Genomic DNA, 57,053 nt, shown 5'->3' on the forward strand with positions numbered 1-57,053 from the left:
AGACTGGCACTCATTGCTCAAAGGGAAAAGGATTCCATTGCTAAAGTTATGGAAATAGAAAGGCTCAAAATTGCCGAGCAGAAAAGACTGGATTCCATTGCTAAAGCTAAGGAGCTGCAACGGCTTGCCTTTCTGGAGAAAAAACGTAAAGACTCCATAGCAAAAGCACAGGAAGAAAATCGACTGGCTTTACTTGCACAACGGAAAATGGATTCTGTGATTCTTGAAAGAGAGCAGCAGCAGAAGAAATTACAAGAATTAAAAAGCCAACAATACCTTGCCAAAGTAAAAGCTGAACGAGAACAATTAGAAGAAGAACAAAAGAATAATTCTGAAAACCAAAACCCAGTATCTGAGAGCAAAAAAGAAAAACCCCCAGAAAAAATCACTTCTGATAATTCCTGCAAATATCTGATTAATGAATACGATGATTTTTATAAAATAAAAACCATTCAAACCGACCCATATGGTCTTAGTGAAAAGCTCACCATTGAGTTATACAGATATGGAAAAAAACTGAATGTATTCTTCAATTTAGATGAAAGCTTGGGCTGCGCCAGTTACATGACGCATAATCGTTCAAGTGTCAAAGTACATCTTGAAAATAATCAGGTTGTTACTTTTTATCATTCATGGGGTGTAGAATGTGGCGATTTTCATTTTAAGGGCAGGTTATCAGATTTTCATATTAAACAATTGCAAAGCTCGCCCATCGCTTCCATCCTTCTTCGTGGAACAAAATCGACTGTAGAAATCACTAATATTACCTATAAAGACTTTTTTATTGACAAGCTTCAATGCTTAGAATTGGAAGACTGAACACCATCTTTTCCAAAACAAAAAAGCTTTCAATTTCTTGAAAGCTTTTTTGTTTTTGTAGTGACCCCGACAGGATTCAAACCTGTAACCCTCAGAGCCGAAATCTGATGCGCTATTCAGTTGCGCCACGGGGCCGTTATTTTTAAGATAATTTAGCTTTTACGATACTAGAAATGGTTTTGCCATCGGCTTGCCCTGCAAGTTCTTTGCTCACAATGCCCATTACTTTACCCATATCTTTCATCCCTTCTGCGCCTATTTGCTCAATGGTGGCTACTACTACTTTTTCAATTTCTTCGTCGGTTAGAGCCTCTGGTAAAAATTGAGCAATAATATCGGCTTCCGCTAACTCTGGAGCAGCTAAATCTTCACGTCCTTGCTCAACATAAATAGCCGCACTATCGCGTCTTTGCTTTACTTGCTTTTGAAGTATTTTAAGCTCTTGTTCTTCTGTCAATTCTTCTTTGGCACCACTTTCGGTCTGCGCTAACAGTATAGCCGATTTTATGGCACGCAAAGCCGTAAGAGCCGTTTGGTCCTTAGATTTCATGGCTTCCTTTAAAGCCGACATGACCTCTTGTTGTAAACTCATTATAGTTTCTATTTGAGTGCGAAGATAAAAAAGTTAACATGAAAAAGAAACAAGTTTTTCCATTTTGAACCAACCCTTATCAAAATAAAAAACCCGAAAAGTTGAGGGCCTTTTCGGGTTGAACTAACATATTGGTTAAATTCTTGTGAGTTAGTCTACATTATCATGTAAAAAAGAATTATTACTTCTCAATTTAATGTCGTCGTTATCATCTGTGCCCACACTAGTCCTGGACATATCTGTCTCGGATGAATGCTTGGCATCAGTTAAATTCACGCCTTGACGCTTGTAAGCAGGAACTTTTTCAATATCGTCAATTTTTGCATTGTTGAATTTGTAGTTGAAGTCTTTCATTTTTCGTCTACGCTCTTCTGCCCTTTCCTTTAGCAATTCAGAAATTGGTGAGTTCATTGGATCAATCTCCTCTGTTGTCTCTTCCTCAACTTTTGATGTTTTTATAGTTTTCTTCTCAAAAACAACATCTTGGTCAAATTCCTCTAAAACTTCGTTTGCTTTTGATTGTTTTTTGTTCATTGAAGATTCTACCTCAACATAATCGTCCAAAGCGTAACGAATGTCTCCATTTTCATTGGTTTCGTTTACGGTAATCAACTCAACATAGTCGTTTACTTTTATGTCCTTTAATTCGTCTTCATCTAAATCGAACAACATCTTCTCCTCTTTTTCTTCCTTTTTTTCAGGTTTGCTTTCTGAAATTGGCAAATCGAAAGTCAACGTTATTTGTTGCTCTTCCTCAACATAATCGGAAACCACTTCAATATCTTTGACATCATCAACATCAGTAGACATTCTGGTTACTGGCTTGATAATAAAATCTTCATCCTCTTGAACATTGGCGCTTATTTCCTCATAAACCACCTTAATGTTTTTTATGAGTTCTGAAGTTGGAATCAAATCAAGGTCTTTGGATACCCTTTTGTGGTTTTTATTATTGATTGAATCCTTTTCTACGTTGCTTAGTTCCTCTTCTTCGGAATCTAAATCTAAAGTGTGGCGAACCACTGTTGGCTCCTTTTTCTCCTTCAATTCAATAACCGGTGCAATGATTACAGGTTCTTTTTCTTTAGCTTCCAATTCCAAATCCTCACTTAAAGAGTGTACCACTTTTTTGGTTTCGGTATTTGAAATCTCATCCTGTTGCTCGATATTAAAACCGGTTGCTATGATGGTTACTGCTATTGATTCTTCCAACGATTCATCTTCACCAACACCCATAATGATATTGGCACCATGGCCTGCTTCATTTTGGATGTGGTCGTTGATTTCGCCAATTTCATCAATAGTGATTTCTTGTGAGCCAGAAACAATTAGCAACAACACATTTTTAGCGCCTGTAATTTTGTTATCATTCAACAATGGCGAATCCAATGCTTTGCGGATGGCTTCCTGCGCACGGTTTTGGCCAGATGCCAATGCAGAACCCATAATTGCGGTTCCACTATTGCTCAACACGGTTTTAGCGTCGCGTAAATCGATATTTTGCGTGTAGTGGTGTGTAATAACTTCGGCTATACCACGAGCAGCGGTAGATAACACTTCGTCAGCTTTAGAGAACCCAGCCTTAAAACCAAGGTTGCCATAAACTTCGCGAAGTTTGTTGTTATTAATCACGATTAAAGAATCCACCACATCTCTTAACTTTTCAATACCCTTTTGTGATTGCTCAATACGCATTCTACCTTCAAACTGAAAAGGCATAGTAACAATTCCTACGGTTAAAATATCTAAATCCTTTGCCATTTTAGCAATAATTGGTGCAGCACCAGTTCCGGTACCACCACCCATTCCAGCAGTAATGAATACCATCTTTGTATTGGTATCAAGCATTTGGGAAATATCGTCAAAACTTTCAACGGCAGCTTGTTCACCTATATCCGGATTAGCCCCAGCGCCTAAACCTTCAGTTAAATTAACGCCTAATTGTATTTTATTTGGCACACCACTATTCTGGAGGGCTTGGGCATCGGTATTACAGATGTAGAAATCTACACCCTTAATGCCTTGTTGAAACATGTGGTTAATGGCATTGCTACCGCCACCACCAACGCCAATAACCTTTATGACATTGGATTGGTTTTTGGGTAAATCAAATGCGATGCTTTCGAATTCTTTCTTGCTGCTCATAAATTCTGATTTTCTGGGGTTCTTATACTATTATTTTGGTTCAATGGATTTAATTACTATTCGGCGTTATCTAAAAAATCTTTAACGCGCTCGGTTAACTTATCTAGGAATGAGCGTCTTTCCTTGATTGGTTTTTCTTTAATTTCTTCTTCAACAGCCGATTCAGCTTCACTTCTAGCTTGTTCTTGTTGCTTGTGCTCCAACTTTTTTCTTTCGTGGCGTTTTAAGCCATCCAACACCAAACCTACCGCTGTTGCAAACAAAGGGCTTGTTATTTCGTCATCGCTATCACCGGCCAAATGCTCGTTTGGATAACCAATTCGGGTATCCATACCGGTTATATATTCCACCAATTGCTTTAAATGCTTTAACTGGCTACCTCCACCGGTTAAAACAATGCCCGCAATTAATTTTTTCTTTTGCTCTTCGTGTCCGTAATTTTTTATTTCGACATACACTTGCTCAATAATTTCAACAACGCGCGCATGTATAATTTTAGACAGGTTTTTTAATGTAATCTCCTTTGGCTCTCTGCCCCTTAATCCCGGAATGGACACTATTTCATTATCCTTATTCTCTCCAGGCCATGCAGAACCAAATTTAATTTTCAACAGTTCTGCTTGTTTTTCAATGATGGAGCAACCTTCCTTAATGTCTTCTGTAATCACATTTCCGCCAAAAGGAATCACTGCCGTATGCCGAATGATGCCATCTCTAAAAATAGCCAAGTCGGTTGTTCCACCACCTATATCAATCAATGCCACGCCAGCTTCTTTTTCTTCTTGGCTCAATACTGCATTTGCTGAAGCTAAAGGCTCTAAGGTTATGCCTTCCAAATTTAAACCTGAGCTTTGAACACAGCGCCCAATATTCCTAATGGATGAAACTTGACCAACAACTACATGAAAATTGGCTTCTAGACGACCACCGTACATCCCAATAGGTTCCTTGATTTCAGCCTGCCCGTCAACTTTATATTCCTGTGGCAATACATGGATAATCTCTTCACCAGGAAGCATCACCAGTTTATGGACTTGATTGATTAGTCTATCAATATCATCTTCGTCAATAACCGTTTCAGAATTTGACCGGGTTATGTAATCGCTGTGTTGCAAACTTCTAATGTGCTGACCAGCTATACCAACGGTTACGTCTTCAATTTTTATGTCTGCAGCTATTTCAGCTTCTTGAACAGCTTGCTGAATAGATTGAATGGTTTGCGTAATATTATTTACCACACCACGGTGCACACCTAAGCTTTTGGACTTACCAATACCTAAAATCTCGACTTTGCCGTACTCGTTTTTACGACCAATCATCGCCACAATTTTGGTGGTCCCTATGTCTAATCCCACTGCTAAGTTTTGCTCCATAGTTTAAATTTTAGTACAAATTACTTGGTTTTCAAACTGTAAATTAACTTTACTATAACTATTCAATTTTTTATCCTTCAGGTTCTTTTTATAGAATGCTTTTAGGTTGTTAATCTTCTTATCTAAAAAATCCACACTGCCCAACTGCACCAAAAAATCGCACTGCCTCAGTCTTAAAAAAAGCTGCTTGTTTAAATCTTGATGAATTTCAATGACGTGCATTTTTAAAAACTCATCTGACCTGATTTTACGCGCCATTTTATAGACGTTGCTTAAATTATTTTTTTCAACATAACCAGTAACCAATGGCACTCGCGCGGAATAATTGCTTGACAATGGCATGAACGAACCCTCGTCATCAATGTAATAAGACGCATTTGTACTTACTCTCGCAATAGGTGTTTTTTGTTCTATTTCAGCATTAAGTGTACCATTTACAGCAACATACACTTCTGCAGATTTTATCATCGGATTAGATTTGAGGGCATTTTCTAATTCATTCAAAACTAAAGTTTCTTTAGGTACTTTTTTAATACCCCCATAATTTTGTATTAACAATTTACTAACAGTTTCGTTGGTTATAAACAGATTGTTTTCGCCAATGAATTTTACATTTGGTTTTGAAACTTCCCTGCTTCCGTTTCTTTTTGAAGCAAAAGCAAACAAAAAGGCAACAAGGCCAAAAAGCGCAATCATTTTTATGTAGTTCCAATTAACTCGCAATGCTAAACTCTTTTTTAATTCGTTTTACTTCTTCTCCAATATCGCCAGCGCCAATGGTTAAAATAACTTGTGCGTTACTTTTGTGGATGGCCTTAAGTAGTTCTGTTTTACTTACCAATTGCTTATTTTCATTATTAATTTTACCCAATAGCCAAGTTGAAGTTACCCCTTCAATGGGCAGCTCTCTAGCAGGATAAATTTCTAGTAATAATACCTCATCAAACTGTGATAGACTTTTGGCAAAATCGTCTATAAAATCTCGTGTTCTGCTATATAAATGTGGCTGAAAAATGGCTAACACTTTTTTATCTGGGTACATTTCCCTTACGGCTTGATGAACCGCATTAATCTCTTCGGGGTGGTGTGCATAATCATCAATAAAAACCAAATTATCAGTTTTAATGTGATAGGTAAATCTACGCTTAACACCTTTATAGGATGCTAAAGCTTTGGCGAGCTGTTGGTGTGGGCAACCATATTCTACAGCCATCGCCAAGGCTATTAATGCATTCGACAAATTATGTCTACCAGGTAGGTTAAATTGAATATTTTTAAGCACTGTTTTTGGCGTTTTCACATCAAAAATATATGTGCCATTTTCTATTTTTATATTTTGAACGGAATAATCTGAATCGTCTTCTATACCATATGTAACACCCCTTAACGGCAATCCGCTTTTAACGAACAACTTACCATTGGGCTTTATTTTTTCTGAAAAATCCTTAAATGACTTTTTTAGCTCCGACGCATCACCATAAATATCCAAATGATCAGCATCCATTGAAGTGATGCAAGCCAAATTGGGAGAAAGCGTTAAAAAAGAACGGTCAAACTCATCAGCTTCAACCACGGTAACTTCTGCTCCATTTAAGATTAAATTAGAATCGTAATTTTCACTTATTCCGCCTAAAAATGCCGTTAAAGGCACATTGCACGAATACAATAAATGCCCCAAAATACTGGTTGTGGTTGTTTTACCATGTGTTCCTGCAACAGCTAAACAAAATGTATTTTCGGTTATTAAACCAAGTAATCTAGAACGCTTCACTACCTGATAACCATTATTCATGTAGTAGTTCAATTCACTGTGATTTTTAGGAATAGCAGGGGTGTAAACCACAAGCGTTTTTTCAGAATTGAGATATTCAGAATCAATATGCGATACCGAATCTTCAAAATGGACTTTTATTCCTAAAGCTCCCAAACTATCCGTAATATCTGTTTGGGTTTTATCATAGCCTGCAACATTTTTGCCGTTGGCCTTGAAATAGCGCGCAAGGGCACTCATACCGATTCCCCCGATTCCTATGAAATAAATGCTATGTATTTTACTTATATCCATTTAGGTTATTTCAAAAGTTTTTCAACTTCGTCTGCTATTTCTTTTGTTGCATTGGTCAATGCCAATTTCTTAATGTTTTGGCCAAGCTCTTTTTGCTTTTCAGGTGATGCCAACAATTGCGAAAATTTGTTTTCAAAATCGGCATCCAAGTCTTCTTCCTTTATAATCATGGCCGCTTTTTTATCTACAATGGCCATGGCATTTTTTGTTTGATGGTCTTCGGCTACATTTGGTGATGGAATAAAAATGACTGGCTTACCAACAATGCAAAGCTCTGAAACCGAACTTGCCCCCGCTCTGGAAACAATAATATCTGCAGCGGCATAAGCAAAATCCATATTATTTAAAAACTCATACACCTGAACATTTTGGGTGTTGTTATATATTTTGTATTGTTGAAAATATAGCTTTCCACATTGCCAAATAATCTGAACATTTTGTGTGTCAAAAAAGTCCAGTTCCTTCTCAATCAATTCATTAATTCGTCTTGACCCCAAGCTTCCACCAATAACCAAGAGGGTGTATTTTCCATGCTTCAAATCGAAGAAATTCTTTGCCTCAACTGCTTTCGCGTCAATATCCAAAAGTCCTCGGCGCACTGGATTCCCTGTTTTTATGATTTTATCCTTTGGAAAAAACCGTTCCAATCCGTCGTATGCAACACATATTTTATTCGCCTTTTTAGCCAATAATTTATTGGTTATTCCCGGATATGAATTTTGCTCCTGAATCAACGTTGGAATATTGTTCATATTTGCCATTTTTAGTAACGGCCCACTGGCAAAACCGCCCGTACCAATAACCACATCTGGGTTAAAAGTTTTAATAATTTTACGTGCTTTGAGCAGACTACTCACCACTTTAAAAGGAAAACTTAAATTTTTTCTGGTTAACTTTCTCTGAATGCCCGAAATCCACAGTCCTTTAATTTTATATCCTGCCTGAGGCACTTTCTCCATCTCCATTCTATCTTTTGCACCCACAAATAAAAACTCTGCATCTGGAAACCGAGATTTTAACTCGTTTGCAATGGCAATGGCAGGATAAATATGACCTCCCGTACCTCCTCCAGACAATATGATTCTATAGTTTTTCATTATATGGTTTCAGAAAGAATTTCCAACGGATTTTCTTCGCTTATTTCTTGTTCTTTTATTTCTTCTCTTTTAGCACTTACACTTAATATGATGCCTATAGCCAAACAAGTCATCCAAATAGATGTCCCTCCACTACTTATAAGCGGTAAGGTTTGTCCCGTTACAGGGAAAAGTTCAACGGCTACCGCCATATTTATGAGTGCCTGGAACACAATGGGCAACCCTACACCTAGCACAAGCAGCTTTCCAAAAACAGTGTCAGATTTTTGCGCGACAATCACAATTCTAAATAGCAACCACAGATATAATATCATGATTACGAATCCACCTATTAAGCCATATTCTTCTATGATAATCGCAAAAATGAAATCGGAAGATGATTGGGGCAAAAAGTTTTTTTGCATGCTCTTGCCTGGACCAACACCTTGAATGCCACCTGTTGCAATGGCTATTTTTGCTTTTTCAATTTGATAGTCGGCCTCAGTATCTTCAGGATTGGAAAAGCTTTCAATTCTACCCATCCAAGTATCAACCCTATTTGGCATGGCATCTGGAAATGCTTTAGCAATGAGGATAAACATGGTTAAAACCAAAAGGCCGGAACCTATAATTACAGCTAAATATCGAATAGGATAACCTCCCAAAAACACCAACATAACCACCATTAAAAACATAATGGCTGCGGTTGAAAAGTTAGCAGGCAGAATAAGAATCAACACCAAAAACACCGGCAACCAAAGTGGCAGAATAGATGATTTGAAGGTAATGATTTCATCCTTTATTTTCGACATATAGCGAGCTACGTACACCATTAAAACGACTGCAGCCAAGGTTGATGTTTGAAACGACATACCCACAAAAGGAATTTGTATCCACCTGCTGGCATTGGCGCCTTCTATAGTTGTCCCTTGCAACATGGTTATGCCCAATAAAACCAACACTATTGGAATCATGATTAGCGACAACCCTTTAAAATATCGGTACGGTATTTTATGCACGCCATACATAATAAAAAAGCCCAAAACCAAATGCACAAAATGCTTCACGAAAAATGCAAATGTATTGCTACCACCGCCCTTGTAGGCCAAATTACTTGCAGCACTATAAACAGGAAGAAACGATAATATGGCCAACAATGCCACTATGGCCCAAATCAATCGATCTCCTTTTATGTTTTTAAATAGTGTTTGCATTTTTTATTTTATAAATTCCTAACTGCATCTTTGAATTGACGGCCTCTGTCTTCATAATTCTCAAACAAATCGAAACTTGCACAAGCAGGCGACAACAAAACATTATCTCCTGATTCCGCTACTTTATAAGCGATTTTTACAGCTTCACTCATAAACTGTGTTTCAACAATAATATCTACCATATTGCCAAAAGTGTTCATTAACTTTTCATTATCAACACCCAAACAAATAATGGCCTTTACCTTTTCATTTACAAACGGAAAAAGCTCTTCATAATTATTGCCTTTATCAACACCACCAACAATCCAAACCGTAGGGGCATCCATACTTTCCAAAGCATAGTAGGTTGCATTTACATTGGTAGCCTTTGAATCGTTTATATACTGTACTTTGTTGATTTTTAAAACCTCTTCCAATCGATGCTCAACACCTTGAAAATTTTCAAGACTTTCTCTAATCGTTTGTTTTCTAATTTTTAGCAAATGAGCAACTGTTGAAGCTGCCATTGCATTTTTAATGTTGTGCTTTCCTTCTAGTGTTAGGCTTGTTGTTGGCATAGTGATTTTATCGTTATTTATAGTTATTTTCATGTTGTTTTGTTCTAAATAAGCTCCATTTTCAATGGTTTTGACCAAGGAAAATGGCAATAATGTGGATTGAACTGGATTCTTTTTTAAATGATTTACAATCACTTCATCATCGGCATCATAAATCAAATAATCGTCTTTGGTTTGATTCATGGCTATCCTGAATTTTGATTTGATATAGTTTTCAAATTTGTAATCATACCTATCCAAATGGTCTGGCGTTATGTTGGTAATCACGGCAATTTTTGGTTTAAAATCTATGATATCGTCCAATTGAAAACTGCTGATTTCAAGAACATAGTTTTCAAAATCATCCTCTAAAACTTGCTTTGCGAAACTGTCTCCAATATTTCCGGCCAACCCAACATTCAACTCTTGTTTTAAAAGATGGTGTGTTAAGGTTGCGGTGGTTGTTTTACCGTTACTGCCTGTAATTCCAATAATGGTAGCATCTGTAAATTTTGATGCAAACTCAATTTCTGAAACTACCTTAATCCCTTTTTCGCGAATTTGTTTCACTAAAGGCACTTTATCTGGAATCCCAGGACTTTTCATAACCAAATCGGCATTCAGAATTTTAGATTCCGTATGGGTTTCATCTTCCCATTCAATCTCATTATGTACAAGAACTTGTTTATATTTCTCCTTTATTTTTCCTTTATCGGAAACAAATACTTCAAAGCCTTTTTCCTTTGCCAAGAGTGCGGTTCCCACACCACTTTCTCCTCCGCCAAGCACCACCAGCCTTTTCATTTATCGAATCTTTAGCGTTACTATAGATACAATAGCGAGCAGAATGCCCACAATCCAAAAACGGGTCACGATTTTACTTTCATGGTAGCCCTTTTTTTGATAATGGTGATGCAATGGTGACATCAAAAAAATGCGTCTGCCCTCGCCATATTTTTTTTTGGTGTACTTAAACCAACTCACCTGCATGACCACGGATAAATTTTCGGCTAAAAAGATGCCGCACAATACTGGTATCAACCATTCCTTTCTAACCGCAATGGCTATCACAGCAATTATGCCTCCAATGGTCAAACTACCGGTGTCTCCCATAAAAACTTGTGCCGGATAGGTGTTGTACCATAAAAATCCAACAAGAGCTCCAACAAATGCTGTGATGTAAATCGTGATTTCCTCAACCCGAGGTATGTACATGATATTCAAATATTCCGAGAAAATAATGTTACCAGAAACCCATGCAAAAATGCCCAACGTGAGCACAACAATGGCCGAAGTACCGGCCGCCAAACCATCAATACCATCGGTTAAATTGGCACCGTTGGATACTGCTGTTATGATAAAAATGGCAACCAAGATGAAAATAATCCAGGCGTATTTGTCCAATGCTGGACTAATCCAAGTAATGACTTTGGCATAATCAAATTCATTCCCTTTTACAAACGGAATAGTTGTTTTAGTAGATTTAACCTCTGGCTGAAACAACTTGGCAGGCTCTATATCTGGGTTTTCGGCAAGAAGCACACGTTGTTCCTCAATAGGAAGTTTCTCTTTCATGGTTACATCTTGATGAAAAAACAAGGTTGCACCAACGATGATACCCAAACCAATTTGCCCCATAACCTTAAAGCGTCCTTTTAGGCCTTCTTTATCATTTTTAAACTTTTTTATGTAGTCGTCAATAAAACCAATAGTACCCATCCAAAGTGTGGTAACAATCAAAAGAATGATGTAAATATTTTCTAATTTGGCCAATAGAAGTACAGGAATCAACGTTGCTAAAATGATGATGATTCCACCCATGGTTGGAGTACCCGCTTTTTCCTTTTGACCTTCCAAACCTAAGTCCCTAATAGTTTCTCCCATTTGTTTTTTAAGTAAAAAGCGAATAATGCGTTTACCGTAAATTGTAGAAATTAACAATGACAAAATCATAGCTGTAGCGGCCCTAAAGGTCAAGAACCCAAAAAGTGTTGCTCCAGGAAACTGAAACTGTTTTTCTAAATATTCAAATAGGTAATACAGCATGTTATTTTTGTAATTGCTTTAAAAATTCTTGTACTATTTTAAAATCATCAAAATCAAATCGTTCTCCCTTAATTTCCTGATAGGTTTCATGGCCTTTCCCTGCAATCAATATGATATCATTTGGTTGCGCCATTTGGCAGGCAGCTTTTATGGCTTGCTTTCTATCTTCTATGACTAGGGCCTTTTTATAGTTTTGGGGCTCAACACCTGCTTCAATCTCCCTTAAAATATCTGCTGGGTTTTCGCTACGGGGGTTATCACTTGTAAAGATTACTTTTGAACTTAAAGCCGTGGCAATGTGTCCCATTTTTGGGCGTTTGGTTTTATCTCTATCACCACCGCAACCAACAACCGTAATGAGTTCTTCATTTTTGGTTCGGATACTATTGATGGTTTCTAAAACATTCTTTAGAGCGTCGGGAGTATGGGCATAATCAACAATGGCTGTAATTTTTTCATTTGAAACGATGTACTGAAAACGTCCACTTACACTTTCCAAATCACTAATCAACCTTAGAATTTCAACCTTTTCAAGACCCAACAGTTCCGCAGTAGCATAAATGGCCAAAACGTTATAGGCGTTGAAATTCCCAATCAACCTTGTCCAAACCTCACTATCATTCACTTTTAATAGCAATCCACCAAATTGATTTTCCAATATTGTGGATTTATAATCGGCATACTGCTTTAACGCATAGGTATATTTTCTGGCTTGGGTATTTTGCAACATCACCAAACCGTTTTTGTCATCAACATTGACTAGGGCAAAGGCTTTACTTGAAAGTCCGTCAAAAAACCTCTTTTTTACATCGCGATATTCCGCAAAGGTTTTATGGTAATCTAAATGGTCGTGTGTAAGGTTGGTAAATATGCCTCCTTCAAATTGAAGCCCCTCAGTTCTATATTGATGTATACCATGCGAACTCACTTCCATGAAGCAAAATTCAACACCAGCAACATTCATCTCATTTAAATATTTATTGATGGTCAGTGAATCTGGCGTGGTATGGGTGGCTTTGTACTTTACATCATCAACCATAATTTTAACTGTGGACAACAAGCCCACTTTGTACCCTGCTTTTTTGAACAACTGATACAACAAACTTGCAACAGTTGTTTTTCCATTGGTTCCGGTAACGCCAACCAGTTTCAAATTTTCAGAAGGATTGTCATAAAAATTTGATGCCATAATGGCCAGTGCCCTATTGGAATTATCAACTTCTATATAAGTAATGCCTTCAACCAAATGTTCGGGAATAGCCTCGCAAACAACACTTGTTGCCCCTTTCTTAATGGCAGTTTCAATAAAATCATGTCCGTCTGCAATCGCACCTCGAATAGCGACAAACAAATGGCCTTTTTCTATTTTTCTGGAATCAAAATCAATGGCATTAACAGACACGCCCGTACTACCAACTACAGCGTTTATGGTAACCTTGTACAATATGTCCTTTAATGCCATCATGAAGCTTTTAACACTACGGTTTGATTTGTTTTTAACTTTGTATTCTTGCTTACAGATTGTTCTTTTATAATGCCATTGCCGTTCAATTTCACTTTAACATCCACTTGCATGTTTTCTAAAAGCGCCAAGGCATCCATGGCTGGTAAGCCAATTACATCCGGCATAATGGTTTTATAGGTTTGAGCGGTTTGATAAAAGGTTTCAAATTCATTTTCAACTTCTGCAACTTGGACATCCAATGATTGCACTTCGTCAATAATTGGCGTATCTGTAAATATTTTTTGCGCGATTCTTTTAAATACAGGACCTGTTACATCTGCCCCGTAATACCCTTTTTCAACACTTGGCTTATGAATAACCACAATGCAGGAGTACTTTGGATTTTCTGCTGGAAAGTATCCAGAGAACGATGAAATATATCGCCTGTTTTCTTTCCAATCTTTCATCCAATATTCGGTTTGCGCGGTTCCTGTTTTTCCAGCCATCGAGAAATATTCTGAATACAATGAACGCCCAGTGCCACGAACCACCACGTTTTTCAAAATGCTTTGTATTTCCTTCAGCGTCTTTTCTGAACAGATTTTTTCATTTGACACATCACCCTCAAATGTTTCAATAACATCATCAAGCTCCTTCACAGCTTTTATGAATTTCGGTTTCACCATAACACCATTGTTTGCAATGGCATTATAAAAGGTCAACGTTTGCAATGGTGTTAATTTTAAATTATATCCGTAAGCAATAGACGGAAGCGCATTTTTACTCCAAATTTTATCTCCTGGCTCGGGAATTATCGGATTGCCTTCACCTAAAATTGGCAGACCTAAGGGCTTATTAAGATTCCAATCTTGTAAATGACCGATGAACTTTTTGGGGTTTTCAGAATAGCCCTCATCAATTATGGTAGCCAGCCCAATATTTGAAGACACCTCCAACACTCGAGCCACAGAAATCTTACCATGACCATGCGTATCGTAAATGCCTCTGCCATAGAATTGTTTGTAACCTAATTTCGTATCGATTACCGTAGAAGTATCAACTACCTTATCTTCCAAAGCCGCCATTAAGGCCATTACTTTAAACGTAGAACCCGGCTCATGAGACTCGCCAACGGCATAGTTCAAGCGCTCATAATAAAGCCCATCGCTGTTTCTTCCCAAATTAGAAATGGCACGAATCTCACCAGTTTTGGTTTCCATAACCACCACACAACCGTGGTCGGCCTCATATTCTTCAAGTTGTTTTAAAAGCGCATGGTGCGCGATATCTTGAATATTAACATCAATGGTAGTATAGACATCATAACCATCTTTTGGCTCAACTTCATTGGCATCACTTAATGGCTTCCATTGCCCTTTCCCTATTTGCTGTTTTTTTCTTTTACCGTCAACTCCGCGCAAATATTTTACCCCAAAAGCCCCATCAATTCCGGCACGGGTAACATTCCCTTTGTCATCAAACCGCTCATAACCAATGGAACGCTGTGCAATGGCCCCCATCGGATGCTCTCTTTTTGTTTTTTGCTCCACAATCAATCCCCCTTTAAAAGCACCTAAATTCAATAGTGGAAAGTTTCTTAAACGGATGTAATCAGAATACCCAATGTTTCTCGCCAACAAATAGTACCTATTTTTATTGGCGCGAGCTTTTCTGATATCTCTTTCTAATCCATTTGAAGATTTTCCTGAATATTTTGAGAGCGAATCACAAAGCGGCTTAACATATTCCTCAAAATTTTTGACGGAAGGCGTCAATGCATCAAACCGGATATCGTATTTTGGAATTGAGGTAGCCAATAAATTTCCATTCACGGAATAAACATTACCTCTATTTGCAGGAATCACTACATCCTTAACCACGCGTTCGGTAGCCAAAGCCCTGTATTTGTCGCCCTGCATAAACTGGATGCTGACCAATTTAAACACCACGGCAAGCCCGAAGACGAACATACATCCTGCTATAAAATACAAACGGTTCAATATGTTTTTCTCGTTTACTGCCAAGGTTGGTTATCAGTTTTGTGATTTTACTTTTATTTTTTTTGGCGGAATTATCGAGGGCGCCAACCCCTTTTCTTTCATAACATTCACAACATGCGATTCCATTTTAAGCCTCATGAGCTTAGATCGGCCATCAACAAAAGCAGAACGCATTTCTTTTACTTCATTTTTCAATCTCGCAATTTCATATACCTTTTTATCGGCACTGTGCGAACTGGCAATCATAATTATGGCCAGCCCCGAAATAAAAAGGATGAAACGCCAGTTTCTAAACGAATCATCACTTACCAAAAAGGTTCCTTTTAGTATGTTGTAGATGTTTTTCTTCATAAACCGCTTTTGATCATTTTTTCGTTTATACTTTTTCAGCTATTCGGAGTTTTGCACTTCTCGCTCTGTTATTCAATTTTACCTCTTCTTTTGAAGGAACTATTAAACTTCCTACTTTTTTCAGCGGCACTTCAAAATTGCCAAACATATCGCGCTCTGGCTCTCCTTCAAACATGCCGTTTCTCATGAATCGCTTTACCAACCTGTCTTCCAAAGAATGATAGGATATAAAGCTTAAACGACCTCCCTTTTTTAAAATCTCGGGAGTTTGCAATAAAAACTCCTTCAACGCCTCAATCTCTTGGTTCACCTCTATCCTTATTGCTTGATAAATTTGAGCCAACACTTTGTTTTCATGGCGCGGTGGTAAAAATTTATGCAACACCTCCTTAAGTTGGGCACTTGTTACAATGGGTTTTGTTTTCCTGTGATGAACAATCAATCTTGCCATTGCAGGGGCTGCACGCAATTCACCATATTGCAAAAACATATTTTTCAGTTGTTCCTCATCATATTCGTTTACCACATGAAATGCAGAGAGCTTATTTTGCTGGTTCATCCGCATATCCAAATCTGCTTCAAACCGTGTTGAAAAACCACGTTCTGCAACATCAAACTGATGTGACGAAACCCCAAAATCGGCCAAGATCCCATCAACTTCTTTCACCCCATGAAACCTTAAAAACCGTTTTATATATCTAAAGTTTTCATTAATCAGCGTAAAGCGAGTGTCATCAATTGTATTTCTAAGAGCGTCTTGATCTTGATCAAAAGCGAACAACTTTCCGTTTTCACCAAGTCGTTTTAATATTTCTTTACTGTGGCCACCACCACCGAACGTTACATCAACATAAATTCCATCTGGCTTAATGTTCAGCCCATCAACAGTTTCTTTTAGCAGTACTGGGTTATGATATTCCATCACCATCATCATCTTGTCCCATTACCTCTTCGGCCAAATCTGCAAAATCTACAGCCGTTTCATCAATCGCCTGTTCATATAAATCCTTATCCCAGATTTCAATAATATTGATAGCCGAAGCCACAACAATATTTTTTGAAATGTTAGCAAACACCGTTAAATCCTTTGGGATTAACAATCTACCGTTTACATCTATCTCAACAATTTTAGCACCAGCAGTAAACCTCCTGATAAAATCATTGTTTTTTTTCTTGAATTTATTCAGCTTGTTCATTTTTTGCATTAGGGCCTGCCATTCACTCATAGGGTAAAGCTCTAAACACTTTTGAAAGACGGAACGACGCAGCACAAAACCATCTTGCAAAGCCGAAGACAGTTGCTTTTTGATGGAAGCGGGCATCATTAATCTGCCTTTTACATCAACCTTGCAATCGTATGTTCCTGTGATTAAATCCAAAAGCGGTCTGCTGAATTTTAAATGTTTAAGTTTCAAATATATCGAAAAATTTACCACTTATTACCACATTATACCACTTTGTTGATAAATTTTCGACCAAAACCGCATTTTACCGAGCTTCTAAGAGACAAAGGCAGCAATAGCCCGTGTTTGCCCGGGCAAAAAATTCCCAAACCGAAATAAAACCCCTGTTAACATCTTAATCTTTTAACATAAAAAATTTCATTTAAGAGGACAGAAACTATTTTATTAGGAAAAAATTAATTTCATGGATTTATCAATGATTTAACTATATTTGTTTTTAATGACTGACTAACTTATTGATGGCGCATCGTTTAAAAAAAGAAAAGAATTACAACTATATTGAGGCAGGAGAAGGCACCCCTATTATTGTGTTGCACGGCCTTATGGGCGGGTTGAGTAATTTTGATTCTGTAACCGAATTTTTTAGCAATAAAGGATACAAAGTATTGATTCCTGAGTTACCAATTTACTCCATGTCCTTACTTAAAACCAACGTAAAAAGCTTTGCTAAATACCTTCATGACTTTATTGTGTTTAAAGGCTATAAAGAGGTTATTTTACTTGGAAATTCACTGGGCGGCCATATAGGTTTGTACCACACCAAAATGTTTCCTGAAAGCGTAAAAGCTTTAATCATTACGGGCAGTTCTGGGCTTTACGAAAGTGCCATGGGCAGTGGCTATACCAAACGTAGCGACTATGAGGTCATCAAGAAAAAGGCACAGGATGTTTTTTACGACCCTGCTGTTGCTACCAAAGAAATTGTTGATGAAGTTTACGAAACCGTTAACGACCGAAACAAACTGATAAAAACCTTGGCCATTGCGAAAAGCGCCATACGACATAACATGGGTAAGGATTTGCCAAAAATGCTAACAAAAACCTGCATTATTTGGGGCAAAAATGATAACGTAACCCCACCTGAGGTTGCGGTAGAGTTTAACACTCTTTTGCCTAATTCTGAATTGTTTTGGATTGATAAATGTGGGCACGCCGCCATGATGGAACATCCAGATGAGTTCAACCAAATTATGGATGCTTGGTTGCAGAAAAACGGCTTTTAAAAAAATTCCTGATTTCTCTGGAATACAAAAACTCTTGATTTGAAAATAAAAACAGCTGAATTTGTTGTTAGTAACTCTGATGTAGCAAAATGTCCCAATAGCCGTTTGCCAGAATATGCCTTTATTGGGCGAAGTAATGTTGGTAAATCTTCGTTAATCAACATGCTTACGGGCAGAAAAAGCTTGGCCAAAACCTCGGGGAAACCTGGGAAAACACAGCTCATCAACCATTTTTTAATCAACAAAAACTGGCATTTGGTAGATTTACCGGGCTATGGTTACGCCAAAGTTTCCAAATCCTCAAAAAAAGTATTTCAAAAATTTATCACCCAATATTTTAGTCTGCGCGAGCAATTGGTCACTGCATTTGTTTTAGTGGATATTAGGCACGAACCCCAAACCATAGATTTAGAATTTATGCAATGGCTTGGCGAAAACGGTATACCATTCTCCATTATTTTTACAAAAGCCGACAAGCTAAAACCAAAAGCCATAGAAAGGCACATTGGACACTACAAAACCATACTTTTGGAAACTTGGGAGGAGATGCCTAATTACTTTGTTACCTCATCAACAAAAATCATAGGGCAAGAAGAACTTTTGGGCTATATTGATGAGTTGAACGGGAATATGGAGTTGAGCTAAAATAACAAGCCACCTCTCAATTTGTAAGAATATTTTTTATATTTAGTGTAATAAATATAATGTAAATAAACGCAATTGCGTTTATACAACTGTTGTGCAACATTTGACCAAATGAGAATAAACCTAACAATAATCTACTTTCTTCTGTCAATTTCAGTAATTGGGCAAAATAACCCAATGGAATTGTATAATACTGGAAATTCAAATTTCAAATCTGGGAATTTTGAAAAAGCTATTGAGAATTATACAGAATTAATGAAAACCGTAGATGAAAAAACTGTCCAAAAGACTTGTTATATAAATCGCGGACTTTCATACGACCGACTTCAAAAATACGATTTAGCAATTGCCGACTTTACAGAGGCAATTAAGTTAGATAGTACAGATATGGCTTCGTTTATTGACAGAGGACTTTCAAAAATGCACGCTGGATATTTGGAAAAAGCGAAAGAAGATTACAATTACGTTGTTTACAAAAACAATAACAACGGAATGATGGAAGCTGCTCTTTATTGGCTTGCTCAAATTCACTACTCACAAGGAAAATTCGAGGAAGTAATAAAAAACTGTGACAGATATTTTACAATAAATTCAAATGACCCTGAATTGTATTTCATACGTGGAACCGCAAACGATATGCTACGGAATTTTGAACGGTCAATTAAAGATTACGACAACGCAATTAAAATAAAACCAAACTATGTTCAAGCAATTGCTAATCGAGGAACAGCAAAGATTAATCTCTTTACTGGAAATGGAAATTTACAGCCAAGTAAAAAAGAAACGAAAAGTGCGTGTAAGGATTTAAAAAAAGCAAAAGAACTTGGTGATAATGCAGTTGACGATTTGATTTATGTGTATTGCGACAGAAAAGAATAAAAGAAACGGAATTAAAAAACGTTGCACAACAATGTATAACCACAATTACGGCGGATTCGACTATGTCCGAATCCACTCGGAATTGCTAACGTCAGTGCTTAACCGAAAAACAAAGTAAACCAAACCGATAACTGACGGTTATACGAACCGTTGAGTAGTATACGGAAAGAGCCAAACATCAATCATTAAATGAATTCAAAATCCAATCTTGAAATCTTTAACGCAAGAACTTTAAACTTTCCAGTAGAGGAAGTTTACAGGGCTTTTGCTGAACCCACCATTTTAAAAAATTGGTGGGGACCACATGGTTTTACGAACACCATTCATGAATTTGACCTAAAACCTAGTGGAAAATGGATTTTAACCATGCATGGACCCGAAAAAGGCAATTACGAAAATTCTTCGGTCTTTGAAATTGTTAAACCTAACGAACTTGTAAGATGGAAACGGATTTCGCAACCATGGTTTGATATGGAAATTGCGTTCACAAAAATTGCCGATTCGAAGTCTCAAATTTCATTTCGGATGATTTTCAAAACTGTTGAAGAATGCAACAAAATTAGAGGTTTCGCAGAACCAAAAAATGAAGAAAACTTTGATAGGTTGGAACAAGTGTTGGCAAACCTGTAATTAAAAAATCACCCCTTAACATCCAAAGCATCCCTTAACGCATTACCAATAAGCATAAACGCCATAACCAAACTCATAATGCAAAGACCAGGTATTATGGCCAAATAGGGTTTTCCTAAAATAATATAATTGTAGTGGTCTTTTATCATGGCGCCCCAACTGGCCATGGGCGGCTGTGCCCCAATACCTAAAAAACTCAATCCGCTTTCAATTAAAATAGCTGCGGCAAAATTGGCTGCCGAAATAACAATAACGGGTGCCATGATATTGGGCAAAATGTGTTTTTTAATGATTCTAAAATCGGTATAGCCCAACGCTCGTGCTGCGGTAACATATTGCATTTCTTTGGTGCTTATTATTTGTCCGCGCACTACCCTGGCCACTTCCACCCACATGGTAAGCCCTACGGCAATAAACACTTGCCAAAAACCTTTTCCTAAAGCCAAAGTTATGGCAATCACCAACAACAATGTTGGGATAGACCATGTAACGTTAATAACCCACATGATGATGGCATCAACTTTTCCGCCAAAATAGCCAGCAAGGCTTCCCATTAAAATACCAATGACTAATGAAATAAACACAGCAACAAACCCAATAAAAAAGGAAATTCGTGCACCCACCAAAATGCGACTTAATAAATCGCGACCATATTTATCTGTACCAAAGAGAAAGGTTTTTTGCTCAATAAATTGTTCCACAGAACTATTCGGTAAAGCACTTAATTTTATTGTTTTTTCTGCGCCTTCCAATCCATCGGAAGCATATTCTTTATAGGTTAAAACACCATCCTTAACGCTATAACCTGAAATTGGCACTTCTGTATCTGAGTTTTTCTTCCCAAAGAACATTTTATCAAAAAAACTTTGTTCATTTTTTATTTGGGATGGAATGGTAAGCATCGTAACCTCAAATCCAGGTTTTTTGGAATGGATGGCCAAATGCATTTGATTGGCGTATTGCGAATTGTCTGGAGCAAACACATAGGCAAACACAGAAACAATTCCTACAAAAACAATAAAAACGAAACTAAAAACGCCCCAAAAGTTCTTTTTAAACTTTTGGAGCGCCAGTTGTTTTAGTGAGCTGGATTTACCCATTAAATTACTCTTAGTTTTTTACAGCATCTTTTGTTGCAGCCAATTTCTTTATAGGATAAGCCATTTTTAGGTCTTCCAACACATTTAAAGCTTCTTCTATATAAATATCTTTGCTCAAGCTTTCATGCCAACGATCGCGCTTTTCTTTTAAGTCGGTTGTATCCTGTTCAAAAAGATGTTTTTCATAGCTTGTCGAATCAAAAGTTAAATTAGTTTGATAGTTCGAAATGGCATCAAACTTTTTAGCCTCTTGTTCGTTGGCTTCCATTTGGGCTTTGTACGTTTTATAGTTTAATGAATAAACCGTTTCGTCAATTTTGCTTTTCACCCATTTAGCATTTTCTTCAATAAGTTTTAACTGCTCGTTATTTTCCATACGGTGTTTGCTGTTTTCAACCGTTGCATTATAATCGAAATAATTTTCCCATGGTGTATAGGTGGCAGGAGCAATTTCATCCCAAGGTAACGGATTGTCCTTATCCTTTTCACCAACATTAATAAAACTAAATCGACCAGGTACAGTTACATCGCTTTTAACGCCCTCTAACTGAACAGAACCACCATTAATTCTATAATATTTTTGAGTAGTTACCGCCAACGATCCGACATCACCTATAGAATTGCTTCTTAGCATCCTATTCAAATCAACAACATTTTGCACCGTTCCTTTTCCGTAGGTTTGCTTGCTACCAATAATAATGGCGCGCTTATAGTCTTGCATCGCAGCAGCCATAATTTCGGAAGCGGAAGCAGAAATTTCATTGACCAAGATAACCAAAGGACCATCCCAGCTAATGGATTTATCTTTGTCTTTATATACCTCGGGTAACTTATCGGTAGACCGCACTTGTACTATAGGGCCATCTTTAATAAAAAGACCAGCCAAATCTACAACTGCCGGTAATGAACCACCTCCGTTATTCCTTAAATCGAGCACCAATCCCTGCATACCGTCTGATTTTAAACGCTCAATTTCTTTCCTAACATCAATGGATGCATTTAAGTTATCATAATCTTTAAAATCCGCATAAAATGAGGGCAAATTAATTACACCAAATTTCTGACCATCCTTTTCCACAACAGATGCTTTGGCGTAGGTTTCAACCAGCTCAACCACATCCCGAACAATGGTAATATCCTTTATGGTGCCATCAACTTTTTTAACCGTTAACGTTACTTTAGTATCTTTTGGCCCCTTAATATACTTTACGGCATCACTTATGCGCATACCCACTATACTTACAGGCAAATCTTCATCCTCCTGTTTTACCTTCAAAATAATATCTTCAACATCAAGCTCTCTACTTCTCCAAGCCGGCCCACCAGAAATAAGTTCAACTACCTTAATATAATCCATTCGTTTTTGTAATCTGGCACCGATACCCTCAAGTTTCCCAGACATACGCTGATCGAAATCTTCCCTATTATTGGGCGCTAAGTAATAAGTATGCGGGTCAAACTCTTCAACAATGGTATTTACATAAATGGCAAACCAGTCTTCTCGGGTTAAATCATCTAAAATATCATCAAAGTAGATATCTAATGTCTTTAAAGTAGACTCTCGAGCTTCTTGTTCAATTTCAGTTTCGGTCTTCATGACGTAATCTGAATTGTTCTCTTTCTTTTGTATTTCCTCCTTCATCAAATCATCATAATTGGAAATGGTCGAGAATTTCAACTGCTTTCTCCAACGTTCCTTCATTTGTTTTCGGTTTTTTACAAATGGCTTGTCCTCAAAATCTGTATCGAATTCTTCATTCACCGTATAATCAAAAGGTTGAGAAAGCACTTCTTTGTAAATTTCCTTAACTTCCGCAATACGCTGCAACATGCGATCGTTCGCTACATTAAAAAATGTTATATCTGCAGCTTTTACCTGATCATCAATGGTCAATTTGAATTTTTCAAAATCCGCATAATCAGACTCATAAAAGTATCTTTTTACTGGGTCGAGAATTTCAATATAATCATCAAAAAATTTGGCAGAAAAATTGTCATCAATATCCAAAGGATCATAATGCAATTGCTCCAATACATAAGTAATAATTTGAACAAGCACTTTGTCTTTATCCGGATTGTTAAACTTTTTGGTTGTAAAACTGCACGACGCAAAAGCCAGTAACAACAACAAAGACAATACTTTATAATTCCTTTTCATAATATTTTTCATCTAATCAAATTTTATAGCTTCTATAAAGCCCAACATAATAAGTCACTAAAATAAAAGAAAAAACTATGCCATTAAGGTGAATTGCCGCTAATTTTTTGTTAAAGGAAGGAAAATGGCTGTTTACTGACGAAATTATGTATTTTAGCGATGATTTTTAAATCTAAAAATGACAAAAAAGCCTCTTATTCTTGTTACCAATGATGATGGCATTAGTGCCCCGGGCATAAGGACACTCATTTCCATTATGAATACCATAGGTGATGTAGTGGTGGTTGCTCCCGACAGCGCACAAAGTGCGATGGGCCATGCTATTACCTTAAACTCTACGCTTTATGCCGAAGAAATACATTTTGATAATGGACCACAAAAAGAATACAGTTGTTCGGGTACCGCTGCTGATTGTGTAAAAATTGCCATCAGGGAATTTTTGGACAGAACGCCTGATTTGTGTGTTTCGGGTATTAACCATGGATCCAATTCATCCATAAATGTCATTTACTCTGGAACCATGAGTGCTGCAATTGAAGCAGGTATTGAGGGTATTCCCGCAATAGGGTTTTCATTGCTTGACTACGGATGGAATGCCAATTTTGAAGCATCAAAACCTTATGTAAAAACAATTACGGAACAAGTTTTAAAACATGGCTTGCCCAAGGGTGTTGTGCTTAATGTAAACATCCCCAATTTATCAACCGAACACATAAAAGGCATCAGAGTTTGCAGACAAGCAAGAGCGAATTGGGTTGAAGAATTTGACAAGCGAAAAACCCCTCAAGGAAAAGATTATTACTGGCTTACAGGTAAATTTGTTAATTTAGATAGTGGTGATGATACCGATGAATGGGCCCTGGAAAATGGCTATGTTTCTGTGGTTCCTTCCCAATTCGACCTAACGGCACATCAATTTATAAAAGAGCTGAAAAGCTGGGATTTAAAATAAAATAATAAATGAAGAAAGATATTTTTATAGGCATGTTTGTTGGTTTAATCGCCAATGCCATTGGCTTATATTTTGCTGCCACTTTTTTGGGCAAAGGCGATGATTTTACCAAAGTAATTCAAGCAGCAGCAGCTGAGGGATTTCTAGGAAAACTGACAAGCCTTGGTGCTATTTTGAACCTGTTGGCCTTCTTCATTTTTATTAAAAAGAAGCAAGACTATCGTGCCAGAGGCGTTTTATTAGTTACCGTTTTTATTGCTGTTTTTACCTTTATTTTTAAGTTGTTTTAATATCAAAGTCACTCAATTTGACACATAGATGAAATATTACATCATAGCAGGAGAAGCATCAGGAGATTTACACGGCTCCAATCTCATGAAGGCATTGCTAAATGTTGATGTAAATGCCAATTTCAGATTTTGGGGTGGCGATTTAATGCAAACTGTTGGAGGCACATTGGTAAAACACTACAAAGAACGTGCTTTTATGGGGTTTGTTGAAGTTATTATGAACCTCAACAAAATCTTTAAAGATATTTCCTTTTGCAAAAGCGATATTGAAAAATTCAATCCAGATGTCATTATTTTCATTGATAATTCAGGGTTTAATTTACGCATAGCCAAATGGGCCAAACCTGCTGGATTTAGAACCAATTATTACATTTCGCCACAAGTTTGGGCATCAAGGGCCAGCCGAGTAAAAGCCATTAAGCGCGATATTGATGCCATGTACGTTATTTTGCCTTTTGTTGCACCTTTCTACAAAAAACATGGGTACGAGGTCACGTTTGTTGGTCATCCATTAATCGATGCCATTGCCAACCGAAATCAAGTTGGCGAATTTAAATTTCGAGAAGAACACCAATTGGGAGAAAAACCTTTGATAGCCCTGTTGCCCGGCAGCAGAAAACAGGAAATTACCAAAATGCTTTCCGTCATGCTCGAGATGGTTGACAAATACCCAGACTATCAATTTGTCATTGCTGGAGCACCTAGCCAAGACTATAGTTTTTACGAACCTTTTATAAAGTCCAAAAACGTAAAATTTATTTCCAATAAAACGTATGATTTGTTGAGTATTTCCATGGCTGCATTGGTTACCTCTGGAACAGCTACTTTAGAAACCGCCCTATTTAAAGTGCCCCAAGTGGTTTGTTATAAAGGCAGTGCCATTTCGTACCAAATTGCAAAACGTATAATAACATTGAAGTTTATTTCGTTAGTTAATCTGGTGATGGATAGAGAAGTTGTTACGGAGCTTATTCAAGATGATTTCAACAAAAAAAGGTTACAAATAGAGCTTGACAATATTTTAAATCCCGAAAAACGAAAAAAAATGTTTCTGGATTACTACGAGTTGGAAAAAGCTTTGGGTGGAAGAGGTGCCAGCGAAAAAACGGCCAAATTGATTTATGAATCCATAAAATCTTAAACTTTAGTGAATAAAATTGTTTTCATACTTGTTTTATTTATTGGTTTTACTGGCTGTAAGTCTTCAAAACGGGCTAAAACTGACAGAACCGTTTCTAACGAAATAATTACCCGAAAAGATAATGATGCACCTACAGTTTTCAACAGTGAAAATTCAGAAACTGTTGAAAACACCGAAGTAGCCACCGAAATCTCCAAGGCCGAACACATTATAGATTACGCCAAACAATTTGAAGGCGTGCGTTACAAATGGGGTGGCACCACAAAATCTGGAATGGACTGTTCTGGCTTGGTTTACGAATCCTTCAGGTATTACGACATTATGTTACCCAGAATTTCTCGCGATATGGCCAAAAAAGGCAAAAAAATAGCCTTAAAAAATGTGCTAAATGGTGATTTGCTCTTTTTTAAAACTGGAAACCGAAGAAATTCAATTAACCATGTTGGGCTCATTATAGACATAAAAAATAACGATATTGAATTTATTCATGCTACGAGCAGCAAAGGGGTTATTATATCAAATCTTAACGACCCATATTGGCTAAATGCCTTTCATGAGGCAAGGCGTATCTTATAGGATATTTTTATATCTTTCCAAAAGATGCGATTACTCAATTTCACCATAATAAAACTTACTGCGTGCTTGATTTTGGGCATTGTTTTGGGTTATTACTTTGATATCCCTCTCCATTCTTCATTGCTCTTCATTGGTCTACTTTTAGTGATTTTACTTGGTGCATATACCATTGCTCGAAAACAGTTTAAAAAAAACATTTGGTTTGGAATAGTTGCATTTTTAACTATGGTTTCTATCGGAATTCTGACAACAAATCTGCACAACCAAAAAAACTTTTCAAATCATTATACAAATCAAATTCCTAAAGCAAAAAACGATGCAAAGGTCATTACTTTTAGGATACGGGAAGTTTTAAAACAAAGCAATTATTACGAGAAGTATGTGGTGGATATTTTAAAAGTTGATGGAGAAAAGTCCTCTGGAAAATCGCTTTTAAACATTGAAAAAGACTCGCTAAACCCACCTTTAAAAGTTGATGTAGTTTTTGTTTATAAAACAAATTTTCAAGAGGTGCACCAACCATTAAATCCGTATCAATTCAACTATAAAAACTACCTTGAAAAAAAATATATCTACCATCAACTTTATGGGAACAGAGCGTCGCTTTTAAAGGTAAAACCAAACTCCACAACCCTTTTTGGGTTGGCAGATAACATTCGAACCCACGTTAATAAAAAACTCAAACCTTATCATTTTAAATCTGATGAACTCGCGATAATCAATGCTCTTTTACTGGGCCAGCGCCAAGATATTAGCGAAGAAGTGTACACCAGTTACGCCAACGCTGGTGTGATTCATATTTTGGCTGTTTCAGGTTTACATGTTGGAATTATCCTTATCATTTTAACTTTTGTTCTAAAGCACATAGAACGTTACAAACATGGAAAATTAATCAAAACCATTTTACTTGTTATCTTTTTGTGGAGTTTCGCTTTAATAGCCGGTCTTTCAGCATCCGTTACCAGAGCCGTAACCATGTTCAGCATTGTTGCAATTGGGCTAAACTTAAAACGGCCAACAAATATTTACAACACCTTGGCCATATCCATGTTTATTATTCTGCTTTTTAAGCCACTATTTATATTTGACGTTGGTTTTCAACTGAGTTATCTGGCCGTTTTTGCCATTGTATCTATAGACCCCTTTTTGTATAACCTTTGGAAACCAAAATATTGGGTAACTGATAAACTATGGCACACCCTTACCGTTACAGTATCGGCACAATTCGGCATTTTACCAGTGAGTCTTTACTATTTCCATCAATTTCCGGGTCTGTTTTTTATTTCAAATTTAATTATCATTCCGTTTTTGGGAATTATTCTCGGCATGGGAATACTGATTATTTTATTGGCCGTGTTAAATATTTTACCACAATTATTTGCGGACCTTTTTGGATGGATTATCGAATTAATGAATGCATTTGTGGTCTGGGTAGGAAAACAGGAATTCTTTTTATTCAAAGACATTCCCTTTAGCTTTTTGTATGTGTTAGTTTTTTATGCGCTGTTTATCACGTTTTTTAGATTGATTTTCAAGAGAAATTATTCCAACTTAAAATTCTTTTTAATCAGTGTTCTTTTGGTTCAAGGGGCCTTCATTTATACTAGTTACGCCAAACCTTCAAAGGAATTTATCGTATTTCATAAAAACAGATTTAGCCTTCTGGGAAATACCACTAATAACAAAATTCTAATTGCCAGTAATTTGGACAGTATTTCAAAACTGAAAAACAATACGGTTAAAGATTATACGGTTGGCAGCCATATCATGAGTATTGAAGAAGATTCAATCCATTCACTTTATCAATTGAATGTCAAAACCTTTTTAGTTGTGGACAGCCTTGGTGTTTATAATGTAAATTCATTTCAGCCCGACTATGTTTTATTGCGGCAATCTCCGAAAATTAACCTGAACCGTTTAATTGATTCCATTAGTCCAAAACAAATTATTGCCGATGGTAGCAATTACACCTCTTACATTGAACGATGGGAAAAAATATGTGATAAACGAAAAATCCCTTTTCACCAAACAGGAAAAAAGGGAGCGTTTATAGTTAGTTACTGATTTTTTAATAAGACTGTCCTACAATGTTATCTGCCACAGCCAACCATTTATCGGGGCCACCACGAACATATCCGGTGCGCCCAAGATTTTTTAAATTCTTTTTGCCATCGGTCATCATTTCAGGTTTTGCAAAAAGAATGGAAGGGTAACCTCTTACCTGAAACATCTTTTGCATTTGGTAATTCTGGATTTGAGTGTTTCTATCCAATGCTGTTTTTCTGGGAAAGTCCAGTTCCACCAGAACCACATTTTCTTTCGCCCAAGTTTCAAAATCTGAAGTTTTAAAAACCTCATTCTGTAATCTTATGCACCAGCCACACCAGTCTGAACCCGTAAAAAATAGCATTAAAGGTTTATTCTCCTTTGATGCAATTTCAAAAGCTTCATTCATATCTGTATGCCAAATTAGAGCCTTCTGTCCCCAGCTACTTACTGAAAACAACACAAACAAAAATAAAGTTAAGGTTAAGTTTTTCACTGGTTCACATCTTTAAACTGAGGTTTAAACGCCTCATAATATTCATAAAATTTTTCTTGGGTATTCAGAGTTTTGTGGTCATCATTTTTAAACATCTTTAAAAACAACTCCAATTGCGAAGGTGTTTTGTAACCGCGTATTGGTGTTATGAATTCGCCTTTTTCATCTAAAAAAACAATTGTTGGGTATGCACTAATTTGAAAGTATCTTGCCAAATCATGGGTAGAATTTCGCCTATTGGCATTGGCAGAGTCGTAATTTGGATTGGTAAACGAAATGTCCTTATAATTGACAACCTCATTGCCCTCTGCATTAAACTTTACAGCGTAATAATTCTTGTTAACATATTCAGCAACATCCTTATTATGGAATGTGTTCCTATCCAACATTTTACATGGGCCGCACCATGTGGTATACATATCAATCATAATTTTTTTGGGCGCTTTCTTTTGAAGCTTGATTGCCTCTTCAAAATTCACCCAATTAATTTCTTGAGCTAGCGTATTTACACTAACAAAACCAACGGCAATAATTAAAAAAAATATCTTCTTCATACCTCACTGAGTTGCAAAAGCTGTTCCGAACTTACAAAAAATGCCCCAATTGAGGGGCATTTCGATAAATTTTTAACTTATTTTTCGATTAACGAACACCATGCATGAGTTTTTTCAGCAATGGATGTAACAACAACGAAACGAGTCCCAAACCAATTGGTATAAGCGTGAAAATCAAGAAAAATGAGGATAGACCGTGTTCTTGGGTAATCTTTTCAATATCGCCTCCTACGTAGTGTGCCAACTTATTACCAATGGCAATGGCCAAATAATAAACCCCAAACATAAAAGCTACCATTCGGGCAGGAATCAGTTTACTTAAATAAGATAATCCCATTGGAGATAAGCACAATTCGCCTAAAGTATGGAACAAGTATGCAAAAACTAACCATGCCATACTCAAACTAGCTGTTTTTGCTCCATCGGGCACATCTTTGGCTCCAAAGGCCAAAAAAGCAAAACCTATACCCAAAAGGAAAAGCCCCAAAAAGTATTTCACCGAGGCTGGTGGATTATATTTGCTGTCCCACCATTTTGTAAATAATGGCGCAAACATGATAATAAACAATGAATTGAGTATAGCAAACCAAGTTACGGGAACTTCAGTTTCAGTAGATTGATATTCAATATAAAGCTTATAAAGCACAATAGCCCAAACAATCACAAAACTAAAACCAAGAATAACATTTGATAGGCCTATTCTATTGAATGTTTGCCTGAACAAACTTAATAACACATAAGTGATGATGCCCAAAGGCACGATGGTTACAATTAAATCGACCACCTTAAAAGTGGTTGCAGCACCTCCTTCTAAAATCCTATTGGTAAAATCTCTTGTATAAATTGGCAAAGAGCCCGCTGCTTGCTCAAAAGCGGCCCAGAAAAAAATAGTAAACAAACAAAAAATTGAAAAAGCTATCATTTTATCTCTTTCAATAGCCACATAACGCGGTATTCTAATCAGCAAAAGCAGTATGAAAGTAATGGCTGCCAAAAGGGCAAAAAACAAGGAATCACTCAGTCCAGCAATGGTGAAATTGAATGTTTGGATATCCCCTATTTTACTCAAAGGATCATTAATGATGAAAATTAGGGCAGAAATGGTGAAGACTGCAACCAGGATATAATCAACAGTTAAAAAAGGATTGAGCTTTTCCGTCAGCTTTGAACTGTCATTTTCTTCTCCAATATCATCAATTTCTTCAAGTTCAACTTTAATGGGTTTATCACCTATATTGCCGAAAAGGGGTTGTGCAAAATAAAATTGAAGCATGCCCAAGAACATGAATATACCTGCCAAACCAAAACCGTAACTCCATCCTATTTTTTCACCAACCCATCCGCAAAGCATAATACCGATAAATGCGCCAGCATTTACACCCATATAAAAAATATTGTAGGCCCCATCCTTTTTTTCATCGTGCCCTTCATACATTTTTGATATGATAGAGGTCATATTAGGTTTAAAAAACCCATTGCCCAAAATCAAAAATGAAATACCAATGTAAAGAAATGTTGGAGTTTCAATGGCCATGGAGGCATGCCCCAAGGTCATGAGCAATGCACCTATAACTACGGCCATTCTATAGCCAATTTTATTATCGGCCAACCAACCACCTATTAAGGGGGTTAAATAGACCAACATGGCATAAGTACCCAAAAGGGATAAAGCCGAGGAAGAACTCCAGTCCCATCCAGGGTTATCACCAATAAGTGATCCTGTTAAGAATATAACCAATATGGCGCGCATACCGTAGTAGGAAAAACGCTCCCACATTTCGGTAAAGAACAATACGAACAATCCCGATGGATGCCCTAAAACCTTATCTTGAAAAAATTGGTCGGTCGAGTTTTTAGCCATAAATGTAAATTTTAATTATCTGCAAGTTCAAAACCCTCGGTTTCATCATTAGAAGCACCCTCTCTTTCCTCGGCTCCGTGGGTTAATCTTTTTAAAGGCTTAAGTATTGCTATTACTAAAAGTCCGAAAACTGTACAGAAAATAGCTATTCCAGTAAAAATAGTAAACTCTCCCAATTCAGATGCAGATTCACCTAAAAGCCCGGCGACTTTATTTCCTAATCCTGTTGCGGCAAAATACGCTCCCATCATAAAAGCCATCCATCTGTCGGGCGCAAGCTTGGTTATAAAAGACAGTGCAACTGGTGATGCACATAATTCGCCAATAGTATGAAACAAGTAAGCCAGAACCAACCACTGCATACTAGATTTAACTATGACTTCACCGGATGTATCATACCCTACTTCTTGACTCGCAATAGACATAAAGAAAAACCCCCATCCCATAATTATCACACCGATTGCCATTTTAAACAATGACGATGATTCTCTTTTTCTGTTTTTCCACCACACCCAAAAACTTGCGACCAACGTTGCAAATACCAAAATAAATATGGCATTAACAGACTGAAACCAACTTGCAGGAACTACAAAAGACCCCAGAGATAAATCTGTTTTTTGAGCAGCATAAACATTTAATAAGCCTCCCGCTTGTTCAAAGGACCCCCAAAAGATTATAATGATTAAAAAAGACAGGTATGTAACCAAGATTCTGTCTTTTTCAACTTTATTACCGTCGTTGTAAACAACTATTCCAACTCCCACAGCAAATGCCAAACCAATAACCAAAAGCCCATAGGACCATGAACCTCCAAACCAAATAATCAGTCCTAAAGCTACTGTAATAAAAAATCCAATCGTTGAATTTTTATGCTTAAAAATTGCAGTTAACAAATTTTTACTTTCTCCCTTTTCTGCTTCCGAACGACTGTCTATTACCAAATTGCCGACATGTTTCAAATGCTTTTGCCCCAACATGTAAACGACCTGACCAAGAGCCATTCCTATTCCTGCCAATCCAAAACCATAGTGCCAACCAATATTTTCTCCAACATACCCAACAATTAAAGCTGCTGCAGCTGCACCTAAATTTATTCCCATATAAAAAATATAGAACCCTACATCACGCTTGTTTTGTTCATTTTTGGCGTACAAGCCACCTACCATAGTGGATATATTGGGCTTAAGCATTCCTACACCCAAAACAATAAGAATAAGCCCCGTGTAAAAGGCCCACATTTGTTCTATGGCCAAAATGCTATGCCCTGCAACCAATAAAATACCGCCAACAAGAACAGATTTACGTTGGCCCAAAATTTTATCGGCAATTATCCCCCCAGGAATTGACATAACATAAACAAACATGGTATACCAACCATATAAAGCAATCGCATTATCATTTGCCCAACCCAAACCAGGGTTATCAGAAGCTGTTTCAGCAACTAAATAGAGAACAAGTATTGCTCTCATTCCATAATAAGAGAAACGCTCCCACATTTCAGTTAGAAAAAGAATATATAACCCAATCGGGTGACCGAATAATTCCTTCTGCTTGACTATTGTTGAATTTGACATATAATTTTGTGTTAGTTTTATTCTGCTATCCTTTAATCTTTACTTGCTCCTTTTGCTTTACTTCTCCCTCTTTTTCTATTTTATCGCCGAGTGTTTCGTTAATAAAATTGGTCATTTTTTTATATAAATGAAGTCTTGTATTCCCGCCATAAATACCATGATTTTTGTCTGGATATATGGCCCAATCAAATTGTTTGTCTGCTTGAATCAAAGCTTCAGCCATTCTCATTGTATGTTGTAAATGCACATTATCGTCACCAGAGCCATGAACTAGCAAATAATCACCTTTTAGTTTCTCAGGATAATTGAAAGGTGAATTATCATCATACCCACTTGGGTTTTCCTGTGGGGTTCTCATGTAACGTTCTGTATAAATAGTATCATAAAAACGCCAGCTCGTGACCGGTGCTACCGCTATAGCCATTTTAAACACGTCGTTTCCTTTAAGCAAACAATTCGTAGACATGTGACCACCATAACTCCAACCCCAAATACCAATTCTATCGCCATCTATATAAGGTAACTCACCAAGTTTTCGGGCTACAGCAATTTGGTCTTCAGTTTCATATTTTACCAAATTCATGTAAGTTACCTTTTTAAAATCAGCCCCTTTAAAGCCTGTTCCCCTGCCGTCAACACAAGCTATAATATAACCTTGCTGAGCTAGGAGTTGAAACCAATAATCGTTGGCAGAGTTCCATTGGTTGACAACTTCTTGAGAGCCAGGCCCTGAATATTGATACATTAAAAGCGGATATTCCTTTTGTTCATTAAAATCTGCCGGTTTAATCATCCACATATTCAAATCATTGCCATTAACATGAATGGTACTGAATTCCTTTTTGGAAGTTTTATAATCGGAAAGCTTTTGTGACAGTACATCATTATCTTTTATGCTTTTAATCACATTACCCGATGCAGAACTATTCAAGGTAAATTCTGGTGGTGTAGATGCACTTGAAAACGTATTGATAAAATATGAAAAATCGGCACTAAAAGAAGCATTATTTGTTCCCTCACTTTTAGTCAATCTTGTTTTATTTCTGCCATTTAATTTAACGGAATACACATCACGATTGATGGAACCGTTTTCTGTAGATTGGTAAAAAATAGTATTATTTTTTTCATCATAACCATAATATTCCGTGACCTCCCACTTTCCATTTGTGACTTGGTTAATCAAATCGCCATTCTCGGCATAATGGTAAATATGGTTAAACCCATCCTTTTCACTGGTCCAAATAAAACTGTTATCCTTTAAAAAAGTTAGGTTATCCGTAACATCCACATAAGCTTCATCGGTTTCTGCCAACGCTAAACTTGAGGTGTTTGTTTTTGCATTGATAAGCCATAAATCCAATTCGTTTTGGTACCTGTTTAAATATTGGGCACTCAAAACATCCGGTTTTTTGGTCCATTCTATTCTTGCAATATAAAAGTCGTTGTATGCCTTATCAACCTTCACCTCATTCGTTTTTCCAATTTTTAAATCATAGACATGAAGCGACACCTTTGAATTAGCCTCTCCAGCCTTGGGGTATTTAAAAACCTGCTGGGTTTGGTAAAGCCCCTCGCCATAAACATCCATAGAAAACTCAGGAACTTCCGTTTCGTCAAATCTAATAAAGGCAATTTTATCACTATTGGAATTCCAATCGAAAGCACGCACAAATTTGAATTCTTCCTCGTAAACCCAATCGGTAATTCCGTTAATTATTTCATTCTTTTTACCATCAAAAGTGATTTGCGTTATTTTATCGGTTTGCAAATCCTTAACAAACAGGTTATTGTCCTTTGCAAAGGCCACTTTACTTCCATCGGGTGAAAAAGTGGGCTCTTGTATTTTATCCTCAGTAATCAAGGTCAAGGTTCCATGTTTTACATTATAAACATAATAGTTCCCCAAAGAAGACCTTCTGTAAATGGCCTCCTCATTGGTTGCCAAAATCACTTTATCTTCATCTTGGCTAAAGGTATAATCAGTAAAATAGGGAATCTCTTCAAGATTGGCAGAGCTTACCAAGGTATTTACTTTTTTCAAGGTTTTGTAATCATAAATATCTATGGACGTACTTCGTGTAGCTCTGTCAAAATTCAAAACAGAATATTGTTGGCCATTTGCCATAGAATGCAAAACATCCAGATACTCTGTTCTAAACGTTCCGTATTTCCAAATGTCTTCGAGGGTAATTTCTTTGGTTTGCGCTGAAACAATTGTAGTTACAAACAGGCAAACATAAAAGGAGAATTTTAGGTGATTCATTAAAAAAATTATTCTTTTTACAAAATGATGTCAAGTTTACTAAAAATTATGTAAAAAACCGTCAATATTAACACTTAAATAACGCGGTTTAAACCAAGGTATTCAATATTCATACCAAGAGTAGTATCTTTGCACTGCTAATGAATAAATTATGAGTAAACCAATTGACGGCTTTTCTAAACTTTCAAAATCAAAAAAAATAGATTGGATTGTTGAGACCTATTTTTCAAATGCTGATGATGCCAAGGAGGTATTGAAACAATATTGGAATAGCAACGAAAAACTGCAACAATTGCACGACGAATTTATTGAAAACACCATCACCAATTATTATTTGCCCCTTGGTGTAGCCCCCAATTTTTTAATCAATGGAAAAATATACACCATACCTATGGCCATTGAAGAAAGTTCTGTTGTAGCTGCGGCTAGCAAGGCTGCCAAGTTTTGGATGGATAGGGGCGGTTTTAAAACCAAAGTCATTTCAACCACTAAAATTGGGCAGGTCCATTTTATTTTTAAAGGTGATTTTGAAAAGCTAAAAACGTTTTTTGATTTGGTTAAGCCAAAGCTTATTGAAGATACCAAGGCCATTACCAAAAACATGGAAAAACGCGGTGGTGGTATCATTGATATTGAATTGCGCGACAAAACCTCAGACATTAGCAACTATTACCAACTCCATGCCTCATTTGAAACCTTGGATGCCATGGGTGCCAATTTTATAAATTCATGCTTAGAGCAGTTTGCAAAAACCTTTAAACATGAAGCACAGTCTTTCCATCTATTTTCTGATGAAGAAAAGGAAATTGAGGTGGTCATGAGCATTTTGTCCAACTATGTGCCAGATTGTTTGGTACGTGCCGAAGTGAGTTGTAAAGTTGAAGATTTAAATGAAGGCAACACCATTTCGGGTGAAGCTTTTGCGAAAAAATTTGTCCAAGCCGTTAGCATTGCTGAAGTTGAACCATTTAGAGCAGTGACACACAATAAAGGCATAATGAACGGTATTGACGCCATTGTTTTGGCAACAGGAAATGATTTTAGAGCCATAGAGGCAGGCGTTCATGCTTATGCAGCACGAAAAGGAAAATATAGCAGTTTAACCCATGCTAAAGTTGAGGATGGTATTTTTACCTTTTGGATTGAAATACCTCTGGCCCTTGGCACCATCGGTGGATTAACGGGATTGCACCCACTTGTAAAATTAGCCTTGGAGCTTTTACACAAACCATCTGCCAAAGAATTGATGCAGATTGTTGCCGTTGCAGGGTTGGCACAAAATTTTGCCGCACTGCGCTCACTTACCACCACAGGCATTCAACAAGGCCATATGAAAATGCATTTGATGAACATCTTGAATCAGTTTGAAGCCACAAACGAAGAGAAAAAAATACTTACCGAATATTTTAGAGACCACACGGTTTCGCACAGTGCCGTTTCAGAAGCCATTAACAAACTAAGAGTTAAAAGTTGAAAACATTTTACAGCCATGGTAAATTATTATTGACTGGCGAATATGTGGTACTCGACGGGGCTCTGTCATTGGCAGTACCAACAAAATATGGACAATCGTTGACCGTTGAAAATTTAGACCAACCCAAAATCATTTGGCAAAGTTTGGATGAAAATGGTAAGGTTTGGTTTGAAGGTGAATTTCAATTTAATAAGAGTGGGATGTTGAAACAAGTTCAGCATGACGATGTTTCCAAAAGACTGATTCAAATTTTAGATGCGGCGAAAATGCTAAATCCAAACTTTCTAAGAAACTCCTTTGGTTGTAGAATTACTACGCGGCTAGATTTTCAGAGAAATTGGGGACTTGGCACATCGTCTACATTGATAAATAATGTGGCGCAATGGGCAAATGTTGATGCTTACCAACTATTGGAAAATACCTTTGGCGGAAGCGGATATGATATTGCTTGTGCACAATATAATACGCCAATAACCTATCAAATTGAATCATCCGATAATGAGATCCTGAATCAAGTTCAGGATGACAAAAGAATAGTTAAAAAAGTAGATTTTAACCCTTCATTTAAGGGCTGCCTATATTTTGTTCATTTGAACAAAAAGCAAAATAGCCGAGAAGGCATTAAACATTATCACAGCAATAAAGCAAATGCTTCGAATACAATCAGCCAGATTAATGCAATCACATCAAAAATAATTTCAGCCAAAACCCTTGATGAATTTGATACGTTAATTGCATTGCATGAAACTTTAATTGCTGAAATCACCAATCAAAAAACAATTAAAGAATTACTTTTCGAAGATTTTAATGGTGGCTTAAAAAGTCTTGGGGCATGGGGCGGAGATTTTATTTTAGCAACTTCCAAAAGTGACCCGACATCTTATTTTAAAGGAAAAGGGTTTGAAACCATTATACCATACACATCAATGGTATTGTAGGCCTAAAAACAAAAAAGCCCCGATTATTTCGGAGCTTCTTTACGTTTATATTTTATTGTTTATTGAACTTGATTTTTCGCCCTATTATCTTCAATTTCGGCAGCTTCCTTAAGTGCATTGTACACTTTTGAATTAACAGCACCAACTTTTTGTTGCTCTACTCTATTGGCAGCAGCTTGATAATTATCCAACGTTACAGCTGGAGTTACTTTGGTAACTTGAATCATATAAACACCGTTTGAACCATCAAGTAAACCAGATGTTTCCCCTTCACTTAATCCAAACGCAGCACCTACAATTAAAGGCTCTCGTCCTGCTCCGGAAATTGTTGGGTTTTTCATATTTATACCATTGGCTGTTCTTACTGTTGTACTTTCCGCAGCAGCCAAATCATCCAAAGTAGTTGCAGAAACTCTGTCACGAATTAATTTTGCTTTCTTCTCTTTTCTTATAATTGGTAGAACCTGCGCTGTAGCATCTTCAACTGATTTTAATCCTTCTTCATGTTGCGCTACTAATTGAGCAATTAGGTAGCCACCTGGAATGTTGAAACGTTTTATATTGCCAACTTCAGACTCTTCGTTAAACGCCCAACGAACAATTGGTCTTTGGGCACCAACACCAGGAATGTTTTCGTCTAAAACCTTTATTCCATTTACAGGTCTAACTGTAAAATTATTTTCTTTGGCAACAGCTTCAAAATCACCTTTTCCAGCATTGATTTCAAAGTTTGATGCATCTCTAAATACTTTATCGGAAGTTGCTTCTGAAGGCTCAATCTTTCTGGCGATTGTTCCAACTTGAATTGCCTTCTTTGGATCTTTTTGCCCTTCAATTTCTATGATATGAAAACCGAAAATAGTTTTTACTACACCTAAATCTCCAGTTTTTCCTTCAAACTCAAAATCATTAAATTCTGGCACCATAGTGTTGTAACCATGCCAATCGTAACGTCCACCATTATTTACGCTTCCTTTGTCTGACGAAAATTCAGTTACAAAATCCGGAAACTTAGAACGGTTAGTTTTTAAAACTGCCAACAAACTATCGGCTGTTTCTTTAGCCTGAGCTTCAGTTTGAGTAACGTCTGGCCCTGCACTTTGTGCGCCAATAAAAGGTATTAAAATGTGTCTTACCTTGGCCGAATCTGGTATTTGTTTAACAGCTACTACTTTAGAAACCTTAAAATAGCCATCATCTTTGTATGGTCCATAAACCTCACCTTCATTTAGATTGTAAATATTATCGGCAACTTCGTCTGGCAAGTCTGATTTGAATATAAAACGATCATCAAATTTAATATCAGATTCAGCAATTGAGTTAATATACTCTTCATTGTTTTTAACTTCTGAAAAGGCTACGATGGTATCTTTTCTTCCCCTTTCATCAACCAATCTTCCGTTTACATAAATTTCAAGGTCGGCCTTAATGGCATTTTCATCTTCAAGAGATGCTTCTTCCTTAAACTCAACAAAACGGATATCTCTTGAAGCCTCAACTTCAAATTGTTTTTTATTGTCAAGAATGTAGTCCGAAATATTGGACCTAGACACCTCTACAAGGCTATCGGCAATTGTACTGTATGCCACTTGTACATATTTAATATCTACTTTGTTACCTTCCAATTTATGGTCAAGTTCACCTTCTGCCAAAGTTCCTGTTAAACCAGCCTTTACCATGTTAAAGTAGTTTTGGTTTAAGGCATTGGAGGCAAGTTGCTTTTCATAATTTATCCAACCTTCGTAACCTGAAGGACTGGTTTCTTTTAAATTGGCAATGTATTCATTCAACTTGTTTTCATCAAACAAACCTGCTTCATTTAAAAACTCTGGACTTGAGGCCAAAGCCGTTTTTAACAAATCGCGCATTTGGTCCTTTTCAACAGAAATACCAAGTTCTTCAAACTGCGTTTCCATAACAGCTTGTCTTACCTCCTGCTCCCAAACTCGGTTCATCACCATGGTACTTGTGGCATTTGGTCCTGCTTGGCGTTGTGCCAACTCTACTTTCTGCAAAAAGTCTTCTCTTGTGATGTCAATATCGTTAACTCTTCCCACATATGTTTGTTTCGCCCCATTCTCATCTGTCATTTTCAGAATATCTGGAACAGAAACGACAAAAGCTATTAATGCTAAAGCTATAATTGCAATCAAGATTACCTTTTGTTGTCTTATCTTATTTAAAACTGCCATTTGTAAATTAAATTTTATTTACCCAAAAAAGCTGGGGTTTTGTTGTTAAGTTGGTGCCGATTATACAAAAACCGACAAAAATATCGTGCGCGAAAATACCATTTTCTATTTAATAATAAAAGGGTTATTCATTTATTATGGAGTTAAAACTATTTTGTTGAAAAAATCATAAGCTTTTAATACAAACACCACAAAGTATAGTGATTAATTAGAAGTTAGTCTTCCTCTAAAACCTTAAACTCCACGAGGTCAATTTTGGTATTTGATACAGCCAATACCGTAAACTGAAAGTTGTCAATTTTCACAACATCATTTTGTTTGGGAATTTCTTCGGTATGGTTAACAATCAATCCGCCAAGGGTTTCATAATTTTCACTTTCTGGAAGGTCTACCTTGTAAGTTTCGTTAATGTAATCCACCTCCAATCTGGCCGAAAAATTATAGGTTTCTTCATCAATTTTCTCCTCGATTAAATTTGCCGAATCGTGCTCATCTTCAATTTCGCCGAACAATTCCTCAATAATGTCTTCAACGGTCATAATGCCAGAAGTTCCACCGTATTCATCTAAAACCACAGCAATACTACGTCTCTTCTTGGTAAGCACACTCAACACATCTTTTATAAGCACTGTTTCTGGAACAAACTCAACGGGTGTTAACATGGCTTTAATATTTTTGGCTTTTCTGAACAATTCAAATGAATGTACATAGCCTAAAATATCGTCAATGGTATCTTTATAAACCAATATTTTGGTTCTTCCTGTTTCTGTAAAAAGGGCGTTCAATGATTTTACAGTATCGTTAACCTCAACAGCTATAATCTCGGTTCGAGGAATCATAACCTCTCTTGCCTTAACTTCGGAAAATTCCAAAGCATTTTGAAAAATTTGGATTTCGCTATCAACATCATCATGTTCTTCCACAGCTTCCATTTGTTCGCTGATGTAATTGCCAAGCTCTACTTTAGTAAAAGCAAGTTGAATTTGGTCGCCTTCGGTTTTAAAAAAAGTTTTCAGGATAAAATCTGAAATCCAAATCACGAAATCTGAAATGAACGTGAACAATACATAAAACAAATATGCCGGAATTGCCAATGCCTTTATAAGTGTGTTGGCATAGATTTGAAAAAAAACCTTTGGCAAAAATTCTGCCGTAATTAAAATGACAATGGTTGAAATAATAGTTTGGGACAGTAAATTTAAATCGGTTAAAAGATAATTTAAAAATCCACTGGATAGTGGCAGCAACGACTGAAACCAACTCATAAGCACATCGCCCATAAAAAAACCATAAACAACCAAGGCAATATTGTTGCCTATTAGCATAGTTGTAATAAACTTTGAAGGCTTTGCAGTAAGTTTTGCTAAAGCTTTTGCCAACAAACCTTCCTGTTTTTTTTCAATTTCAATGTGAATTTTATTGGAGGACACATAGGCAATTTCCATGCCCGAAAAAAAAGCCGAAAGTATAAGTGATACTATGATAATGACAACAGAAACCGTCATTTATTTTGAGTTGTCTTTATTCTCATATTTCTTTCTGAATCTTTGCCTAAAGAAGTACATAAATACAGCTAAACCAGCCAAGGCAAAAGAGATATAGGCTCCGTTGGTGCCGTCGCCAAATTTTGATATGCCATCATAAAGGAATAATACGGCAAAGGCCAAATAGGCATATTGAAAAATTTTGGAAAATTTCATGTGTTTGTGTTTAGGCACAAAGATACTTAAAATAGAAACAGTTTATTTGTTCTATTTTGGTTTTTGTTCTCTACTATTCCTCGAGGGTAATAATGCCCGTAACCTCAAGAACTTCAGCATTTGTAAATTTTGAATTGGAATCAAAACCATTACCTTTAATAAGATCTTGTTCCGTTTGAAACTCAACCGGCTCGTTGGTATATAGCCATTCTTTTTTTTGGTCGTAGTAAAGCTGATCGGTTTTTAAAACACTATTGTCGTGTGTGGTAATCACAACATTGTTTCGCATATCAATTAAATCAGTATTACCATATACAATGGCATAATCTGCAACCACAGTGCTTTTTTTATTGTCTTTATCGAAAATATATAATGTAACACCGTCTGTAAATTCATGGAACGGGAAATCGCGGTTAGAATAATCCAACATCTTAGCGCTTATTAGATTTGCAGTTACTCTTCCGGAATCGGTATACTTAACGTTCATATTATAATCAATGCCGATTGGCTCGTTTTCTGAAATACCGATTTTCTGAACCTGTTTTAAACTGTCGTTACATGAAAAAAACATAGTCACAATAATTATTGTGACTATGTTTAAAATATTATATGTTTTGTGTTTTTTCATTAAATATTTGGGACGGTAACAGAGCGTCCAATCCAACAACTAATCTTGATTACTTGACCAGAACATCCACAGCTGAACACATCGGCTTTAGATGGGGCTCTATCTTTATAACTTGCAACAGATTGCGCAGAAGCTTTAGATAAGGTTGGGTCGACCCGGGCTGCTTTTGCAGCTTCATCGGCTGCCAACCAATATACTGCCCTTTTGTTAAAGGTAGTATCACCACAATTATTGGCACTGGCTGCATACATTGCTGCTATAGATAAATGTGGGCGACCATTTGATGGGTTCAGTCTAAGTGATTCATTGAAAAAGCTTCTTGCTTGTCCATAATTACCTTTAGCCTTTAATTTTAAACCAATTTTGTTGTTAAGTGAGGCCTTACGGAAGTTATCTGTTTCTAAATCAATGGCTTGCTTGTAAAAACCAATCGCCTCATTTGATTTGCCCTCTTTATCCTTCAAAATACCCAGATAGAAGGCCGAATTTGCAGATGGGTTTGCTTCATGTAGTGCGTTTACCAAATCGAAGAACAATGGGTCTTCAGTACATTCTTTTTGTGACATTTGGCCAGCGGCACGTTGCAACCAAACAACATTGCTTCTATTAGCTTCAAAATCTCTTTTAAATATAGGAATTAAGTTTCCACAATCTGCTCGTGTTCCAATTTTTTCATCAATACCTGAAGAAATTTGGTCATAGGCTTTTAAATAACTTTCGTAATACCTTTTATAGCTTTTTTCTTTGCTTGTGTAGCTTGCACCTGTTGAATCTTTTGCAATAAGTTTGTTTAATTGTTCAGAGTAGTTTTTAACTTCTTCTTCTACCTTCTCTACAACATCATCATACTTGCTAAACAAATCTTCAGCTGGTTTTTTCCCTGCATCATACAAATCTACCATTAAGGAAAAATAGGTATATAAACTTTTTGGATTTGTAAAGGTTGCTTTATCAAGCTTATAGGCGGCATCAAAACACTCATACAATTCGGCATCTGTTTTACCCAATTCTTTTCTATTGTCGTACATTAACTGGCAAGCTTGGGCCGCATACTCCCCTTTTGGTGTTTTACTGGCAAAGTGCTCTGCTCTTTGTTCCCAAAGCTTCAAAAGATCGTTTATAAAAGCTACTTTTTCAGCTCCAGCAGAATTATCAATTTTATGCTCTAAAATTTTCTCACCATCAACATAAATGGCATTATTGAATTTTGGGCATCTGTTTCTCACAGCCATCCATGGTTCATAAGCAGCATCAAAATTTTTCGATTTTACATACTCATGGAATATGGACAATTTGGTCATACATTCTTCATCCTGTTGGGCAAAACCAAAGTTCAATCCAATAAATAAAAGCGCTAGTAAAGTAATTTTAGTTTTCATGATTATAAATTTGTTCTTTTAGTCATATTTCCTTTTTTGAAACCATCTATCGTTCAAAGATAAGCTTAATTGAAGATTTATAAAATTCTCCTGAATTAAATTGCTGTTTGTTGTGCCTCTTTTTCCAATTTCAAAGCCTAAATTGGCGTTTGAGAGCAGCCTAGCATCCCCAACCGGTAAGCCTACTCCAAAAGATATGCCAAACTCTTTAATGGATTCATTATTTATATTCAACCCTGTTTCTTCTTGCCTAAACCCGGCTCTGTAAACAATACGCTCCCAGAAACTATCAAAAGAATTAAAATCTGGAATGTAAAACCCACCTAAAGAGAGGGAGTAGGCATCTTTATAAGTCGTTGCATTTGTGCCGTATAATTGGTTTGAAAACTTACTGGTTTTTTGAAAACTAGTTTCAGCACCAACAAACCATTTTCGTGGCTGCCCAATTCCAGCTCCAAATGCAAATTTTGAAGGCAAAATCAATTCAGTTTCGGCAAGACCCATAGCCTCCAAATTAGATTGAATGGTGTTTACTACAAACTCTTGTCCTGTTGCGCTTAAAGTAACCGTTGAAATTGAACGTTCATTTTGCGAGATTAAATTGCTTTCTGGAGTAAAGGTCATACTGGAAACAAGTTCCAATTTACTGTTCAACATCCTTTTATATGACAAACCAAAATTAAAATTCACTCCGCTTAAGTCCGATCTATTTCTCTCGCTAGATTGATATTGGGTTGGAACCCCATTGTCATATTGTACAATTAAGGTACTGTTTTGAATATTTCCAAAATTGTAATGCACATCAACGCCTGCCGTTAATCCTTTAGCTATTTGATAGCCTAATCCGAAAAACACCTTGTTTACTCCTCCTTCTCCTTTAAACCTATTTTGTAAATTGCCATCGTTATTTAAAGATTCCAATTTATATCCTACTGAAGTGTATGGCAATAAGCCAAAACCAAAACCAAGTTTTCCAACTGGCACAGATAACGCCAAATAATCAAAGGTTGTAGATGATGCTTTTTCAGTACCAGAATTACTTTTTAAGTCTTGACTTGTGTAACCACCACCGACGGTAAATTTAACTGGTCTGCTCTCTCCGTTAAAGGGATAAATGCCAACATTTTCACCAGCATAGGACGCCGGATTTCTTAAATTCATATGGATACTATCGTTATAAATGCTTAAACCACCCATACTCCGGTTTTCAACCGTTCCTTTAAACTTAAGGTTACCTATACCGTAGAAAGAATAAGGTGAAGCTGTACCCTCTTGTGCATAATTGAAAATAGTAAATACTAAAGCAAAAACTAATACAAGTTTTTTTATCATTCGTTCAAGTTAAATTGTAAAATATAGTTTAATCCCTCCAATAGAAAATTAGGATTGGCAAATATGCTACTTTTTAATTGCTTAGACAAGAATTTGGCATCACCTCCTGTTAAAATAACTGTTAAATCAGGATATTTAAGTTTATAAGTTGCGATGGCACCATCTATTTCATTAACAATTCCGTTGACCACCCCAGAATGTATGGACTGTTCGGTAGAAGTTCCTGTAATATTTTTTGGCGCTTCTGTCTCCAATAACGGTAAATTAGCAGTTAAATTATTCAATGATTTATACCTCATGCGTAGACCTGGAGAAATTGCACCTCCCAGATATTCGTTTTTGGCATTTATAAAATCGTAAGTGATGCAGGTTCCGGCATCAATGACTAGCACATTGTTTTCAGGAAATTGATTGACAGATGCACTTACCAATGCCATCCTATCAACACCCAATGTTTTTGGGGTTTTGTACAAATTTGTAAAAGGCAATTTTGTTTTGGAATTCAATAGGAGCAAATCAAAAATTTCGACTATTGTATCTACATCTTCATCATTTAACCTTCCAACAGATGATACAATTGTTCTTTTTAAACCAGGGAAATTACCTTTCAATTGCTTTATCTCAGCTATAACGCTATTTAGCCCAACAGATGTTTTATTCATCAACTTGTTGCCCTTAAAAACAGCAAGTTTCACAAACGTATTGCCAACATCAATGATTAAATTCATTATAAATTGAAAAAGTGTAAAACTACAAAACCATGAGGATTAAAATCTTAAATATTTTATAATTGTTTAATTTTAAAATAGTCCATCTTTTTATGATTTTATTTTGTGAAATAATAAAAATGACTTTATATTTGCATCCGCTTTGGCGAGGTACCTTAGCTCAGTTGGTAGAGCAAAGGACTGAAAATCCTTGTGTCCCTGGTTCGATTCCTGGAGGTACCACTTAAAAACCCTTAAAACATTTATGTTTTAAGGGTTTTGTTTTTTTAATAAAATCGTCTAGCTAAATTAATTAGAACTAAGTGATTTTAATGATTGTGCCCTGAATGGTCTTCGGCTGGCATTTCTCCCATTTGGTTCATTGCCATACTATGGTCGTATTGGCAGCAATCTGGAAGGTTTTTGTAAGCCTCTATATCTCCGAGTAATTTTTCGGTATCGTATCCTGAGGCCGCTATAGCCTTATGAATAGCCATTGCATTTGTTTTACTTCCATCAAAAGACACCTCTATTTTCTTTTTGTTAACATCCCAATTGGCAGTTTCAACACCCTCAACACCGTTAACCGCTTTTTCAATGGTCTTTTTGCACATGCTGCAATTGCCCCTTACTCCAAAGGAAATGTCAGTCATTGTTATGTCTTGTGACATTTCTAAATTAGTAGTTTCTGCTTCTTTTTTTGTTTCGCTTTTACAACTTGTCATTGTTATTGCCGCTATCATGGCTAAACTCAAAATTACTTTTTTCATCTTTCAAAATTTTAATTGTTATTATCTGTTTTTCATTAATCTATCACTTGTTTTACTTCGCCACAGGTTAACATGGCACTGCCAAAATATGGGTTGATTACTTTTTCCTCTTTGCTCAACCAGTAGGCCCCTTTGTTATTATCTGCCATAGGACAATACTCTACAAAAACTTTTTCATTAACGCCGAATGATTGAACTGCCTGGATTAGTTTTGAGGATAGTTCTTTAAAATAGCCTCTTTGCTCTTTTATGCTTGATGACTTTGAAATTGACATTGCGGAAGATTTTATTTCTTTTTCCAAGTCCATCCAATGGTTATGGGCATCGCCATTTAGTAAGTTCATGTCAATATTCGGCAAATTTTCCAAAAGACTTTTTGATGCGTTTATAGCATTTTTCAGTTCTTCTTTTACCAATGCATTTTTTAAATCGATATAACTGTTATAGACATTTTTCAACTGGTTTTGAAAGGCTTTTGGCACATCAATCCTTTCATTTTCAACCTTTGTCTTTTCACTCTCTATCCCCAAATGCCCTTCGTGGCCAGTCATGGTTTTACCTCCTTCTTTGTTCATCATGGATTTTTTACCTTGCAGTTGTGCTGCAGCATCTACTGTAAATGTTCCGTTTGCAACAATTTCATCACCAGCTTTAAGCCCTTGCAGCACCTCATAAGTATCCGCGATACGACTTCCCAAATCCACTTCCCTCATTTCAAAAATGGGTTGTTCCGTGTTCGGTTTTACATACACTACAGAACGTTCACCAGTCCAAAGCACTGCCGATGACGGAATGGTAATCACTTCATTTGCCGTATTTTTAATATTTTCAATTTCAGCCGATACAAACATGCCTGGTTTAAAAATATCATCTTTATTATTTAAAACCACCCGTAAAGCCAAGGTCCGTGTTTTGGCATTTAAAATAGGATCGATAAAATCTACTTTTCCATTGAATGTTTTATTGGGGTAGGCTTTTGTAGTTATTGAAACTTCTTGTCCTTTTTTGAAATTGTCAATCTGATTTTCATAAACATCAAAATTTGCCCAAACCGTATTAAGGTTTGCAATTTTTAGTAGAGGCTGTCCTTGTTTAATATAATCGCCATGCTCAACCAGTTTTTCAGTAACTGTTCCTGAGACCGTAGCATAAACCGGAAGATTTTCACTAACCTTTCCTGATGTTTCAATATTATTAATTTGACTATCGGAAAGTTTCCAAATCTTTAACTTGTTACGAACCGCCTGGTACAATGCTGGCTGAGATTCCTGTAGTGAAGCTGCCGTAATGAGTTCTTGCTGCGCGGCGTACAATTCGGGTGAATAAATAGTGGCCAACAACTGCCCTTGACGAATGAATTCACCAGTAAAATTAACATTCAAGCGTTCTATTCGGCCAGAAAAATAACTTACTTGTACCGTATTAGCTTCTTCATTTTCAACAATTTTACCAGATAATTTCGTACTATTTTCTTCTGCAATTCCCTTACCAACTATAGTGGTTTGGATATTGGCCAAAGCCATAGCATTTTTAGTAAGTTTAAATTGGTCGGCGGTTAAACCATCTGCGCCAACTTCAGCTGGTATTAAATCCATACCGCAAATTGGACAATCGCCCGGTTCAGGTTGCATAATTTGGGGATGCATGGAACATGTCCACATTTGAGTTGTATTTGAAGCTTCTTCATTTGAAGAACTCCCAAAAAGCAACCAGCCAAGCAACAAGCCAACTACCAATATTCCAGAATAAATAATATATTTTTTCATTTCTATTTATTTTTTCTTCTTAATAATTTTCTAACGGAAAGTGATGATGTAAACCACAATAAAAAACCACTTAACACGGTCATTAATCCTATTAATGAAAATATCCTCAATATTGTTGTATTGAAGTTATCCCTGCCCTCATAGTCCATCGTGTGGGTCATCCATAAAAAATCAAACCAACGCCAACCACGATGCCTTATCGTTTGAAATCTTCCGTCCTCAAGAGACACATATGCCTTTAAAGCATCATTACCTTTATAGGAAATAACATAAGCTGGCAATAACCTTTCTCGGTATTCGTGATGTTTTCCAACTTTTTCTATTCTTTCCACAGATTTCACTTTCATGTCTTTCCTGATATAGTTTTTTGCTATTTGAAGGGCTTCTGTTTCAGTAATGCCGCTTTTTGGATTTCCATTTATGGCATTAAACAGTTCTTCTTTATTTATCCAATAATATGGCGTATCACCAATATCCCGCAACTCAATGCTTTTTAAACCTTGTGGAACAGCCAATTGATTGGGACTGATTAAATTTTTGAATACTTTAGGCTTATAATCTGGATTTATAAAATGGTCTCCATGTATGTCATCAATGTTTGTCCAACTAAAGTATAAACCACTTGTGGTCCAAAACAAAAATTGAATACCCAGAAACAAACCCAAATAACGGTGTGTTTTTCTAATTTTTAATGCTGTGTGTCTGTTTACCATTTTTTAGATATTTACCCTTCTTAATCGCAATGCGTTTGCTATTACGGAAACCGAACTAAAACTCATGGCCAAAGCAGCTATCATGGGTGACAGTAAAATTCCAAAGAATGGAAATAATACACCTGCTGCAATTGGCACCCCTATGGTGTTATAAACGAGTGCAAAAAATAGATTTTGCTTAATGTTTTTCATTACTGCATTACTCAAGTTTTTGGCTTTAACAATACCGTGTAAATCTCCTTTTACCAGAGTTATCATGGCGCTTTCAATGGCTACATCGGTTCCAGTTCCCATGGCTATACCTACATCGCTCTTTGCCAATGCAGGCGCATCATTAATACCATCACCTGCCATGGCCACTACTTTTCCGTTGGCTTGAAGCTTTTCAACTTCTTTCAATTTGTTTTCTGGTAGCATACTTGCTTTGAAATCTGCCAAATTTACTTCTGATGCAACAGCCTGTGCCGTTTCTTGATTATCACCTGTTAACATAATGACGTCAATTCCTTTGCTTTGCAATTCTTTTATGGCTTTGGCACTGGTTTCCTTTATTTTATCACCAATAACGACATAACCCACAACGGAATCGCCCACCGATAAATAGGATACTGTTTTTCCTTTTTTCTGAAACTGTTTGGCTTCATCAAGCATTTCTTCAGTTAATTCTGCGCTTGCATATTCCATCATTTTAGGATTGCCCAACCCAACTTTATTGTTATTGATTTGGGCTTCAACACCTTTTCCTGTTACTGCACTAAAATTGGTGGATTTTAGAATTTCGGCATTATGCTCTTTTCCATATTTAACGGTTGCTTCGGCCAATGGGTGTTCGCTATTGGTGTTTAGCGAAACGATATAATTCAGCACATCATTTTCACTGAAACTTTTACTAAAAGAGCCTATTTTTTCAACCGTTGGCTTACCTTCAGTTATGGTTCCTGTTTTGTCAACAATAACCGTATTCACCTTGTTCATCTTTTCCAATGCTTCGGCATTTTTAATGAGAACACCATTTTGGGCACCTCTACCAACTCCCACCATGACGGACATAGGTGTTGCCAATCCCAATGCACAGGGACATGCAATAATTAATACTGCAATGGCATTTACTAGAGCAAAAACATAAGCGGGCTCTGGCCCCCAAATGGCCCAAACAACAAAGGTTATTAAAGAAATAATGACCACGGTAGGCACAAAATACGCTGAAACTCTATCGGCTAAATTCTGGATAGGTGCACGACTCCTGCTGGCATCATTCACCATATGGATAATTTGAGAAAGCAAGGTATCGCTCCCTACTTTTTCGGCTTTCATTAAAAAAGATTGATTGCCGTTGATGGTGCCACTGTTTACTTTATCTCCTTCTTCTTTATTTACTGGAATAGGCTCACCGGTAATCATTGATTCGTCGATACTTGTATTCCCCTCGGTTATAATACCGTCAACAGGAATTTTGTCTCCAGGTTTGACTTTTAAAATATCGTTCAACTCTATGTCATCGATATTTACTTCCACTTCTTCTCCATCTACTATTTTAATGGCTTTATTTGGAGCCAACTTCAGTAATTCCTTAACTGCCGAATTGGTTTTGCTATGGGCACGAGCTTCCAAAAGTTGACCCAAAAGCACCAAAGTTAAAATTACGGTGGCCGCTTCAAAATACACATGAACAGCACCCGATTCGGTTTTAAACTGTTCTGGAAACACATCGGGAAATAACATCCCCACCACACTGAACAACCATGCCACCCCTGAGCCAATACCAATAAGCGTAAACATATTGAGATTCCATGTTTTTATACTTTTATAAGCACGCTCAAAGAACATCCAAGTAGCATAAAATACTACGGGGATAGACAACGCAAATTGCACCCAATTCCAATATTTTTGCTGCATGACCTCGTACAAAGGATTGTCATTGAGCATTTCGCTCATAGCGATTAGGAAAATGGGCAAGGTAAAAGCGGTGGCTATCCAAAACTTTTTCAATAACTTTTTATAATTCTTTTCCTCTGCTGACGCCTCAGGTTGCATGGGCACTAAATCCATACCGCAAATAGGACAAGAACCTGGTTCGTCTTTCACAATTTCTGGATGCATGGGACAGGTCCATTGTTCTGTTGAAGAATTGGATAATTTTTGCTCCTCCACCAAATCCATACCACATACGGGGCAATCACCAGGTTTGTCATAAGTTTTATCGCCTTCGCAATGCATCGGGCAATAAAAAGTTCCTGTTCCCTTTCCTTTGGGCTGACTTTCTTTTTTTGATTCTGGATGATGGTGATGTTCTCCTTGTTTGTGGATGCTATATCTGCCTCCATCCTCTTTCAATGCTTTTTGAAATGTTTCCAAAGGAATATGGCTTTCCATTTCGATGGTAGCCTCTGCTTTTTCCAAGCTAACCGTAGCATTGGAAACACCATCCACTTTTGAGAGTGTCTCCTCTACGTGACTTCGACAACCGTTACAGGTCATTCCATGTATATGATATGTGTGTTTCATTATTATTTAATTAAGTAATTAATGATGGTGCTTTGTATGAAATAGTTTTTCACTGCCTCAATTTGGTTCATCTGAAATTTTAGCTGCAATTCCTGAATATCCAAAACATCGTTAAAATTTATAGTTCCTGTTTCATAGCTTTTAATAAGAATATCTTCAGCATCTTTGGCCTGTTTCAAGTTTTTGGTTTGCGCTGTATAACTAATTCTCGCTGAAATACGTTCATTGATGGCCTTATCAAGAAGTGTTTCCAAAGCATTTAAGCGTTCTTGCTTTTGAAACTGGATTTCTTGTTGCTGCAATTCATTCTGTTTGGAAACCGACCTATATTTTTTATTAAAAATTGGAATGCTCACCGAAACCATGGGCATCAAAATATCTTTTCCGTTATCGGTAAAATTCATGTCTGGTCTTGGTTCCACATTGATATAATCCAAACCAAATCCAATCATGGGGTTGCCTTCTTTCTGGTTTAACAGCTCCGATTGTTGCACAGATTGGTAAAGTTTATCATATTTTAACAATTCAGGATGCACCTCTAGATTTAATGAATTCAATTCAAAATCTTCAAGAGGGATATTCAAACTATCCACCACAGTAACCTTAACATCACTATCCCTATTTAAAAGATTATTTAAATTGGTTTGTTCAGCTAAAAACTGCTGTTGCAAAACAGCTTTTAATTGCTTCAAATCGTTTTGGCGCATTTGCAAACGCAATACATCTACTGCTGATGCTTTACCTACTTCAACCGATGTTAACGCCATGGTTTCATAAGTCTCTAAAAGCTTGATGTTTTCACTCAACACTTGCTGTTTTGCCTGATTAGCAGACAACGTATAATAAGATTGCGATACAGAAGCCATTAGTTTACGCTTAGCAATAACGATGTCTTCGTATTTAGCATCCGCTAAAGATGTTATATAGTTTCCTCGCGATGTAATCGAACCAAACCAAGGTATCATTTGTTTAGCCGATACTCTAAAACGTTGTGCACCTGTGCGGGTTTCGGGTTCACTTACAAAATAGCCTACACTAAATTCAGTGTTAGGTATGGCATCGATTTCATTTACTTTTTCGGAAGCGATACTATATTGCAATTCGAACTTTTGAATCTCAGGATTATTGGATAGCGCTTCATTTATAAGTACTTCCAACTCTTGGGCATTAGAATAAGCACCCCAAACAAACAAACCAACAGTAAATATGAATTTTACATTAATTATTCTATGTTTCATTTTGATGTTCTTTTAAGTTGAACTTCAGCTTTCCAGCTATATAAAACGGGCACTACAAACAGGGTAATTAAGGCAATAATCATCCCACCAAAACTTGGTATGGCCATAGGAATCATGATGTCACTTCCTCGTCCTGTTGATGTTAGTACAGGCAATAATGCCAATATAGTTGTAGCTGTAGTCATTAAACAAGGTCTGATACGTTTTTCGCCTGCTTCTACTATGGAAGCCCTGATTTCTTTTTGGGTTTCAGGAGTATTTCTATGAAAAGTTTGCGTTAAATAGGTGGCCATAACCACACCGTCGTCAGTTGCAATTCCAAAGAGCGCAATAAACCCAACCCAAACCGCTACACTTAAATTGATGGTATGCATTTGGAACAAGTCCCTTAAGTTTTCACCAAAGAAACTGAAGTTCAAAAACCAAGATTGACCGTATAACCAAATCATTAAAAATCCACCGGCAAAAGCCACTGCAATACCTGAAAAAACCATTAACGATGTACCCACCGAACGGAATTGGAAATACAGAATTAAAAAGATAATGGCCAAAGCCAAGGGCACCACCACTGATAAAGTTTTTTCAGCACGTAATTGATTTTCGTAGCTTCCGGTAAACCGATAACTGATGCCTTTGGGAACAATTAACTCCCCTGAATCTATTTTGGCTTGAATCATGGCTTGAGCATTTTCAACTACATTAACTTCCGCATAACCATCCATTTTATCGAACAACACATAACCTACTAAAAAGGTATCTTCACTTTTTATGACTTGTGGACCTTGTTGGTAGCGAATGGTAGCCAATTCACTTAAAGGCACGGGGCTGCCTTTTTCAACAGGCACGTAAATTTGTTCCAAATCGTTTGGGTTTGCTCTCAGTTCTCTTGGATAGCGAACTCGCACGCCGTATCGCTCACGGCCCTCAACTGTTTGGGTTAAGGACATACCACCAACGGCGACTTTTAAAACATTCTGTACTTCTTCAATACTTACTCCATATCGTGCAATTTTTTCTCTATCAATATCTATAAGTAAATACGGCTTCCCAACAATTCGGTCTGCAAAAACCGCCTCATCTTTAACGCCATCAGCTTCTTTTAAAATATTTTCCAATTGCATTCCAAAAGCTTCAATTTGTTTTAAATCCTGCCCTTTAATCTTGATACCCATCGGTGCGCGCATGCCTGTTTGCAACATTACCAATCGGGTTTCGATAGGTTGTAATTTTGGTGCGGAAGTAACACCTGGTAATTTGGTGACTTTTACAATTTTGTTCCAAATATCGTCAGGCGATTGTATTTCTGGTCGCCAATTGCGATAGAATTCACCATTTTTATCTTCAATTAATTGAGACCTTTTAACTGGGGTCAAGGTGACATTTTCAGAATTATTTGGATTAGCGACAAAACGACCATCTTTCAATTCAAATAAACCCCCATCATTGACTTTGTAGAGTTGTCGTTCCCCATGTTCATTCAACATATATTCCGGCTTATATTGAATAATGTTCTCATACATGGATAAAGGTGCAGGGTCTAAAGCCGATTCTGTTCGACCTGATTTTCCAACAACGGTTTCAATTTCTGGAATACTCGCTACGGCCATATCCAATTGCTGTAAAACACGCTTATTTTCTTCTACTCCTGAATGCGGCATGGAGGTTGGCATCAATAGAAAAGAACCTTCATTTAATGATGGCATGAATTCTTTGCCTGTATTTTTCATTATGAAAAAACCTGCGATAACTATTGCTGTTGGAATAGACAGAAATAGCAATTTATTATCCAGACACCATCTTAAAATATGCGTATAGTATTTAATGAACAATGAGAAAACACCTAATAGACCAAAACAGATAATGGCAACAAAAATGAGATTTAAAAAGATGCTCTCATTTACGCCTAATGGTCGCCAATATGCTGCCAACAAGAATACTATTGCTGAAGCTGAAATGATGATATTGGCAAGGTTTGTTTGTTTGCCCGAAATCTTATCCTGAAGATTCAAGAGTGCAGTAACACCAAAAGCGATTAGGATTAACCCCAGCCAATAACCAAAAACAATAACTGACAGACCTAACACAATTAAAACCCCATTTAAGACATATTTAAAATTCTTTTGTATACTTTTTTTTCGGAATAAAAATGCAGCAAAAGGTGGAATTAAAAATAAAGCTACAATTATTGAAGCTGTTAGGGCAAAAGTTTTTGTAAAGGCTAACGGACGGAACAATTTTCCTTCAGCACCAATCATGGTAAACACAGGAATAAAACTGATTATAGTAGTCATAACTGCAGTTACGATGGCTCCTGATACTTCAGCTGTAGCATTATACACAACTGTGTTTGATTGAAGCTTGTTTTCGTTTTCATCTAAATGCCTAATAATGTTTTCTGAAAGTATCACACCAACATCCACCATGGTACCAATAGCAATGGCAATGCCTGATAAAGCCACTATATTGGCATCCACGCCAAAAAGTTTCATTGCTATGAAGACCATCAAAACTGCCACTGGCAATAATCCAGAAATCAATACCGAAGCACGAAGATTAAATACCATAATAATGATAACCAAAATGGTAATCAAAATCTCTAATGTAAGCGCTTCATTAAGCGTTCCTAACGTTTCTTGAATGAGTTCGGTCCTATCATAAAAAGGAACAATGGTTACTTGGGATGTCCTACCATCTGTTAACACTTTTGAAGGCAAACCAGCACTTAGCTCGTTGATTTTTGCTTTTACATTATTGATGACTTCCAATGGGTTTGCACCATAGCGTGCCACCACCACACCACCAACAACTTCGGCTCCTTCTTTATCTAAAATACCACGTCTAGTTGCCGGACCCAAAGATACCTTGGCAACATCTTTAATTTTGATAGCAGTAAAATCTTCCGAAGTAACTACGCCATTTTCGATATCTGAAATAGATTTTATATAACCCAAACCACGTACTAAATATTCAGCTTGGTTAATTTCTATAGTTTGCGCTCCAATATCCTTGTTGTTCTCTTTAACAGCTTTTACAATTTGTTTTAAACCAACCTTGTATTGGCGCATTAATTCAGGATTTACATCAATTTGATATTCCTGAACATATCCTCCAATAGAGGCAACTTCAGACACCCCGCTAGCAGATGATAATGCGTATTTTACGTAGTAATCTTGAATGCTTCGCAGTTCATGTAAATCCCAACCACCGGTTACGTTACCATTTTCATCACGTCCTTCCAAAGTATACCAAAATATTTGGCCTAAAGCGGTTGCGTCTGGACCTAAAGCAGGATTTACACCTTCAGGTAATAGACCACTTGGCAACGAATTGAGTTTTTCTAGAATTCGACTTCTGCTCCAATAAAACTCTATATCTTCCTCAAAAATGATATAGATACTTGAAAAACCAAACATGGAAGAACTACGAATGGTCTTAACCCCAGGAATACCTAGTAAAGAGGTTGTTAGCGGATAAGTAATTTGGTCTTCAATATCCTGCGGTGAGCGACCTTCCCATTTAGTAAATACAATTTGTTGGTTTTCACCGATATCAGGGATAGCATCTACAGCAACTGGATTGGTTGGTAAAAATCCTGTATCCCAATTAAACGGAGCATTAACGGTTCCCCACCCTACAAAAAGGACAAGTAATAGAACTGCGACGAGTTTATTTTCTATTAAAAATTTGATGCTTTTATTTAGCATATCTTTGATTGTTAAACTATTAGACGTAGGTGTTTGGGTAACACCAAATACAATGAATTATCCTTATGAACACAAATTCACAGGATAAAAAGTCTAAAGTTTAAAAATCAAATTAAATAGGTTTCGTCAATCTTGTAGATACGCCTGATGACGAGCGGCGGCTTATATTCTTCAAAAGAAGATACGTTTTTATCTAAACCTTCAAAAAGGTTAATGTAAGTATAAATTAATGAAGCAACGAAGACTTGCTGCTCAAACGAAATTTTATCAACGCTTAATTGTAATTCATCTTGGCCATCAATGACCACCTGCTTATCATCACAACAACTTTTCTTTGAAATGTCGCAACCATCAGTTGATGATTTTTCCATTTCCATGCCACAGCCTTTTGCCTTATGGAACAGCGCAGTTTCAACTAAAGTATCTCCACAATAATGCATATTTATAGTAAATGACAGTGTAGAGAACAACACTATTAAAGCCATTAAAAAAGACACTATTTTATGGAATACCTTTTTCATTTCAATAGCAAAGTTAGTAAAAATAAAAATACCAACTCCATTTTTAGAAATAGATTAAGAAGTTACAAGAATGACGTACATATCATCTTAGAAAAAACAATCACTATCTATTACATAAAAAAAGCCCTTCATGTTTCCATGAAGGGCTTCCAAGAAAGGCAACGACCTACTCTCCCACAAATGCAGTACCATC

47 protein-coding genes and 2 tRNA genes are annotated in these 57,053 nt (G+C 36.8%); 13 read left to right on the forward strand and 36 right to left on the reverse strand.

Annotated elements, in window-relative coordinates; translation table 11 throughout:
- A partial coding sequence (locus WJN01_RS13445; RefSeq protein ID WP_445197677.1) for a hypothetical protein occupies positions 1 to 819 on the forward strand: 819 nt, incomplete at its 5' end.
- A gap of 61 nt (positions 820 to 880) precedes the next feature.
- Here WJN01_RS13445 and WJN01_RS13450 read toward each other — a convergent pair.
- From WJN01_RS13450 to mraZ, 15 genes are all read right to left on the reverse strand, one after another.
- Positions 881 to 954, reverse strand: a tRNA-Arg gene (locus WJN01_RS13450).
- A 7-nt stretch (positions 955 to 961) separates the two neighbouring features.
- Positions 962 to 1,411, reverse strand: coding sequence for a GatB/YqeY domain-containing protein (locus WJN01_RS13455; RefSeq protein ID WP_445197678.1), 450 nt, complete (start codon positions 1,409 to 1,411; stop codon positions 962 to 964).
- 150 nt (positions 1,412 to 1,561) lie between these two features.
- On the reverse strand, positions 1,562 to 3,556 hold the full coding sequence (gene ftsZ / locus WJN01_RS13460) for a cell division protein FtsZ (RefSeq protein WP_445197679.1): 1,995 nt from the start codon (positions 3,554 to 3,556) through the stop codon (positions 1,562 to 1,564).
- A 56-nt stretch (positions 3,557 to 3,612) separates the two neighbouring features.
- The gene (gene ftsA, locus WJN01_RS13465; protein ID WP_445197680.1) at positions 3,613 to 4,929 is read right to left on the reverse strand and encodes a cell division protein FtsA; all 1,317 of its coding nucleotides are present in this window, start codon (positions 4,927 to 4,929) and stop codon (positions 3,613 to 3,615) included.
- Between the two features lie 3 nt (positions 4,930 to 4,932).
- Positions 4,933 to 5,625 (reverse strand): cell division protein FtsQ/DivIB, encoded by a 693-nt coding sequence (locus WJN01_RS13470; protein WP_445197681.1) that lies wholly within the window; start codon positions 5,623 to 5,625, stop codon positions 4,933 to 4,935.
- A gap of 16 nt (positions 5,626 to 5,641) precedes the next feature.
- On the reverse strand, positions 5,642 to 6,994 hold the full coding sequence (gene murC, locus WJN01_RS13475) for a UDP-N-acetylmuramate--L-alanine ligase (protein ID WP_445197682.1): 1,353 nt from the start codon (positions 6,992 to 6,994) through the stop codon (positions 5,642 to 5,644).
- 5 nt (positions 6,995 to 6,999) lie between these two features.
- Complete coding sequence (murG, locus tag WJN01_RS13480) at positions 7,000 to 8,091, reverse strand: undecaprenyldiphospho-muramoylpentapeptide beta-N-acetylglucosaminyltransferase (RefSeq protein ID WP_445197683.1); 1,092 nt, start codon at positions 8,089 to 8,091, stop codon at positions 7,000 to 7,002.
- Positions 8,091 to 9,284: an FtsW/RodA/SpoVE family cell cycle protein gene (locus WJN01_RS13485; protein ID WP_445197684.1), complete on the reverse strand. Its 1,194-nt coding sequence runs from the start codon at positions 9,282 to 9,284 to the stop codon at positions 8,091 to 8,093. The genes murG and WJN01_RS13485 overlap by 1 nt, the downstream gene beginning before the upstream one ends.
- Positions 9,285 to 9,292: 8 nt before the next feature.
- Positions 9,293 to 10,624 carry a UDP-N-acetylmuramoyl-L-alanine--D-glutamate ligase gene (gene murD, locus WJN01_RS13490; protein WP_445197685.1) on the reverse strand — a complete coding sequence of 444 codons (1,332 nt, stop codon included), beginning with the start codon at positions 10,622 to 10,624 and terminating at the stop codon, positions 9,293 to 9,295.
- A complete protein-coding gene (gene mraY / locus WJN01_RS13495) occupies positions 10,625 to 11,866 on the reverse strand; it encodes a phospho-N-acetylmuramoyl-pentapeptide-transferase (RefSeq protein ID WP_445197686.1) in 1,242 nt (413 codons plus the stop codon).
- A 1-nt stretch (position 11,867) separates the two neighbouring features.
- A complete protein-coding gene (locus WJN01_RS13500) occupies positions 11,868 to 13,331 on the reverse strand; it encodes a UDP-N-acetylmuramoyl-L-alanyl-D-glutamate--2,6-diaminopimelate ligase (protein WP_445197687.1) in 1,464 nt (487 codons plus the stop codon).
- Entirely contained in the window at positions 13,328 to 15,280 is a 1,953-nt protein-coding gene (locus WJN01_RS13505; RefSeq protein WP_445197724.1) for a PASTA domain-containing penicillin-binding protein, read from the reverse strand. Before WJN01_RS13505 ends, WJN01_RS13500 begins: the two co-directional genes overlap by 4 nt.
- A gap of 63 nt (positions 15,281 to 15,343) precedes the next feature.
- Positions 15,344 to 15,661, reverse strand: a complete 318-nt coding sequence (locus WJN01_RS13510) for an FtsL-like putative cell division protein (RefSeq protein ID WP_445197688.1) — start codon at positions 15,659 to 15,661, stop codon at positions 15,344 to 15,346.
- A 25-nt stretch (positions 15,662 to 15,686) separates the two neighbouring features.
- Positions 15,687 to 16,583 (reverse strand): 16S rRNA (cytosine(1402)-N(4))-methyltransferase RsmH, encoded by an 897-nt coding sequence (rsmH, locus tag WJN01_RS13515; RefSeq protein ID WP_445197689.1) that lies wholly within the window; start codon positions 16,581 to 16,583, stop codon positions 15,687 to 15,689.
- A complete protein-coding gene (gene mraZ, locus WJN01_RS13520; protein WP_370477099.1) occupies positions 16,570 to 17,040 on the reverse strand; it encodes a division/cell wall cluster transcriptional repressor MraZ in 471 nt (156 codons plus the stop codon). Before mraZ ends, rsmH begins: the two co-directional genes overlap by 14 nt.
- A gap of 323 nt (positions 17,041 to 17,363) precedes the next feature.
- Here mraZ and WJN01_RS13525 point away from each other — a divergent pair, with 323 nt between their 5' ends.
- The 4 genes from WJN01_RS13525 (at position 17,364) to WJN01_RS13540 (ending at position 20,282) form a co-directional block, all read left to right on the forward strand.
- The gene (locus tag WJN01_RS13525; protein ID WP_445197690.1) at positions 17,364 to 18,128 is read left to right on the forward strand and encodes an alpha/beta fold hydrolase; all 765 of its coding nucleotides are present in this window, start codon (positions 17,364 to 17,366) and stop codon (positions 18,126 to 18,128) included.
- 39 nt (positions 18,129 to 18,167) lie between these two features.
- Positions 18,168 to 18,773, forward strand: a complete 606-nt coding sequence (gene yihA, locus WJN01_RS13530; protein WP_445197691.1) for a ribosome biogenesis GTP-binding protein YihA/YsxC — start codon at positions 18,168 to 18,170, stop codon at positions 18,771 to 18,773.
- 111 nt (positions 18,774 to 18,884) lie between these two features.
- Positions 18,885 to 19,652 carry a tetratricopeptide repeat protein gene (locus tag WJN01_RS13535; protein WP_445197692.1) on the forward strand — a complete coding sequence of 256 codons (768 nt, stop codon included), beginning with the start codon at positions 18,885 to 18,887 and terminating at the stop codon, positions 19,650 to 19,652.
- 189 nt (positions 19,653 to 19,841) lie between these two features.
- Positions 19,842 to 20,282, forward strand: coding sequence for an SRPBCC domain-containing protein (locus tag WJN01_RS13540; RefSeq protein WP_445197693.1), 441 nt, complete (start codon positions 19,842 to 19,844; stop codon positions 20,280 to 20,282).
- An 8-nt stretch (positions 20,283 to 20,290) separates the two neighbouring features.
- On the opposite strand, the gene WJN01_RS13545 is transcribed toward WJN01_RS13540, so the two are convergent.
- Entirely contained in the window at positions 20,291 to 21,382 is a 1,092-nt protein-coding gene (locus WJN01_RS13545; RefSeq protein WP_445197694.1) for an ABC transporter permease, read from the reverse strand.
- A gap of 10 nt (positions 21,383 to 21,392) precedes the next feature.
- Positions 21,393 to 23,540, reverse strand: coding sequence for a carboxy terminal-processing peptidase (locus WJN01_RS13550; protein WP_445197725.1), 2,148 nt, complete (start codon positions 23,538 to 23,540; stop codon positions 21,393 to 21,395).
- A 178-nt stretch (positions 23,541 to 23,718) separates the two neighbouring features.
- Here WJN01_RS13550 and surE point away from each other — a divergent pair, with 178 nt between their 5' ends.
- From surE to WJN01_RS13575, 5 genes are read left to right on the forward strand one after another with little or no spacing between them, the layout of a single operon-like run.
- Complete coding sequence (surE, locus tag WJN01_RS13555; RefSeq protein ID WP_445197695.1) at positions 23,719 to 24,492, forward strand: 5'/3'-nucleotidase SurE; 774 nt, start codon at positions 23,719 to 23,721, stop codon at positions 24,490 to 24,492.
- Positions 24,493 to 24,500: 8 nt separating this feature from the next.
- Entirely contained in the window at positions 24,501 to 24,782 is a 282-nt protein-coding gene (locus WJN01_RS13560) for a hypothetical protein (protein WP_445197696.1), read from the forward strand.
- Between the two features lie 28 nt (positions 24,783 to 24,810).
- Positions 24,811 to 25,923 (forward strand): lipid-A-disaccharide synthase, encoded by a 1,113-nt coding sequence (gene lpxB / locus WJN01_RS13565; RefSeq protein ID WP_445197697.1) that lies wholly within the window; start codon positions 24,811 to 24,813, stop codon positions 25,921 to 25,923.
- 6 nt (positions 25,924 to 25,929) lie between these two features.
- The gene (locus tag WJN01_RS13570) at positions 25,930 to 26,499 is read left to right on the forward strand and encodes a C40 family peptidase (protein ID WP_445197698.1); all 570 of its coding nucleotides are present in this window, start codon (positions 25,930 to 25,932) and stop codon (positions 26,497 to 26,499) included.
- Positions 26,500 to 26,523: 24 nt separating this feature from the next.
- Positions 26,524 to 28,563 carry a ComEC/Rec2 family competence protein gene (locus WJN01_RS13575; RefSeq protein ID WP_445197699.1) on the forward strand — a complete coding sequence of 680 codons (2,040 nt, stop codon included), beginning with the start codon at positions 26,524 to 26,526 and terminating at the stop codon, positions 28,561 to 28,563.
- Positions 28,564 to 28,567: 4 nt separating this feature from the next.
- Here the strand turns inward: WJN01_RS13575 and WJN01_RS13580 are convergent, their stop codons facing one another.
- The 5 genes from WJN01_RS13580 to WJN01_RS13600 all read right to left on the reverse strand — a co-directional run bounded on the left by WJN01_RS13580 (position 28,568) and on the right by WJN01_RS13600 (position 35,293).
- Positions 28,568 to 29,041, reverse strand: coding sequence for a thioredoxin family protein (locus WJN01_RS13580; RefSeq protein WP_445197700.1), 474 nt, complete (start codon positions 29,039 to 29,041; stop codon positions 28,568 to 28,570).
- Positions 29,038 to 29,595: a thioredoxin family protein gene (locus tag WJN01_RS13585; protein WP_445197701.1), complete on the reverse strand. Its 558-nt coding sequence runs from the start codon at positions 29,593 to 29,595 to the stop codon at positions 29,038 to 29,040. Before WJN01_RS13585 ends, WJN01_RS13580 begins: the two co-directional genes overlap by 4 nt.
- 88 nt (positions 29,596 to 29,683) lie before the next feature.
- Positions 29,684 to 31,456 (reverse strand): peptide MFS transporter, encoded by a 1,773-nt coding sequence (locus WJN01_RS13590; protein WP_445197702.1) that lies wholly within the window; start codon positions 31,454 to 31,456, stop codon positions 29,684 to 29,686.
- A gap of 11 nt (positions 31,457 to 31,467) precedes the next feature.
- Entirely contained in the window at positions 31,468 to 33,030 is a 1,563-nt protein-coding gene (locus WJN01_RS13595; RefSeq protein ID WP_445197703.1) for a peptide MFS transporter, read from the reverse strand.
- Between the two features lie 25 nt (positions 33,031 to 33,055).
- Positions 33,056 to 35,293, reverse strand: a complete 2,238-nt coding sequence (locus WJN01_RS13600; RefSeq protein WP_445197704.1) for a S9 family peptidase — start codon at positions 35,291 to 35,293, stop codon at positions 33,056 to 33,058.
- Between the two features lie 151 nt (positions 35,294 to 35,444).
- On the opposite strand from WJN01_RS13600, the gene WJN01_RS13605 reads away from it, so the two are divergent.
- Positions 35,445 to 36,767: a hydroxymethylglutaryl-CoA reductase, degradative gene (locus WJN01_RS13605; RefSeq protein WP_445197705.1), complete on the forward strand. Its 1,323-nt coding sequence runs from the start codon at positions 35,445 to 35,447 to the stop codon at positions 36,765 to 36,767.
- Positions 36,764 to 37,705: a GYDIA family GHMP kinase gene (locus tag WJN01_RS13610; RefSeq protein WP_445197706.1), complete on the forward strand. Its 942-nt coding sequence runs from the start codon at positions 36,764 to 36,766 to the stop codon at positions 37,703 to 37,705. Before WJN01_RS13605 ends, WJN01_RS13610 begins: the two co-directional genes overlap by 4 nt.
- Positions 37,706 to 37,764: 59 nt before the next feature.
- Here the strand turns inward: WJN01_RS13610 and WJN01_RS13615 are convergent, their stop codons facing one another.
- The 7 genes from WJN01_RS13615 to WJN01_RS13645 all read right to left on the reverse strand — a co-directional run bounded on the left by WJN01_RS13615 (position 37,765) and on the right by WJN01_RS13645 (position 45,664).
- On the reverse strand, positions 37,765 to 39,897 hold the full coding sequence (locus tag WJN01_RS13615; RefSeq protein ID WP_445197707.1) for a peptidylprolyl isomerase: 2,133 nt from the start codon (positions 39,895 to 39,897) through the stop codon (positions 37,765 to 37,767).
- A 215-nt stretch (positions 39,898 to 40,112) separates the two neighbouring features.
- Positions 40,113 to 41,402, reverse strand: a complete 1,290-nt coding sequence (locus WJN01_RS13620; RefSeq protein WP_445197708.1) for a hemolysin family protein — start codon at positions 41,400 to 41,402, stop codon at positions 40,113 to 40,115.
- Complete coding sequence (locus WJN01_RS13625) at positions 41,403 to 41,597, reverse strand: hypothetical protein (RefSeq protein WP_445197709.1); 195 nt, start codon at positions 41,595 to 41,597, stop codon at positions 41,403 to 41,405. It lies immediately after the preceding gene.
- Positions 41,598 to 41,670: 73 nt separating this feature from the next.
- Positions 41,671 to 42,225: an LPS export ABC transporter periplasmic protein LptC gene (lptC, locus tag WJN01_RS13630; RefSeq protein ID WP_370477047.1), complete on the reverse strand. Its 555-nt coding sequence runs from the start codon at positions 42,223 to 42,225 to the stop codon at positions 41,671 to 41,673.
- Entirely contained in the window at positions 42,225 to 43,604 is a 1,380-nt protein-coding gene (locus WJN01_RS13635) for a tetratricopeptide repeat protein (protein WP_445197710.1), read from the reverse strand. The genes lptC and WJN01_RS13635 overlap by 1 nt, the downstream gene beginning before the upstream one ends.
- An 18-nt stretch (positions 43,605 to 43,622) precedes the next feature.
- On the reverse strand, positions 43,623 to 44,936 hold the full coding sequence (gene bamG / locus WJN01_RS13640) for a BamG family beta-barrel-assembly machinery protein (protein WP_445197711.1): 1,314 nt from the start codon (positions 44,934 to 44,936) through the stop codon (positions 43,623 to 43,625).
- Complete coding sequence (locus WJN01_RS13645) at positions 44,933 to 45,664, reverse strand: type III pantothenate kinase (RefSeq protein ID WP_445197712.1); 732 nt, start codon at positions 45,662 to 45,664, stop codon at positions 44,933 to 44,935. The genes bamG and WJN01_RS13645 overlap by 4 nt, the downstream gene beginning before the upstream one ends.
- 149 nt (positions 45,665 to 45,813) lie before the next feature.
- Here WJN01_RS13645 and WJN01_RS13650 point away from each other — a divergent pair.
- Positions 45,814 to 45,886 (forward strand) — tRNA-Phe (locus WJN01_RS13650).
- A gap of 86 nt (positions 45,887 to 45,972) precedes the next feature.
- On the opposite strand, the gene WJN01_RS13655 is transcribed toward WJN01_RS13650, so the two are convergent.
- From WJN01_RS13655 to WJN01_RS13685, 7 genes are all read right to left on the reverse strand, one after another.
- The gene (locus tag WJN01_RS13655; RefSeq protein ID WP_445197713.1) at positions 45,973 to 46,413 is read right to left on the reverse strand and encodes a heavy-metal-associated domain-containing protein; all 441 of its coding nucleotides are present in this window, start codon (positions 46,411 to 46,413) and stop codon (positions 45,973 to 45,975) included.
- Positions 46,414 to 46,448: 35 nt separating this feature from the next.
- The gene (locus WJN01_RS13660) at positions 46,449 to 48,179 is read right to left on the reverse strand and encodes an efflux RND transporter periplasmic adaptor subunit (protein WP_445197714.1); all 1,731 of its coding nucleotides are present in this window, start codon (positions 48,177 to 48,179) and stop codon (positions 46,449 to 46,451) included.
- Between the two features lie 2 nt (positions 48,180 to 48,181).
- A complete protein-coding gene (locus tag WJN01_RS13665) occupies positions 48,182 to 48,892 on the reverse strand; it encodes a PepSY domain-containing protein (protein WP_445197715.1) in 711 nt (236 codons plus the stop codon).
- 3 nt (positions 48,893 to 48,895) lie between these two features.
- Complete coding sequence (locus WJN01_RS13670) at positions 48,896 to 51,397, reverse strand: heavy metal translocating P-type ATPase (RefSeq protein WP_445197716.1); 2,502 nt, start codon at positions 51,395 to 51,397, stop codon at positions 48,896 to 48,898.
- Positions 51,398 to 51,399: 2 nt separating this feature from the next.
- On the reverse strand, positions 51,400 to 52,635 hold the full coding sequence (locus WJN01_RS13675; RefSeq protein WP_445197717.1) for a TolC family protein: 1,236 nt from the start codon (positions 52,633 to 52,635) through the stop codon (positions 51,400 to 51,402).
- Positions 52,632 to 56,339 (reverse strand): efflux RND transporter permease subunit, encoded by a 3,708-nt coding sequence (locus WJN01_RS13680; RefSeq protein ID WP_445197718.1) that lies wholly within the window; start codon positions 56,337 to 56,339, stop codon positions 52,632 to 52,634. Before WJN01_RS13680 ends, WJN01_RS13675 begins: the two co-directional genes overlap by 4 nt.
- A 107-nt stretch (positions 56,340 to 56,446) precedes the next feature.
- Positions 56,447 to 56,860, reverse strand: coding sequence for an HYC_CC_PP family protein (locus WJN01_RS13685; protein WP_445197719.1), 414 nt, complete (start codon positions 56,858 to 56,860; stop codon positions 56,447 to 56,449).
- Positions 56,861 to 57,053: the final 193 nt, after the last annotated feature.

The sequence above is a fragment of the Tamlana sedimenti genome (assembly GCF_038148895.1).
Lineage (GTDB): Bacteria > Bacteroidota > Bacteroidia > Flavobacteriales > Flavobacteriaceae > Tamlana.

Excerpts from the sequence above, each read along its gene's own strand:
- WJN01_RS13455 (WP_445197678.1), bottom strand. The coding sequence starts at position 1,411 with ATGAGTTTACAACAAGAGGTCATGTCGGCTTTAAAGGAAGCCATGAAA.
- ftsZ (WP_445197679.1), bottom strand. The coding sequence starts at position 3,556 with ATGAGCAGCAAGAAAGAATTCGAAAGCATCGCATTTGATTTACCCAAA.
- ftsA (WP_445197680.1), bottom strand. The coding sequence starts at position 4,929 with ATGGAGCAAAACTTAGCAGTGGGATTAGACATAGGGACCACCAAAATT.
- WJN01_RS13470 (WP_445197681.1), bottom strand. The coding sequence starts at position 5,625 with ATGATTGCGCTTTTTGGCCTTGTTGCCTTTTTGTTTGCTTTTGCTTCA.
- murC (WP_445197682.1), bottom strand. The coding sequence starts at position 6,994 with ATGGATATAAGTAAAATACATAGCATTTATTTCATAGGAATCGGGGGA.
- murG (WP_445197683.1), bottom strand. The coding sequence starts at position 8,091 with ATGAAAAACTATAGAATCATATTGTCTGGAGGAGGTACGGGAGGTCAT.
- WJN01_RS13485 (WP_445197684.1), bottom strand. The coding sequence starts at position 9,284 with ATGCAAACACTATTTAAAAACATAAAAGGAGATCGATTGATTTGGGCC.
- murD (WP_445197685.1), bottom strand. The coding sequence starts at position 10,624 with ATGAAAAGGCTGGTGGTGCTTGGCGGAGGAGAAAGTGGTGTGGGAACC.
- mraY (WP_445197686.1), bottom strand. The coding sequence starts at position 11,866 with ATGCTGTATTACCTATTTGAATATTTAGAAAAACAGTTTCAGTTTCCT.
- WJN01_RS13500 (WP_445197687.1), bottom strand. The coding sequence starts at position 13,331 with ATGATGGCATTAAAGGACATATTGTACAAGGTTACCATAAACGCTGTA.
- WJN01_RS13505 (WP_445197724.1), bottom strand. The coding sequence starts at position 15,280 with ATGTTCGTCTTCGGGCTTGCCGTGGTGTTTAAATTGGTCAGCATCCAG.
- WJN01_RS13510 (WP_445197688.1), bottom strand. The coding sequence starts at position 15,661 with ATGAAGAAAAACATCTACAACATACTAAAAGGAACCTTTTTGGTAAGT.
- rsmH (WP_445197689.1), bottom strand. The coding sequence starts at position 16,583 with ATGGAATATCATAACCCAGTACTGCTAAAAGAAACTGTTGATGGGCTG.
- WJN01_RS13525 (WP_445197690.1), top strand. The coding sequence starts at position 17,364 with ATGGCGCATCGTTTAAAAAAAGAAAAGAATTACAACTATATTGAGGCA.
- WJN01_RS13535 (WP_445197692.1), top strand. The coding sequence starts at position 18,885 with ATGAGAATAAACCTAACAATAATCTACTTTCTTCTGTCAATTTCAGTA.
- WJN01_RS13540 (WP_445197693.1), top strand. The coding sequence starts at position 19,842 with ATGAATTCAAAATCCAATCTTGAAATCTTTAACGCAAGAACTTTAAAC.
- WJN01_RS13545 (WP_445197694.1), bottom strand. The coding sequence starts at position 21,382 with ATGGGTAAATCCAGCTCACTAAAACAACTGGCGCTCCAAAAGTTTAAA.
- WJN01_RS13550 (WP_445197725.1), bottom strand. The coding sequence starts at position 23,540 with ATGAAAAGGAATTATAAAGTATTGTCTTTGTTGTTGTTACTGGCTTTT.
- surE (WP_445197695.1), top strand. The coding sequence starts at position 23,719 with ATGACAAAAAAGCCTCTTATTCTTGTTACCAATGATGATGGCATTAGT.
- WJN01_RS13560 (WP_445197696.1), top strand. The coding sequence starts at position 24,501 with ATGAAGAAAGATATTTTTATAGGCATGTTTGTTGGTTTAATCGCCAAT.
- lpxB (WP_445197697.1), top strand. The coding sequence starts at position 24,811 with ATGAAATATTACATCATAGCAGGAGAAGCATCAGGAGATTTACACGGC.
- WJN01_RS13575 (WP_445197699.1), top strand. The coding sequence starts at position 26,524 with ATGCGATTACTCAATTTCACCATAATAAAACTTACTGCGTGCTTGATT.
- WJN01_RS13585 (WP_445197701.1), bottom strand. The coding sequence starts at position 29,595 with ATGAAGAAGATATTTTTTTTAATTATTGCCGTTGGTTTTGTTAGTGTA.
- WJN01_RS13590 (WP_445197702.1), bottom strand. The coding sequence starts at position 31,456 with ATGGCTAAAAACTCGACCGACCAATTTTTTCAAGATAAGGTTTTAGGG.
- WJN01_RS13595 (WP_445197703.1), bottom strand. The coding sequence starts at position 33,030 with ATGTCAAATTCAACAATAGTCAAGCAGAAGGAATTATTCGGTCACCCG.
- WJN01_RS13600 (WP_445197704.1), bottom strand. The coding sequence starts at position 35,293 with ATGAATCACCTAAAATTCTCCTTTTATGTTTGCCTGTTTGTAACTACA.
- WJN01_RS13605 (WP_445197705.1), top strand. The coding sequence starts at position 35,445 with ATGAGTAAACCAATTGACGGCTTTTCTAAACTTTCAAAATCAAAAAAA.
- WJN01_RS13615 (WP_445197707.1), bottom strand. The coding sequence starts at position 39,897 with ATGGCAGTTTTAAATAAGATAAGACAACAAAAGGTAATCTTGATTGCA.
- WJN01_RS13620 (WP_445197708.1), bottom strand. The coding sequence starts at position 41,402 with ATGACGGTTTCTGTTGTCATTATCATAGTATCACTTATACTTTCGGCT.
- WJN01_RS13625 (WP_445197709.1), bottom strand. The coding sequence starts at position 41,597 with ATGAAATTTTCCAAAATTTTTCAATATGCCTATTTGGCCTTTGCCGTA.
- lptC (WP_370477047.1), bottom strand. The coding sequence starts at position 42,225 with ATGAAAAAACACAAAACATATAATATTTTAAACATAGTCACAATAATT.
- WJN01_RS13635 (WP_445197710.1), bottom strand. The coding sequence starts at position 43,604 with ATGAAAACTAAAATTACTTTACTAGCGCTTTTATTTATTGGATTGAAC.
- bamG (WP_445197711.1), bottom strand. The coding sequence starts at position 44,936 with ATGATAAAAAAACTTGTATTAGTTTTTGCTTTAGTATTTACTATTTTC.
- WJN01_RS13645 (WP_445197712.1), bottom strand. The coding sequence starts at position 45,664 with ATGAATTTAATCATTGATGTTGGCAATACGTTTGTGAAACTTGCTGTT.
- WJN01_RS13655 (WP_445197713.1), bottom strand. The coding sequence starts at position 46,413 with ATGAAAAAAGTAATTTTGAGTTTAGCCATGATAGCGGCAATAACAATG.
- WJN01_RS13660 (WP_445197714.1), bottom strand. The coding sequence starts at position 48,179 with ATGAAAAAATATATTATTTATTCTGGAATATTGGTAGTTGGCTTGTTG.
- WJN01_RS13665 (WP_445197715.1), bottom strand. The coding sequence starts at position 48,892 with ATGGTAAACAGACACACAGCATTAAAAATTAGAAAAACACACCGTTAT.
- WJN01_RS13670 (WP_445197716.1), bottom strand. The coding sequence starts at position 51,397 with ATGAAACACACATATCATATACATGGAATGACCTGTAACGGTTGTCGA.
- WJN01_RS13675 (WP_445197717.1), bottom strand. The coding sequence starts at position 52,635 with ATGAAACATAGAATAATTAATGTAAAATTCATATTTACTGTTGGTTTG.
- WJN01_RS13680 (WP_445197718.1), bottom strand. The coding sequence starts at position 56,339 with ATGCTAAATAAAAGCATCAAATTTTTAATAGAAAATAAACTCGTCGCA.
- WJN01_RS13685 (WP_445197719.1), bottom strand. The coding sequence starts at position 56,860 with ATGAAAAAGGTATTCCATAAAATAGTGTCTTTTTTAATGGCTTTAATA.